General features: G+C 38.7%; 49 protein-coding genes, 1 tRNA gene and 1 other RNA gene (2 of these 51 only partly in view). 20 read left to right on the top strand and 31 right to left on the bottom strand.

Features of this window, described 5'->3' with window-relative positions; translation table 11 throughout:
• Positions 1-1,170, top strand: partial view of an aminopeptidase P family protein gene (locus QVL57_RS04495; RefSeq protein ID WP_290076054.1) — the 3' portion only. 654 nt of this gene lie to the left of the window's left edge; the window shows 1,170 of its 1,824 coding nt (coding positions 655-1,824); its start codon lies beyond the left edge, outside the window; the stop codon is at positions 1,168-1,170.
• Here the strand turns inward: QVL57_RS04495 and ligA are convergent.
• The 23 genes from ligA to QVL57_RS04380 form a co-directional block, all read right to left on the bottom strand.
• Positions 1,167-3,272, bottom strand: a complete 2,106-nt coding sequence (gene ligA, locus QVL57_RS04490) for an NAD-dependent DNA ligase LigA (protein ID WP_290076053.1) — start codon at positions 3,270-3,272, stop codon at positions 1,167-1,169. The two genes, QVL57_RS04495 and ligA, sit on opposite strands and share 4 nt — an antisense overlap.
• A 12-nt stretch (positions 3,273-3,284) precedes the next feature.
• Complete coding sequence (gene recN / locus QVL57_RS04485) at positions 3,285-4,952, bottom strand: DNA repair protein RecN (RefSeq protein WP_290076051.1); 1,668 nt, start codon at positions 4,950-4,952, stop codon at positions 3,285-3,287.
• An 18-nt stretch (positions 4,953-4,970) separates the two neighbouring features.
• Positions 4,971-5,813: an outer membrane protein assembly factor BamD gene (locus QVL57_RS04480; protein WP_290076049.1), complete on the bottom strand. Its 843-nt coding sequence runs from the start codon at positions 5,811-5,813 to the stop codon at positions 4,971-4,973.
• Positions 5,814-5,883: 70 nt separating this feature from the next.
• Entirely contained in the window at positions 5,884-6,723 is an 840-nt protein-coding gene (gene lpxC / locus QVL57_RS04475) for a UDP-3-O-acyl-N-acetylglucosamine deacetylase (RefSeq protein WP_290076047.1), read from the bottom strand.
• Positions 6,724-6,741: 18 nt separating this feature from the next.
• Positions 6,742-8,412, bottom strand: coding sequence for a cell division protein FtsZ (gene ftsZ, locus QVL57_RS04470; protein WP_290076046.1), 1,671 nt, complete (start codon positions 8,410-8,412; stop codon positions 6,742-6,744).
• Between the two features lie 52 nt (positions 8,413-8,464).
• On the bottom strand, positions 8,465-9,709 hold the full coding sequence (gene ftsA, locus QVL57_RS04465) for a cell division protein FtsA (protein WP_290076045.1): 1,245 nt from the start codon (positions 9,707-9,709) through the stop codon (positions 8,465-8,467).
• Complete coding sequence (locus tag QVL57_RS04460; RefSeq protein WP_290076043.1) at positions 9,699-10,559, bottom strand: FtsQ-type POTRA domain-containing protein; 861 nt, start codon at positions 10,557-10,559, stop codon at positions 9,699-9,701. The genes ftsA and QVL57_RS04460 overlap by 11 nt, the downstream gene beginning before the upstream one ends.
• Positions 10,547-11,482 (bottom strand): D-alanine--D-alanine ligase, encoded by a 936-nt coding sequence (locus QVL57_RS04455; protein ID WP_290076041.1) that lies wholly within the window; start codon positions 11,480-11,482, stop codon positions 10,547-10,549. Before QVL57_RS04455 ends, QVL57_RS04460 begins: the two co-directional genes overlap by 13 nt.
• 186 nt (positions 11,483-11,668) lie before the next feature.
• Positions 11,669-12,604 (bottom strand): UDP-N-acetylmuramate dehydrogenase, encoded by a 936-nt coding sequence (gene murB / locus QVL57_RS04450; RefSeq protein ID WP_290076040.1) that lies wholly within the window; start codon positions 12,602-12,604, stop codon positions 11,669-11,671.
• A complete protein-coding gene (gene murC, locus QVL57_RS04445) occupies positions 12,594-14,015 on the bottom strand; it encodes a UDP-N-acetylmuramate--L-alanine ligase (protein ID WP_290076038.1) in 1,422 nt (473 codons plus the stop codon). Before murC ends, murB begins: the two co-directional genes overlap by 11 nt.
• 20 nt (positions 14,016-14,035) lie before the next feature.
• A complete protein-coding gene (gene murG / locus QVL57_RS04440; protein WP_290076036.1) occupies positions 14,036-15,145 on the bottom strand; it encodes an undecaprenyldiphospho-muramoylpentapeptide beta-N-acetylglucosaminyltransferase in 1,110 nt (369 codons plus the stop codon).
• 37 nt (positions 15,146-15,182) lie between these two features.
• Positions 15,183-16,328, bottom strand: a complete 1,146-nt coding sequence (locus QVL57_RS04435) for a putative peptidoglycan glycosyltransferase FtsW (protein ID WP_290076034.1) — start codon at positions 16,326-16,328, stop codon at positions 15,183-15,185.
• Positions 16,329-16,397: 69 nt separating this feature from the next.
• A complete protein-coding gene (gene murD, locus QVL57_RS04430) occupies positions 16,398-17,747 on the bottom strand; it encodes a UDP-N-acetylmuramoyl-L-alanine--D-glutamate ligase (RefSeq protein WP_290076033.1) in 1,350 nt (449 codons plus the stop codon).
• A 3-nt stretch (positions 17,748-17,750) separates the two neighbouring features.
• Positions 17,751-18,821 (bottom strand): phospho-N-acetylmuramoyl-pentapeptide-transferase, encoded by a 1,071-nt coding sequence (gene mraY, locus QVL57_RS04425; protein ID WP_290076031.1) that lies wholly within the window; start codon positions 18,819-18,821, stop codon positions 17,751-17,753.
• An 18-nt stretch (positions 18,822-18,839) separates the two neighbouring features.
• Positions 18,840-20,240: a UDP-N-acetylmuramoyl-tripeptide--D-alanyl-D-alanine ligase gene (murF, locus tag QVL57_RS04420; RefSeq protein WP_290076030.1), complete on the bottom strand. Its 1,401-nt coding sequence runs from the start codon at positions 20,238-20,240 to the stop codon at positions 18,840-18,842.
• 10 nt (positions 20,241-20,250) lie between these two features.
• Positions 20,251-21,744 carry a UDP-N-acetylmuramoyl-L-alanyl-D-glutamate--2,6-diaminopimelate ligase gene (locus QVL57_RS04415; protein WP_290076028.1) on the bottom strand — a complete coding sequence of 498 codons (1,494 nt, stop codon included), beginning with the start codon at positions 21,742-21,744 and terminating at the stop codon, positions 20,251-20,253.
• A gap of 30 nt (positions 21,745-21,774) precedes the next feature.
• The gene (locus tag QVL57_RS04410; RefSeq protein ID WP_290076025.1) at positions 21,775-23,301 is read right to left on the bottom strand and encodes a penicillin-binding protein 2; all 1,527 of its coding nucleotides are present in this window, start codon (positions 23,299-23,301) and stop codon (positions 21,775-21,777) included.
• A 71-nt stretch (positions 23,302-23,372) separates the two neighbouring features.
• Positions 23,373-23,672 (bottom strand): hypothetical protein, encoded by a 300-nt coding sequence (locus tag QVL57_RS04405; RefSeq protein WP_290076024.1) that lies wholly within the window; start codon positions 23,670-23,672, stop codon positions 23,373-23,375.
• Between the two features lie 8 nt (positions 23,673-23,680).
• Positions 23,681-24,679, bottom strand: coding sequence for a 16S rRNA (cytosine(1402)-N(4))-methyltransferase RsmH (gene rsmH, locus QVL57_RS04400; protein ID WP_290076022.1), 999 nt, complete (start codon positions 24,677-24,679; stop codon positions 23,681-23,683).
• Between the two features lie 99 nt (positions 24,680-24,778).
• Complete coding sequence (locus QVL57_RS04395) at positions 24,779-26,056, bottom strand: Nramp family divalent metal transporter (RefSeq protein ID WP_290076021.1); 1,278 nt, start codon at positions 26,054-26,056, stop codon at positions 24,779-24,781.
• A 106-nt stretch (positions 26,057-26,162) separates the two neighbouring features.
• An RNA gene (rnpB, locus tag QVL57_RS04390) (RNase P RNA component class A) lies at positions 26,163-26,562 on the bottom strand.
• Between the two features lie 42 nt (positions 26,563-26,604).
• The gene (locus QVL57_RS04385) at positions 26,605-27,102 is read right to left on the bottom strand and encodes a transglycosylase SLT domain-containing protein (RefSeq protein WP_290076020.1); all 498 of its coding nucleotides are present in this window, start codon (positions 27,100-27,102) and stop codon (positions 26,605-26,607) included.
• A 138-nt stretch (positions 27,103-27,240) separates the two neighbouring features.
• Positions 27,241-27,558 (bottom strand): hypothetical protein, encoded by a 318-nt coding sequence (locus tag QVL57_RS04380; protein WP_290076019.1) that lies wholly within the window; start codon positions 27,556-27,558, stop codon positions 27,241-27,243.
• Between the two features lie 42 nt (positions 27,559-27,600).
• On the opposite strand from QVL57_RS04380, the gene QVL57_RS04375 reads away from it, so the two are divergent.
• Positions 27,601-27,894, top strand: a complete 294-nt coding sequence (locus tag QVL57_RS04375) for a DUF2293 domain-containing protein (protein ID WP_290076018.1) — start codon at positions 27,601-27,603, stop codon at positions 27,892-27,894.
• Here the strand turns inward: QVL57_RS04375 and ettA are convergent.
• Complete coding sequence (gene ettA / locus QVL57_RS04370; RefSeq protein WP_290076016.1) at positions 27,883-29,532, bottom strand: energy-dependent translational throttle protein EttA; 1,650 nt, start codon at positions 29,530-29,532, stop codon at positions 27,883-27,885. The two genes, QVL57_RS04375 and ettA, sit on opposite strands and share 12 nt — an antisense overlap.
• A gap of 92 nt (positions 29,533-29,624) precedes the next feature.
• Here ettA and QVL57_RS04365 point away from each other — a divergent pair, with 92 nt between their 5' ends.
• Together QVL57_RS04365 and QVL57_RS04360 are read left to right on the top strand one after the other, a co-directional pair.
• Positions 29,625-30,053 carry a hypothetical protein gene (locus QVL57_RS04365; RefSeq protein ID WP_290076015.1) on the top strand — a complete coding sequence of 143 codons (429 nt, stop codon included), beginning with the start codon at positions 29,625-29,627 and terminating at the stop codon, positions 30,051-30,053.
• Between the two features lie 10 nt (positions 30,054-30,063).
• Positions 30,064-30,636: a nicotinamidase gene (locus tag QVL57_RS04360; RefSeq protein WP_290076014.1), complete on the top strand. Its 573-nt coding sequence runs from the start codon at positions 30,064-30,066 to the stop codon at positions 30,634-30,636.
• Here the strand turns inward: QVL57_RS04360 and QVL57_RS04355 are convergent.
• Positions 30,625-31,659, bottom strand: coding sequence for a DUF475 domain-containing protein (locus QVL57_RS04355; RefSeq protein WP_290076012.1), 1,035 nt, complete (start codon positions 31,657-31,659; stop codon positions 30,625-30,627). The genes QVL57_RS04360 and QVL57_RS04355 overlap by 12 nt on opposite strands.
• Before the next feature lie 137 nt (positions 31,660-31,796).
• Here QVL57_RS04355 and QVL57_RS04350 point away from each other — a divergent pair, with 137 nt between their 5' ends.
• Positions 31,797-33,182 (top strand): amino acid permease, encoded by a 1,386-nt coding sequence (locus tag QVL57_RS04350; protein WP_290076011.1) that lies wholly within the window; start codon positions 31,797-31,799, stop codon positions 33,180-33,182.
• 353 nt (positions 33,183-33,535) lie between these two features.
• The gene (locus tag QVL57_RS04345) at positions 33,536-34,921 is read left to right on the top strand and encodes an amino acid permease (protein ID WP_290076009.1); all 1,386 of its coding nucleotides are present in this window, start codon (positions 33,536-33,538) and stop codon (positions 34,919-34,921) included.
• An 85-nt stretch (positions 34,922-35,006) separates the two neighbouring features.
• Here QVL57_RS04345 and QVL57_RS04340 read toward each other — a convergent pair.
• Positions 35,007-35,083 (bottom strand) — tRNA-Ile (locus tag QVL57_RS04340).
• 128 nt (positions 35,084-35,211) lie between these two features.
• Between QVL57_RS04340 and QVL57_RS04335 the strand changes: the two genes are divergently transcribed.
• A complete protein-coding gene (locus tag QVL57_RS04335; protein WP_290076008.1) occupies positions 35,212-35,940 on the top strand; it encodes an SIMPL domain-containing protein in 729 nt (242 codons plus the stop codon).
• 13 nt (positions 35,941-35,953) lie between these two features.
• On the opposite strand, the gene QVL57_RS04330 is transcribed toward QVL57_RS04335, so the two are convergent.
• The 3 genes from QVL57_RS04330 to dnaG form a co-directional block, all read right to left on the bottom strand.
• Positions 35,954-36,406: a YcgN family cysteine cluster protein gene (locus tag QVL57_RS04330; protein ID WP_290076006.1), complete on the bottom strand. Its 453-nt coding sequence runs from the start codon at positions 36,404-36,406 to the stop codon at positions 35,954-35,956.
• A gap of 4 nt (positions 36,407-36,410) precedes the next feature.
• On the bottom strand, positions 36,411-38,327 hold the full coding sequence (gene rpoD / locus QVL57_RS04325; protein WP_290077403.1) for an RNA polymerase sigma factor RpoD: 1,917 nt from the start codon (positions 38,325-38,327) through the stop codon (positions 36,411-36,413).
• Between the two features lie 132 nt (positions 38,328-38,459).
• Positions 38,460-40,295, bottom strand: coding sequence for a DNA primase (dnaG, locus tag QVL57_RS04320; RefSeq protein WP_290076004.1), 1,836 nt, complete (start codon positions 40,293-40,295; stop codon positions 38,460-38,462).
• 128 nt (positions 40,296-40,423) lie between these two features.
• Between dnaG and QVL57_RS04315 the strand changes: the two genes are divergently transcribed.
• The 3 genes from QVL57_RS04315 to carB all read left to right on the top strand — a co-directional run bounded on the left by QVL57_RS04315 (position 40,424) and on the right by carB (position 46,003).
• The gene (locus QVL57_RS04315) at positions 40,424-40,675 is read left to right on the top strand and encodes a GlsB/YeaQ/YmgE family stress response membrane protein (RefSeq protein WP_290076002.1); all 252 of its coding nucleotides are present in this window, start codon (positions 40,424-40,426) and stop codon (positions 40,673-40,675) included.
• A 602-nt stretch (positions 40,676-41,277) separates the two neighbouring features.
• Positions 41,278-42,519 carry a glutamine-hydrolyzing carbamoyl-phosphate synthase small subunit gene (carA, locus tag QVL57_RS04310; protein ID WP_290077401.1) on the top strand — a complete coding sequence of 414 codons (1,242 nt, stop codon included), beginning with the start codon at positions 41,278-41,280 and terminating at the stop codon, positions 42,517-42,519.
• Positions 42,506-46,003, top strand: coding sequence for a carbamoyl-phosphate synthase large subunit (carB, locus tag QVL57_RS04305; protein WP_290076001.1), 3,498 nt, complete (start codon positions 42,506-42,508; stop codon positions 46,001-46,003). Before carA ends, carB begins: the two co-directional genes overlap by 14 nt.
• On the opposite strand, the gene QVL57_RS04300 is transcribed toward carB, so the two are convergent.
• Positions 46,000-47,799 carry a hypothetical protein gene (locus tag QVL57_RS04300; protein WP_290075999.1) on the bottom strand — a complete coding sequence of 600 codons (1,800 nt, stop codon included), beginning with the start codon at positions 47,797-47,799 and terminating at the stop codon, positions 46,000-46,002. The two genes, carB and QVL57_RS04300, sit on opposite strands and share 4 nt — an antisense overlap.
• 153 nt (positions 47,800-47,952) lie before the next feature.
• Between QVL57_RS04300 and QVL57_RS04295 the strand changes: the two genes are divergently transcribed.
• The 7 genes from QVL57_RS04295 (at position 47,953) to QVL57_RS04265 (ending at position 53,990) form a co-directional block, all read left to right on the top strand.
• Positions 47,953-48,504 (top strand): iron transporter, encoded by a 552-nt coding sequence (locus tag QVL57_RS04295; protein ID WP_290075998.1) that lies wholly within the window; start codon positions 47,953-47,955, stop codon positions 48,502-48,504.
• 24 nt (positions 48,505-48,528) lie between these two features.
• Positions 48,529-48,870 (top strand): cupredoxin domain-containing protein, encoded by a 342-nt coding sequence (locus QVL57_RS04290; RefSeq protein ID WP_290075997.1) that lies wholly within the window; start codon positions 48,529-48,531, stop codon positions 48,868-48,870.
• Between the two features lie 17 nt (positions 48,871-48,887).
• Positions 48,888-49,721 carry an FTR1 family protein gene (locus tag QVL57_RS04285; RefSeq protein WP_290075995.1) on the top strand — a complete coding sequence of 278 codons (834 nt, stop codon included), beginning with the start codon at positions 48,888-48,890 and terminating at the stop codon, positions 49,719-49,721.
• A 19-nt stretch (positions 49,722-49,740) separates the two neighbouring features.
• Positions 49,741-51,117 (top strand): 4Fe-4S binding protein, encoded by a 1,377-nt coding sequence (locus tag QVL57_RS04280; RefSeq protein ID WP_290075994.1) that lies wholly within the window; start codon positions 49,741-49,743, stop codon positions 51,115-51,117.
• 83 nt (positions 51,118-51,200) lie between these two features.
• Entirely contained in the window at positions 51,201-52,403 is a 1,203-nt protein-coding gene (locus QVL57_RS04275; protein ID WP_290075992.1) for a pyridoxal phosphate-dependent aminotransferase, read from the top strand.
• 29 nt (positions 52,404-52,432) lie between these two features.
• The gene (greA, locus tag QVL57_RS04270; protein ID WP_290075991.1) at positions 52,433-52,906 is read left to right on the top strand and encodes a transcription elongation factor GreA; all 474 of its coding nucleotides are present in this window, start codon (positions 52,433-52,435) and stop codon (positions 52,904-52,906) included.
• The gene (locus QVL57_RS04265; protein WP_290075990.1) at positions 52,899-53,990 is read left to right on the top strand and encodes a glycosyltransferase family 4 protein; all 1,092 of its coding nucleotides are present in this window, start codon (positions 52,899-52,901) and stop codon (positions 53,988-53,990) included. The genes greA and QVL57_RS04265 overlap by 8 nt, the downstream gene beginning before the upstream one ends.
• On the opposite strand, the gene QVL57_RS04260 is transcribed toward QVL57_RS04265, so the two are convergent.
• A complete protein-coding gene (locus QVL57_RS04260; protein WP_290077399.1) occupies positions 53,961-55,346 on the bottom strand; it encodes a TrkH family potassium uptake protein in 1,386 nt (461 codons plus the stop codon). The genes QVL57_RS04265 and QVL57_RS04260 overlap by 30 nt on opposite strands.
• A 146-nt stretch (positions 55,347-55,492) precedes the next feature.
• Here QVL57_RS04260 and trxB point away from each other — a divergent pair, with 146 nt between their 5' ends.
• From trxB to QVL57_RS04245, 3 genes are all read left to right on the top strand, one after another.
• Entirely contained in the window at positions 55,493-56,422 is a 930-nt protein-coding gene (gene trxB, locus QVL57_RS04255) for a thioredoxin-disulfide reductase (protein WP_290075989.1), read from the top strand.
• Between the two features lie 13 nt (positions 56,423-56,435).
• The gene (locus QVL57_RS04250; protein ID WP_290075988.1) at positions 56,436-57,326 is read left to right on the top strand and encodes a LysR family transcriptional regulator; all 891 of its coding nucleotides are present in this window, start codon (positions 56,436-56,438) and stop codon (positions 57,324-57,326) included.
• 329 nt (positions 57,327-57,655) lie between these two features.
• Positions 57,656-57,671 carry the 5' portion of a hypothetical protein gene (locus tag QVL57_RS04245; RefSeq protein ID WP_290075986.1) on the top strand. 494 nt of this gene lie beyond the right edge of the window, so the window shows 16 of its 510 coding nt (coding positions 1-16); the start codon lies at positions 57,656-57,658; its stop codon lies off the right edge, out of view.

Genomic DNA, 57,671 nt, shown 5'->3' with positions numbered 1-57,671 from the left:
ACACCTATAACTTTAGCCTTTGCTTGTGTAGAAACGCAAAATAAACCAAGCCTTTTTATCTCCTCCAAGAAACTCCAACCACATGTTACAGCTTATTTAAGTGATATTTGCACGCTATATGATGCAGATAATTTTATAGACTATATTAAAAATAAAGCAGCCTCTGGTGCCTTATTTAGCCTGGATCCACAAAGCTGCTGCGAAAAAATACATGAAACTATTATCGAAAATGGTGGCAAAATAAGCTTTGTATCAGATCCAATAAAATATGCAAAGGCCCTTAAGAATCCTACAGAGATTGCAGGTGCAAAAAAAGCCCATATACGCGATGGCGTTGCGCTAACCCGCTTTCTTTGCTGGTTATCAAAACAGGAAATAGAACAAATTACGGAAATAGATGCTGCCAAAAAGCTTGAAGAACTACGTATAGAAACGGCCAAAAAATTTGGTAGCGAATTACAGGATATCTCTTTCGACACCATCTCCGGTGTAGGACCACATGGGGCTATTATTCATTACAGAGTAACCGATGAAACCAATGCCAAATTTACACCAAATACGCTATATTTAATTGACTCTGGCGGCCAGTATCTAGACGGCACCACAGATGTAACGCGCACCATAGCTCTTGGAGAAGTAGGAGATGAAGAAAAACGCTGCTTTACATTGGTACTAAAAGGCATGATAGCTTTAACAAAAGCCTGCTTTACGACCAATACCACAGGAGCCCAGCTAGACATATTAGCCAGATATCATCTATTACAACACGGCTTAGACTATGCTCACGGTACAGGCCATGGTATTGGTTCATATTTAAGCGTACATGAAGGGCCACAAAATATCTCACGCCTAAGCCATCAACCTCTATTAGCTAGTATGATTATATCAAACGAGCCAGGTTATTATAAGGCTGGCGCATTCGGTATTCGTATAGAAAATTTATTACTTATAAAAAATAAAGAAAAAAACGTAAATGCAGAAATTGAAACGTTAACTTTTGAAACGTTAACGCTGTGTCCAATTGACAAAACACTAATTGATAACAAAATGCTAGAACTGAGTGAAATAAAATGGCTCAATGATTATCATGAAGCTGTATATGCTGAAATCGCACCACATCTAGATATAGAAGAGCAAGAATGGCTGTTAGCAGCCACCAAATCGCTCTAGTCACTGATTAGCGCGCTCCATTCTTCTTCATCTATTACTTTGATGTTGAGCTCTTGAGCTTTAGCAAGTTTTTTTCCTGCATCTTTACCGATAACCACTAAATCGGTATTTTTACTTATAGCATTAGCCGTACGGGCTCCATGCTTTTGCGCTTGCGCCTTTGCTTCTTCACGCGACATATGTTCTAAACTACCAGTAAAAACTATCACCAACCCAGAGATATTACTACTAGTAGTTACGATATTCTCTTCATCAACTACCTGAACTTCATTTAACAATTTATCTATAATTTCTAAATTAGGCGGCTGACTATAAAAATAAGCAATTGATCTTGCAACCATTTCGCCTAGGCCGTCTATTGCCTCAATTTGCGGCCAAGCCGTTTGAGCTCTAGCATCTTTATCAAACGCCTCAAAGCTCTTATACGTTTGAGCTAAACGCTTTGCACTAATTTCACCACAATGCCGTATACCTAAGGCATATAAAAATCTGCTAAAAGTAATTTTTCTGCTATTATTGATGGCTGCAAAAAGCTTTTTTATAGAAACCTCGCCAAAGCCATCGATATTCTCTAATTTAGTAAGTGATGCTTTTTGTCGCTCCTGCAGAGTAAAAATATCACTAACATCACGGATAGCCAATTGCGGATCTACAGCATGATAAAAAAACTCTATTTGCTTTTGGCCTAAGCCTATTATATCAAAAGCACGTTTAGAAACAAAATGTTTTATACGACCAACCGCTTGTGACGGACAATAAAGCCCACCTGTGCAACGCCGTATGGCTTCACCATCTTCTCGTATGGCCAAGCTACCACATGCAGGACAATAATCCGGAAAAACAAAAGCATGGCTAACTTTTGGCCGCTTCTGTAATAATACATCAAGTACCTGCGGAATAACGTCGCCAGCTCGCTGTACTAATACACTATCTCCAACCCTGATGTCTCGACCATCTCTTATTATAGCACCATCATTACCAATGGCTTTAATGTAATCTTCGTTATGAAGGCTAGCATTAGTAATAACAACGCCCCCTACTGTCACTGGTTCTAGTCTAGCCACTGGCGTCAGAGCACCCGTACGCCCTACCTGTATATCAATGGCCTTAATAATAGTAACAGCTTTTTGCGGCGCAAATTTATGCGCAATAGCCCAACGCGGCACGCGGGATATATCCCCAAGTCGTTTTTGTAAGGCAAAGTCATTAATTTTATAGACAATTCCATCTATATCATATTCTAAATTTGGGCGTTCTACTTCAATAAAATTATAATATTCTATCAACTCCTCTTCACGCGTAAATAATCTAGCAAGAGTATCAGTAGAAAAACCAAACTTTTGGTAACACTGCAAAAGCTCCATTTGTGAGCTAGCTATATTTTCACTAATTTCACCCAATCCATACGCAAAAAATGCCAATTTACGAGTTTGAGTAATAGCGCTATCCAATTGTCGTAAAGAACCAGCTGCTGCATTACGAGGATTAGCAAATATTGCCTTGCCTTCTTCTTTTTGTTTTATATTTAAAGCTTGAAAATCCGCGCGTCTCATATAAACTTCTCCGCGCACCTCTAAAATTCTCGGAGCCGAGGGTATTTGCTCTGGAATACCGCGAATAGTTATAGCATTTGCGGTAACATCCTCCCCTATAATGCTATTTCCTCTGGTAGCAGCACTTGCTAAAAGACCATTTTCATAACGCAAAGATAAAGAGAGTCCGTCTATTTTGGGCTCAGCGATAAAAGCTAGCTCTATATTTTCATCCAATTTTAAAAATTTACGCGTTCTAGAGATAAAATTAAACACATCTTGCGTACTAAAAGCATTATCTAGCGAAAGCATACGCACCTTATGCGTGACTTTCGCAAACCCTTTCAAGGGCTCCGCACCAACTTTAGCGGACGGAGAATCACTACGAATAAACTCCGGAAAATACTTTTCAAGCTGTGCATTTCTCTTACGCAGCTCATCATATTCTGCATCGCTTATTTCTGGACTATCTTGCGTATTATATAAATAATCATGATGGGCGATTAGCTTGGCTAAACGTGCCAGCTCTGCTTGAGCTTGCTGCGGCGTTAAGTCTTTTATGTTTACCATAGCAGAAGCTCCTTAGCCTGCAGCTCGCAGAATTTTCGCCGTAGCACGCGCCTGAGGCGTAACCTCCCTAGCCGACAACATACGCGCCAATTCCTCTATGGCCTCCTCTTCTTGCAATGCCTGCACTTTAGTAACTAAACTATCTCCACCTACTACCTTTTCTTTTGTAATTAAAAAATGCTCACTAGCTTTAGCAGCAACCTGCGGGGAATGCGTTATAGATAATATTTGCATACGACGCGACAATTGCAACAACCGCTCCCCAATAGCCGCGGCAACAGCACCACCAACTCCAGCATCAACTTCATCAAACACCAAAGTTGGTATAGAGGTTTTATTGGTTAATACCATTTTTAAAGCTAATAAAAAACGCGCTAACTCTCCGCCAGAAGCTATCTTCATCAAAGGACCAGGCGCCGTGGTAGGATTAGTTTTTACCCAAAATTCAACTTCATCTATACCCTTAGCCGTAGCCTTATTAGTATCCGTTTCTAGCTTAACTATAAATTGTGCATGCTCTAGTTTTAGTCCTCGCAATTCTTGACTCAAACGTTGTTCTAAATCTTTAGCCGCCAAATAGCGTTTTTGAGAAATTGCATGAGCAAATTTATGATATTCATTTTTAGCTAACTCTATTGCGCCCAACAGCTCTATTTTATCAGCCTCCTGCTTTTCAATTAAAGCAAGTTGAGCTTCTATCTGCTCATATAAATTAGGTAGCTCATCTACTGAGATTTTATATTTACGCGAGGCCGCTCGCAATGCAAATAAGCGCTCTTCTAAAAGCTCTAGTTCTTTAGGATTAAAATCTATAGAGCGCATAGTTTGCTCTATAGTATCTTGCGCAAATGAAAGTGCATTTAAAGCTGCATCAAGATGTTGAATTATTGGATCCAACTGCTCCGGCATTTGATCACGTTTTCTCTCCAACAGCCGTAACAGATCTGCAATTCGCTGTACTGGGGAATTATTGTCTATCAAGAGCTCATTCGCGTGTGTTATGTCAGTCGCCATTTTTTCATAGCGCATCAAAGTAGCACGACGAGAACTTAATTCTTGTTCTTCGCCCATTGTAATGTTTAAAGTCGCTAATTCTGTAGCAGCAGCTTGCAGATAATCTTGTTCCCGCTTAGCTCGCTCTAGTGCCTCTTCCTGTTCTGTCAATCGCACTTCTAATGCTTGCCATTGTCGATAAAAATCTTCTAAAATACAATATTCACTGCTCACATCAGCAAAATCATCTAAACTGCGCAAATGTGCAGAAAGTTCTAAAAATGCTCGCTCAGCATGCTGTCCATGCAGCTCTACCAAATGCCGACCAATATTACGCAAAAGAGCTAAACTCACTGGTTGATCATTAATAAAAGCTCGGCTACGACCATCTTTTGTTTGCAGACGCTTGACAATAAGTATGTCTTCAGCATCTAAGCCATTTTCATTAAGCATAGTAGTAATGATAGATAAATTAGAAACATCAAAATTTGCGACAACCTGACCAGTTTCAGCGCCCATACGAACAAAGTTAGCGTTTGTACGGGCGCCAAGAGCAAACATCAAAGAATCTAAAATTATGGATTTACCAGCGCCTGTTTCACCGGTAAATACCAAAAAGCCCTTACCAAAATCCAAGCTTAACTTATCTATCAGAACTATATCTTGTATAGAAAGCCGCAAAAGCATAAAGGGCCATACCTTACCTTAGTGGCTAAATACTTTGTATAGCCATGACTGTTTATTATAGTCCATTGAAACATGGCCTTTTTCTAATAGCAAATAAGCATTTTTATACCATAAACTATTTGGATAATTCTTACCCAATAATATTGCTGCTGTACGAGCTTCTAATGTAAGTCCAAGGGCATAATTTATTTCTACCAAACGATACAATGCTTCTTCAATAACAGCAGTATCACTATAGCTTTCAACAACTGTGCGGTATCTTTTTAAAGCCGCAATATAGTTTTTTCTCTCTTGATAGTAGCGACCCACTCGCATTTCTTTTTCAGCCAACTGCTGCTTTGCAAAGCGCATTTTAACCTTGGCATCGGCAGCATAGGATGAATTGGGATAATTTTTTATTAAATTATCCATAGCGACGATGGTAAGTTGTGCGTTTTTTTGGTCAAAGCTAATATCTGGTATTTGTTTAAAATAAGACAAACCTATCAAATAATTGGCATAAGCAGCATCTTTATCCTTTGGATATTGAGCCAAATAACGCTGCGCAGCTTCAATAGCTTCTGGATATTTATTATTAGAATAATTAACAAAACTTTCCATAACTAAAGCTTTTTTACCCCAGCTAGAAAAAGGATGCTGTGTTTCTACCACCGCAAATTTCTTTGCAGCTTCATCAAAGCGATGGGCTCTGAAATTCGCCAACGCCTCATTATATACTATATCAGCTCGCTCTATCTTTTGTTGTTGAGCTATCAAATCTACATTTTTCTTACTTGCACAAGAAGTTAGAACCATCAAGCTTGCAGAGAACAAACATGCATACTTTAAGCCAAGATGCTTCCTTTTTATAACAGCAACCATATTAATCATATCCTATATTAAATTACACGCAACGGAAAAAATAGACAAGCTAATCTAAAATTTTAAACGATCAGGCTATTTTACTCATTTCCATCAGTTTTTCAACTGCTTTGAAATTTAAACTATGCCCACTACAAAAAGAATGAAAAATACCTTTGAATCTGTGTCCTATTAGAGCAGTATCGCCAACAGCATCGAGCAGCTTATGCCTAACAAACTCATTTTCATAGCGCAAGCCAGAAGCATTTGCGATGCTCCCCTGAGTGTCGATTACTACAGAATTCTCCAAGCAAGACCCCAAGGCCAAGCCGCTAGCCCATAACATTTCTATATCCTTGGCAAAGCCAAAGGTACGGGCTGATGCAATTTCTATAGAAAAATCGTCTTTGGCCATATCATAAATCATTTGTTGGCGGCCTATTATCGTACCCGGAAAATCAATAGTTACATCAAAGACTGTGCCATCATAAGGCAAAAACTCTGCAAAACCATACTCTGATTCTACTCGGGATTTCTGTTTTACAACAAAATAACTTCTCGGTTCTTGTTTTACTAGTCCTACCTTGGCAAAAGAATCTACATAAAGCAAAGCCGAGCCATCTAATATAGGCACCTCTGGCGCAGAAACCTCTATAAATAAATTATCGATAGACAAACCAACTATAGCAGCCATAACATGTTCTACAGTTCTAATACTTATCTGATCAAGACCGCTACTACACAAAGTAGTGCACAAATTAGATACCGATACATTCTTGTAATTGGCCTGAACTTCAACGCCTTTATAAATAAAAACCACCCCCGTATTAGCCGGAGCTGGAGACACCTTTAAAACAGAAGGCAGCGCACTATGCACGCCATGTCCACTAAAAGTAACAGTACTAGCAATAGTTTGCTGCAAATCAGCCATAGCGTATGTTATTCCTAATTAGTTAGCTCGTCGGCGTAAAAAAGCTGGTATCTCAAGTTCATCAACCTCATCGACCATAGCTTGTTGCGTTTTTATATAGGCAGCATGATTATTAATCGCGCTTTGCTTTATACTACTAGCTACTGATGGATATTCCTGCGACATAGCAACAGGCACAGCCGGCTCTAATTTTGCTGTTGGATAATTTTCTGCTTTTGCCTTAAAACGCTGGGTGATTCTTTGCCACAAACTACGTGGCTGCGATGGTGGCTGCACACCTAACTTAGCGTTTTCAAAACTATGACGGACCATAGGTGAAAAATCATCCAGCTGCGGCATATTAATTTCTGGTTTAGCTATATTCTGTAATTTTAACTCTACCTCTGCCAAAGTGTGCGCAGATTCTTCAAACGTTGCTGGCTCAAATAAATCTTCTGCTTCTAAATTAGCAATTGCTGTTTTGATATTAGAAGCAACCGGAGCTTCATCTTCAATAGCCGACATTACATCAATAACGCCATTGGGGGTAGCTTGCTGTGGAACAGTCGGCTGCGCTGGCTTAACAAAAATACTCCTAACCGCAGCCTGAGTTTGCACAGAATTAGCCATGTTAAAAGAAGGCTTCGGCGCTTCATCAGGCGCAATTGGCACAGCATTATTGCCCGAATTAGATCTAATTGTTTTATCTGGTGTTCCGCCATATGGCGAATGGCGCCGATCCATATTATTAGTAATACCAGTAGCGACGACAGAAACACGCAACGTGCCCTCTAAGCTCTGGTCGTCAATTGCCCCAAATATTACATCTGCCTCTGCATCTACCTCTTGGCGAATACGATTAGCTGCCTCATCAACCTCAAACAACGTCATATCATGGCCACCAGTAATGGAAATCAACAATCCACGCGCGCCATGCATAGAACTCTCATCTAATAATGGATTCGCTATAGCAGCCTCCGCTGCTTTTAAGGCGCGCCCTTCACCACTAGCTTCCCCGGTACCCATCATTGCACGTCCCATATTCGTCATTACAGAGCGAACATCGGCAAAATCTAAATTTATCAAGCCTTCCTTTACCATCAGGTCTGTAATAGATGCAACCCCAGAATAAAGCACCTGATCTGCCATACTAAAAGCTTCAGCAAAAGTAGTTTTTTCATTGGCTATACGAAATAGATTTTGATTCGGTATAACTATCAAAGTATCTACACATTCTTGCAGTTCTTTAATACCATCTTCGGCTGTTTTCATACGACGCAAACCTTCAAAGTCAAAAGGTTTGGTAACCACACCAACAGTTAAGATTCCTTTTTCCTTAGCAGCTTTTGCAATCACCGGAGCAGCGCCAGTACCAGTACCGCCACCCATGCCAGCCGTTATAAACACCATATGATAATTTGACAAATGCGCTATAATTTCCTCTTCGCACTCTTCTGCTGCAGCACGACCCATTTCTGGCATAGCGCCAGCACCAAGACCTTGGGTAACGGCTGCTCCTAACTGAATAAGCTTAGGGGCACGCGACATAGATAAAGCCTGAGCATCTGTATTCGCAACAACAAAATCTACCCCTTGTAGGCCAGCATTTATCATATTATTTACCGCATTGCCGCCGCCACCGCCGACACCAAAAACTGTAATGCGTGGCTTAAGCTCAGTTATATCTGGACGTTGCAACTCGGCTATCATATTCTATATCCTTCCAAACTCATTATAAATTAATTTTTCCATAAATTTTAACCTAACTAAGCATTTTCATAAAATTACGGCCCCACCTACCTAGCTGCTTTAACTTGCTATTTGCACGGCCATTATTATCAGAAAATTTTAAACTATAAATATCATTAAACCCAACATATTGTGGGTATACCAAAAGCCCGACAGCAGCAGCATACGCGCTAGTTTTTGCAAAACTTGGTAACCGCGATACACCCAAAGGACGACCCAGTCTAGTCTGCATGGCAAATATTCTTTGCGCTAAACTTGCCAAGCCTGGTAATTGCGCCCCACCACCTGTTAACACCAAAGATTTATCTGCCATTTTAGTATAATTAGCAATCAATAATTGCTCTTTTACCATATATAAAATTTCTTCTGCCCGGGCGGTGATTATCCCAGCTAAGCCTTCATAAATAGCAGAGGAATTCACGAGGCCCTGCTGCTTTTTCAACGCATCTGCCGAGTCATAGTCAATCTTCAAGCCACGAGCTATGTCATAGGTAATATGATCGCCACCAACTGGTACTGAGCCAGCATAAACCAGCCGCTTTTTATTATATACCGAAAAACTAGTGGTTCCAGCACCTATATCAAGACACACAGCTCCCAATTCAGCCTCATTATCCAACAAGACAGCCAAAGAACTAGCCAAAGGAGTACAAACTACCGCTTCAACATCCAACATCGCTCTAGATAAACAGAGCTCTAAATTTTGCAGGGCTGCAGCATCTACACTTAAAACATGTGAATTAACCGCCAAAGATTTGCCAATCATAGCAAGAGGACTATCAACAATATGATCATCTAACTTATAATATATGGGCAAAGAGTGTATAGGTAAACGTGATTCCTCATACGACTGCACTACCACTTGCTGTAATAGCTCGTGTAAGCACTTTTTGCCAATAATTTCACCAGATAAAGGTATTTGTGCCTCTACCGCCTTACCAGATAACCTGCCAGCATTAATAGTTACTATTATAGAATCTACATTAACCTTTGCCATAGATTCTGCTTCTGCAACGGCAAGCCTTATAGCTTTTTCCGCCTGCATTATATCCATTATCAAACCAGATTTAATACCACTAGAGCGACGTATACCATAGCCTAATATCTCAGCCTTATATGATCTAGCATAAAGTTGCGAAGCGTTGCCACAATAGTTTAGCCTTGCGATAAGGCAGACAATTTTACTAGACCCAATATCCAAAACAGTTAAAATACGGTTAGGTTTGCCATCATGCGAACTTGGCCACTTAAATAGCATTCTGTACCGCCTGTTCTTGAACCTTGGAGGCCGAAGCTACAATTACAGAGCTGCCGCCTCGTAAATCTATAATGATGCCAGGTTTTTTTAGCAAATATGATAAGTATGAATTATTTAAAATTCTTTCCAAAGCTGGGACTACATCACTGGCAGGAAGCTTTACAACTGTACCATTATCTAAAAGCAAATCCCAGCGCCTATTTGCTACAAATCTATAGGCTTTAATTTTGCTAGCAATGGATAGCTGGCTGATTTGGCTGACTGCACAGATAGCCTCGCCATCTACATCTTGCGCTATAAGCAAAGGCATATTGCGAAAATCTGAGAAAGCAGGTAAAGCTTTAATGAATATACCGGATTTATCTACAAGAGCCAGGCCTGCCGCATGTTGCAAAATAGCATAGGGCTGCCGCTCAACAATATGTACATTCAAATTATTAGGATAAGATTTTTCTACTACTGCATCTTTAACCCAAGGAAAAGCTAATAAACGATTTCTAGCTTCTTTTGCATCATAACTTGGTAAAAAAGCCTTATGATTTATGCCCAAAATTTCTATTAATTGCTGTTGGGTAAAATGCGCGTTCCCTTGAACATTGAGATGGTCAACATAAAAACCAAATTTTTCGGTTAGGGTAGTTGTAAGGCCATCCCCATCAAATTTAACGGTAAAAGAGTAAATAGAGCCAATACAAAGCGTAACACAGGCCGTAGCAATACCTAAATATTTATAAAGCCAACGCCAATTAAAATTAGCTCTACGAAAACTAGCCGCAAAGTCATAATGCGGTAACTCTAGAGCTGGCATAGCAACAAGATTTTTTATAATTTGACTATTTAGCGCCTGCAAGATGCATCCTCCACTAACCAAAGCACTAAATCCTTAAAAGAAAGATCAGAAACTTTAGCAATATCCGGCACTAAAGATGTAGGCGTCATACCAGGCTGCGTATTGATCTCTAGCCAATATACTTTACCGGTTTCCTCATTAAATCGAAAATCCGATCGCGTTATACCACGACATCCTATAGCTTTATGTGCTACTAAAGACATTCTTTGCACATCTTGGTAAATATTTGGTAAAATTTCTGCTGGGCAAATATGTTTTGAGCCACCAACATCATATTTGGCATTAAAATCATAAAATTTATAGCCATGCTCCGGCAAAATTTCGCAAACATCCAAGACCTTATCGCCCATTACAACACATGTCAGTTCACGACCAGGGACATAGCGCTCTACCAACAATTCATCCCCATAACGCCATTGATTTGAATGCAGCAAAGCTAAGGGCACCGCATCCCCTTTCGCTACCATAACTATGCCGAAACTAGAGCCTTCATACACAGGCTTTATAACATAAGGCGGTTCCATCGGATGCTCTAAAGTTATAGATTTTCGATGCAAAACAACAGATTCTGCTACCGCAACATTACAAGCCGCCACCACGGATTTTGCACGAGCTTTATCCATAGCCAAAGCTGAGGCTAAAACACCAGAATGGGTATACGGTAAATTTAAATATTCTAAAATAGATTGCATTTTACCATCTTCGCCAAAAGGACCGTGCATAGCGTTAAACACAACATCAGGACTTTCGTAAGCCAATTGCTGCACAAAACTATCTGCTAAAGAAGAGTATATCCCAACATCGATTGTAGAAACCGCAAAGCCCATGCTTCTTAAAGCTTCTGCGCATAATTGACCGGAATTTAAACTGATCTCACGTTCATTAGACCACCCCCCCATCAAAACAGCTACTTTTTTTACCATAGCAAGGCACTTTCATTTGCAGATCAAAAATTGAAATATTAGTACAAAAAACACTGTAACGAATCACTAGATTTAACGCCTAATGAATCAAAGAATTGAACATGATGCAAGCGCTATTTGTGGAAAAGAAACGGTATTTTTAGTTAAGTTGAGACAAGATATTGAAAAGACTCAAATATTTATATTTCAATCAAAGGATTCTACGATTTTATTCAATTCAAAGCTACCAAAGCGCTCTATTTCCCACGTTAATTTTTTACCACTATGCTCATAAACTTTTTGTCGTACAATCTCACCCAACATTTCTAAATCATAAGCACTAGCTTGGTTCTCGTTTATCATGAAATTACAGTGCATTTCACTCATCGCAGCCCCACCAAAACGCAAGCCGCGGCAATTAGCCTCGTCTATTAACTGCCAGGCACTCTTCATGGCTAAGTTTTTAAATGTAGAACCGCCAGTTTTCTCGCGTACTGGCTGAGCTGACTCACGATGCTTTATAACCGATTCTATTTTTTGCTTTATTTCTTCTGCGCTAGATGGATATCCTTCTAACTCAGCATTTAAAAAAATGAATCGGTGCTTAACACCGCAGTGACGGTAGCTAAATTCCAATTCCTTATTGGTAAGCAACTGAATATTGCCAAATCTATCTACAGCTCGAACATTTACAACACGCTGTGCAGTTTCAATATCATTTGCTCCTGCATTCATAGCTATGGCACCGCCCAAATTACCAGGTATTCCACTATAAAAATGAAAACCACCAATACCAGACTGACAAGCTATTAAACTTAATTGTTTATCACTAACCCCACACTGTGCCGATAAAAGCGTAGGCGAAAGCTGTTTAACTTGTCCAAAAGCTTTCGCACCCAACTTAATTATAGCACCAGCAAAGCCACCATCGCGCACCAAAAGATTTGAACCTATACCTATAGTCCGTAGCGGCTCATTCTTTGGCCATATGTGCAAAAAACTTATCAAATCGGCCTCATCCTCCGGCTGAAATAAAAGTTTTGCCTTACCACCACTGCGAAACCAGACAATCTTTGCCATATCTGCTTCAAAGATTAATTTTCCGCGTAAAGCGGCTAGCTTTTTTTTTAATTCAGCTTGCATTGCTCCGCTCCGCTAGCTTAGCTGGCATGGTTGCAGCCCAATTGGTTATGTCTCCAGCACCTAAAAAAACTACATAATCATGCGGTTTTGCTATTTCCGCAACCAGAGATACCAATTGAGCCTGTGTATCTACTAAATAACATGGTTTTTTTATATGCTTAGATAGCTCTTTAGAATTTATATTTTCTATAGGCGGCTCGCCAGCAGAATAAACTGGCATCAATACCACAATGTCAGCTTGATCTAAACATTGGGCAAATTCATTAAATAAATCCTGTAGCCGAGTGTACCGATGCGGCTGAACCACTGCAATAATACGACCCTGACTGCTTTGTCTAGCCGCACTCAACACAGCTTGTATTTCTTTAGGATGATGGCCATAATCATCAAAAACCTCTATATCTTGCCAAGAGCCTATATAGGTAAAACGTCTCTTAACACCACTAAAATTTGCCAACCCTTTTTTTATTGCCTCTACACTTATACCGAGTTCCAAAGCAACAGCTATAGCAGCAGTAGCATTAGAAATATTGTGTATACCAAGCATTGGTAATACCAAATTTTCTATTTTTGATAAAAGCTTAGTTTTTTTATTGCGTATAACTATGTCAAATGACATTTGCAGCTTATGCGTAGAGCTAAAGCCGACTTGATTACCCTTCGGCAAAAAACAAACATCAGCTTCAGAATTGTGTCCATAAGTAATAATACGCTTGTTATGTATGGTCTGACTAAGCGCAGCTACTTGTGGATGATCTAGACATAATACAGCAAACCCATAAAAAGGAATATTTTCTATAAAAGAACGAAAGGCTTTCTTAAGATCCTCAAAACTTCCATAATGATCTAAATGTTCAGGATCGATATTAGTGACTATAGCGATATCCGCTGGCAATTTTAAAAAACTACCATCGCTTTCATCTGCTTCTACAACCATCCAATCTCCAGAACCTAATATAGCATTTGACCCATATTCATTTATAATCCCACCATTTATAATAGTAGGATCCGCACCGCCAGCAGATAATAAAGCAGAAACTAATGAGGTGGTAGTAGTTTTACCATGAGTACCACCTACGGCTATAGTTCGCCTAAAGCGCATGAGCTCTGCTAACATTTCTGCCCGCTTTACTATGGGCAACCCTTTTTCTTTTGCATATATATATTCTACATTATCCAATGGGACGGCACTAGAAACAACTACGACATCTGCTTGTTTAATATTATCTATCTTGTGGCCAATAAAAACAGGAATATTTTTCTGAAGGAGTCTGTGAACATTCGCATTATCTTTTTGGTCAGAACCCTGCACCTTATAGTTTAAATTATGCAATATTTCGGCTATGCCACTCATACCTATACCGCCTATACCGATAAAATGTATGATACCAATATTAATCGGCATTTTCATGCTTAACTTCCTTAACTTTGTTATATTAACTGCTCCACCAAACCCGCTAATAATTTTGTGGCCTTGATATTTCCTACTTTTTTTGCTCGACGTGCTTGCTTCGCTAATTGTTCGGGGTTAGCTAAAAGCTCCCTAAGAATATTAACTAAGATATGCTCATTAAGATCCGCTTGTTTGTAAATTCTAGCTCCGCCAATCTGCGCTAATTTCTCTGCATTCTTGGCCTGATCATGGTCTATGGCATAGGGATACGGAACTAACAAAGCTGGGCGACCAATACTAGCTATCTCAGCAATTGTAGAGGCACCAGAACGAGAGATAATATAGTGAGCATCTCGCATTTTTTGTGCCAAATTGTCAAAAAAAGGCGCAATTTCTGCTTCAACACCTAATTGCTTATAAATAGCCGATAAGTTATACCCATCTTGCCGAGCTTGCTGTACTATAGCTATCTGAGTACGTTCTGGCGCTGATAAAAGCTGCATAGTCTTTGGCATAATTTGAGAAAAAAAACTAGCTCCTTGGCTACCGCCAAAAATCAAAATCTTTAATTTTTCACCCACTTCTGGGCTTTTATAAAGAAAAGCTGAGGCCTCTATTATATCCCGCCGTACCGGGTTACCCGTTTCAACAATCTTATCGGCAAATTTACCAGCTTTAGCCAAAAAACCTCCCGCTATTAGATCCACTCTTCGAGCTAAAAATCTATTTGCTCGTCCCATTACAGCATTTTGCTCATGTATAAAAGTTTTTATGCCAAACCTCTTACCTATCAGCCCGCTAGCTATTACCAAAGGTGAAAGCGTTGGATAACCGCCAAAACCGCCAACAACAGAAGGCCTTATTGTCTTAAATATGCGATACGATTGCCAAGCACCAACTAACAGGGCTACACTGGCTTTAACAAATGCTATCGGGTTAAGCCCCTTAAAAGTACCACAACGGACTACATGTATGTTACTATCAGCAAAATCTTGTACAAGCTTTAGTGCCCTCTTGTCGGTAATAATATGCACTTTAAAGCCACGCCGAATCAATTCCTGAGCCGTAGCCTTAGCCGGAAATAAATGGCCACCTGTTCCCCCAGCAACTAATATTATAGGTTTTTTAAACATTTCAGAATTTTGCATATTTTTACTCTAAAAATTATAATCTACAATGCATACTTCAATAGCTACTATATGAACCAAGGCGCTCTGTTAATTGTATTTGCGGCTGCTTTTTGGTTAAGCACAAAATAGCCCCTAGGGATAAAGCCACCGATAACATAGAAGAGCCACCATATGAGATAAAAGGTAAAGTCATACCTTTGGCTGGCAAAAGATGCAAATTGACACCAATATTTATAAAACTCTGTCCCCCTATTTGTGTAGCCAAAGCCATTATACATAAACGCGAAAAATTATCTTGTTGATTTTGCGCTTTATACATAGATTTTAAAACGATAAACACAAAAAGAAGGGTTAACAACATACAAGCTATAATACCGTATTCTTCTGCAGCTACTGAAAATACAAAATCTGTGTGGCTATCGGGAATTAAACGTTTTATAGTGCCTTCGCCAGGCCCTACCCCCATCCACGAACCGTGTAAAATTGCTTCTCGGCCCATATCTACTTGAAAAGTATCCCCAACACCCGTTAAAAATTTTTGCACTCTTTGGTGAACATGGTAACTGTAAAGATATATTATATAAAAAACACCACCAAAAATCGAAAAAAAACTACCTAATAGTAATAGATTGACTCCCGCCAAAAAAATCATAAAGCACCAAACACCCGTCAATAATACCGCCTGTCCTATATCTGGTTCTTTAACTAATAAAAAAAAGCACGCAACATAGAACAAGAAACTAAACAGCCAGCCATAACGTGCTTTTTGCCCTTCTTTCTTTAAACTAAGAAGCCAAGAGCAAGTAACAATAAAAGCAGGCTTTAAGAACTCTGACGGCTGTATAGTTAAGCCAAATATTTTTAGCCAACGCGTAGAGCCCTTAGTTTCAAAGCCAAAAAAAAGCACCGCTATAAGCAAAACAAAACTAATACCCGCTAACAGCATATAGCTATTGCGCAACATACGAGGAGAAAAAAAAGAAATAAGAAGCATAAGAAGCACTGCTACAGCAGCAAACATAATATGAGACTTAACAAAAGCGTAACTATCTATACGCCCCAAATGCAGCGCCACCGAAGGGCTAGCAGCAAAAGAAAGCATAATACCTAAAATTAATAAAAACATTGCAGCAACGAATAAGCCCTGATCAATTTTCCACCACCAAACAGGTAGTTTTCTGCCCTGCGCCCTCAAGCTCATTTCAGCTCCATTCATATTCAACCTTACTTAATTTCTACCGCAAAACGGATACGAAATTATTAACAATAATCAGAGGCTATTTACAATTTTTATAAAAGCCTCGCCCCTAGCGCTATAATTGGCAAATTGATCATAGCTCGCACAAGCTGGAGATAATAATATCACTGCTTCAGTATCTTTTGCATCATGCATAGCAGATAAAACAGCTTGCTCTAGATTACCGCAATACTGAAATTCAAAAGCTGAATTTATAGTTTTTGCAAAGTCCTGCGCCGCCTCGCCTATTAAATAAGCCTTACGTATTTTAGAAAAAAATGGCTGTAAACTCTCTATACCGCCTTGTTTAGCTATGCCTCCAATTATCCAATGAATATTTTCAAAACTTGCCAAGGCTGGTGCGCTAGCCTGAGCATTTGTCGCTTTACTATCGTTAATAAATAAAACATTACCTATACGACGTATTTGCTGCATTCTATGCGGCAGCCCAGGATAACTCAAACATGCAGACCGCCAATCAAAGGCAACAATAGTATCGCCTAATAGCTCCATCAAGGCGCCTATCGCAGCCAAAGCGTTTTGCATATTGTGCTGCCCGCGCAAAGAAATACTACCAGTTAAATCTACTATAAAACGCTGAGCATGATATAGTTTTGCTCCTATAGCATAATAACCATTAGCTATCTCATGGTCTTCAGAAATAAAATGAACGTTATCGCCAGAAAAATCTTGATCAAAGGGCAAAAAACGAATTAACGCTTTACGCAATAAAGCTTTTTTCACGTCTGCATAATTCTCAAAGCTTCCATGTCGGTCAATATGGTCAGGTGTGATGTTTAATAAAATACCAATAGTAGGATTTATAGAAGGAGCTAAATCTATTTGAAAAGACGAGCATTCTATAACATAGAATCTACCTTTGGCTAAAGGCAGCAAATCTAAAATCGGTCGCCCAATATTACCACCCATTTGAGCGTCAAAGCCCATTTTTGTTAATAAATGCGTAATTAAGTTAGTAGTTGTTGACTTGCCGTTTGTACCAGTTATAGCAATAAAAGGTACATCTTTACTAGCAAGGTTATTTTCAGATAAAAAAAGATTACGTTCCCGCACAAAAAGCTCAATATCACCTAAAATTTCAACCCCATGCTGCTTAGCTAAACGCACACTCCAATGCGGTATTGGATAATTCAACGGCACACCTGGCGCTACTACCAAAGCAGCGATTTGTGACCAATCTATCTCACCTAAATGTGTTAACTGTATATTGTACTGCGCTGCCTTAAGGCGGGATTGCTCATTGTCGTCCCAACAAACAACCCTTGTTCCACCTTCCTGTAGAGCTTTTGCTGTGGCTATACCAGAGTCCCCTAACCCGAAAAGTGCCAATTTTTGTTCTCTAAAGCAGGTAATTTTTATCATAATCTATCTTAATTTAAAGCTCAGTAAACCTATTAAAGCTAAAAATATAGCAATGATCCAAAAACGTATAACCACCTGGCTTTCACTCCAGCCCTTTTTTTCAAAATGATGATGTATAGGGGCCATTAAAAAAACTCGCTTACCTGTAGTTTTAAAAGACAACACCTGTATTATGACAGACAAGGCTTCCATAACAAATATTCCGCCAATTATTACCAGTATAAGTTCCTGTTTAGTAGCTACGGCAATACATCCCAATAATCCGCCAAGCGACAAAGAACCAGTGTCGCCCATAAACATAGCAGCAGGCGGCGCATTAAACCACAAAAAACCAAGACCAGAGCCTATAAGAGCAGCTAAGATTATAGACATTTCTCCAGCTCCTGGCACAAAAGGAATTTGCAGATATTTAGCAAACACCAAATTACCACAAAAATAAGCAATACAAGCGAATGAGCAAGCGGCTATCATAACTGGCACAATGGCCAGACCATCTAACCCATCGGTAAAATTTACAGAATTAGCAGTACCTACTATTACTATAGCTGCCAAAGGCAAAAAAAACCAGCCAAGATTCAATAAATAGCTTTTTATAAATGGTACAGAAATATTAGCCGAACTAACCCGCAATAACAAAAATACAGCTATCACTGCTATCAAAAATTCTAAGCCCAGGCGTGCTTTGCTACTAAACCCTTTTTCGTTTTGGCGCATTACTTTTAAATAGTCATCATAAAAACCTATAGCAGCAAAACTAATAGCAACAAAAAGGACTATCCAAAAATATAAATTTGTCAAATTGCCCCATAGCAAAGAAGAAAGTAATATACCGCCTAAAATCATTAGACCACCCATTGTAGGCGTACCAGATTTTTCAAAATGGGTTTGCGGCCCATCTGCTCGTATAGGTTGCCCTTTTCCTTGCCATTTGCGTACGTAAATTACAAATTTGTCGCCCAATAAAAACACTATAAAAGCAGCGGTTAACATAGCTGCTATAGCTCGAAAACTAATATACTGGAAAACACCAAAGCCAGGCATATAATTATGCAATGCCGTGAGATAAATAAACATACGAATACGCCCTTTGAATTAATAATGTAAAGATTTTAGTTTATAGATGTTTAATAACTCATTAACCACTTTAATGGTACCGATGCTCTTAGAGGATTTTACCATTATCACATCCCCATCCCTTATGTCACTCAAGATTAGGGACAAAATTTCTTCAACTGTCTCGTGCCAGACACAATTCGCACCAAGCTCCAAAGCTAAAGGCTGCATATTTGGCCCTATTAGATACAATTTATTTACCCCAGCTGCTAGTATCGGCTTGGCTAGCGCTCTATGCATTTCTTCACTGAAGGAACCCAATTCCAGCATATCACCAAGTACAGCTATTTTTCTTGCACCCGGCAGTAATTGTTTATGGCCCAAATTCTCCAAGGCGTTAACCATAGAGCGCGGATTAGCATTATAACTTTCATCAATTAATAAAGCTTTAGATTGTGAAGATAAGATAAGCTGGTGTTCTTTGCCCCGCCCCCCCAATTCTTCAAAATTTGCCAAAGCTTGCTGTGCTTGGGCCACATCAAGACATAAAAAATCTAAAATCGCCATAAGCGCCATGCTATTATAAGCAGCATAATCCCTTGCAATGGCCAATTTTATCTCTCCGCACTCGCTATTTTTACTATAGCGTAATAGCTTATCCTTAAACGCTAATATTCTGTATTGAGCTTTTTTTGCTCTACCAAAAAATTCTATATTTTCTATACCATTTATTTTTGCTTGCTCAGTCAAGAACTCACAAAAGTTGTCATCTATATTAACTAGCGCCAAACCATGTTTATTTTGTGCAGCATAAATTTCCGCTTTAGCAGCTGCAATAGCCTGCAAATCTTCGAAATTCCCTAAATGGGCAGGCGCTATAGCAGTAATTACTGAAATATCCTGCTTAACCATAGGAGCTAGATACGCCAATTCTCCGGCATGATTCATACCCAATTCAAAAATACCGTATTCAGTATCTATCGGCATCGAAGCTAAAGTTAATGGGACTCCCCAATGATTATTAAAAGAAGCTGGACTAGCATGCGTCTTGCCAAAAACGCTAAGCACATGTTTTAACAATTCTTTTAATGTAGTTTTACCCAACGAGCCAGTTACAGCAATTATCTTGGCTTTTGAGCGAGCTCTCGCTTTTGTTGCCAATTGTTCTAAAGCGCGCAACACCCCATCAACAGCAATAAACGGCACAGCCAAATTCTTGGCTTTATCCAACTTATCTTTTTGTATAATTAATAAAGTTGCACCTTTACTTACGGCATTAGATAAAAAATCATGGCCATCGAAATTAGCTCCCTCTATAGCAAAAAATATCGACCCAGCTGCTAAAGTACGCGTATCTATAGATACACCTGTAAATTCTGTAGCTAAGTTGCCAAAAACTTGCCCTTGAATGCTTTCCAAAATTTCTTGCCTAGCCCACATAACCTTACCCCTAATAATTCAACCACCGCAAAATTTCATCCTTATCGCTAAAAGGCAAAGATTTATCGCCAATAATCTGCCCCACTTCATGTCCCTTACCAGCCACCAATACAATATCATTCGCTTTTGCTATATTTATCGCATATGCTATAGCTTCCGATCTATTTGCTATTTCTATAGCGCTAGGTACAGCTTGTATAATTTCTTTTCGTATAGATTCAGCTGGCTCACCGCGCGGATTATCATCTGTAATGATAACAATATCACTATACTCACCAGCAATTTGCCCCATAATAGGACGCTTACCTTTATCCCTATCTCCACCACAGCCAAAAACCAAAATAATTTTACCCTGGACCATAGTTTTTACCTCTCGCAAAACTTGCATCAAAGCTTCTGGCTTATGCGCGTAATCAACATAGACCAAAGCACCATTTTGCTTATTACCAATTAATTGCATACGACCAGATACCGAATGTAGTTTCGATAACATTTCTAAACAAGGCTCAATTGCCGCACCTTCCGCAATAACTAGCCCCATAGCTACCAACGCATTATATAACTGAAAATCGCCATGTAAGGGAAAGAATATATTATCATAGTCCTTACCATCTATCCTTAATGCCAAAATTTGGCCTTCTTTTAGCTTATGTACTGCTTTTAGTTTTATAAAATCTCCTCTTTGGCCTATTTTTAATATATTATCATGATAAGGCTGCAAATGTTGCAACACTCTGTCGCTATATTCATCGTCAGCGAATAATATTACTGGACACCCATCAGCTAACAGCTCTTTAAATAAACGCATTTTTGCAGCAAAATAACTCTCGATGTCCAAATGATAATCCAAATGATCTCGCCCCAAATTAGTAAAAGCGGCAGAGCTTAAGCGCACATTATCTAACCGGCATTGCAAAATACCGTGCGACGAAGCTTCCAATATCACATGGCTAATCTTCAATTGCGCTAAATTATCTAAAATCTTATGCATATTTATAGTATCTGGCGTTGTTAAATAACTGCTATTTGCAACATTTGGTACAGAAACCCCTAATGTGCCTATAGAAGCAGAATTATAATGCATCGCTTGCCATAATTGATTGGTAAAAGAAGCCACAGAAGTTTTACCACTAGTACCAGTAACAGCAGCTACATGCTTTGGCTGCAAAGGCCAAAAAAGATTTGCCGCTGCCGATAAAGCTTTGCGCACATCGGTTACGTACAGAAACCAACAATTATCACGAAAATTAAAGTCGCAATAGTGCGAAAAACTAGCCGCAATAGTTTTATCGCTGTGTACTACTAACTTAGCCCCTTTGCGCAAGGCTTCAGAAACATACCGCGCCCCATCATTTTTTATACCATTTATAGCAAAAAAAGCAAAACCATTACAAACATCTGAACTGTTAGAGGCTAAGCCAACGATCTCTATCTTCTCCAACTCATGCAGAGATTCTTTCGGCAAATCATAGATCAATGTTTGCAAAAGTATATTCAATTTCATAAAATAGGCTTTCAAATTTACCGAGCATATTCAAATATTCGGCCTTACTCCTAAAAAATTAGCACAACGATTTATAATTTCAACTGCCATTGGCGCTGCATTATAACCAGCAGTAGAACCAATACGGCCAGGTATAGCCTGAGGATTATCAATAATAGTTAATACAATATATTTTGGATGCTCTATAGGAAAGGCAGCAATAAAACTATTAAAACGTTGGTTTTTTACATATTTACCATTTTCTACCTTTTCTGCCGTGCCAGTTTTGCCACCAATATTATAACCTTGTATATTTGCAAAGCGACCTGAGCCTTGCTTCATATTGAGCGCAAATAAATTCCGCATAATTTGGCTTGTCTTAGGAGAAAGAACCCTTGCAGAGCGTAATGGCGCTCTAGAATTTCTTAAAAAAGTAGGTTGCCGCAATATACCACCGTTTAGCAAAGCAGCTGCACTAACCGCTGTTTGCAAAGGAGTGTTCATCATGCCATGACCAAAAGCTATAGTCATAGAATTCACAGCTTTCCACTTTTTAGGAAAAACTGGCCGGGCTACCTCAGGGATTTCAGTGTCTAACTTAGTTAACAAGCCTAATTTATCTAGAAATTTTTTATGCTGATCTACCCCAACTGCAAGCGCCTCTTTTGCAGAGCCTATATTAGATGAATAAATAAAAACCTCCGACAGGCTCAATGGTCTATTTTTACCATGAAAATCATGTATATACTGCCCTCTCCCAGCGGCCAAAGGATGACTAGCATCTATCATAGAATCCAAGGTAAATTTACCGCTATCTAATGCCATAGCTGTAGTAAAAATTTTTATAACAGAGCCCATTTCATACAAGCCAGCAGACATACGATTAAGCCTATCGGCATTTAAAGCTTGGCCTGGTACATCTGGCATAAAACTTGGCACCGAATCCATAGCCAAAATCTCACCATTTTCGGCATTTAATATTACAGCTCCCGCCGCTTGCGCATTATAAGTTTTTAACGAACGCTCCAATACAGAGCGGATTATTGCTTGGCCTCTTATATCTATAGACAAATACACAGCCTTTAATTTTTCTTTCTCTAAATCCCTTATATGTGGAGCTGTTAATTTTTGTTCATCCAAGTATTTTTCTATACCCGCCAGGCCTTTATTGTCTACATCTACATAGCCAACAACATAAGCAGCATCGGCTCCATTGGGATAAAACCTGCTGATATGAGTACGAAAACCAAGGCCGGGTAAGCCTAGCGCCATTATTTCACTTTTTTGCTGCAGGCTTAAATTACGCTCTAACCAAACAAAAGGCTGCTTGCTGCGCAATCTGCTGGTTACAAGGTCAAGGTCTATATTGGGTAAAACAGTTTTAATTAGCTTGGCTGTTTCTTCAGGATTTAAAACATGACGAGGCTGAGCAAAAAGCGAAAAGCTATGTATATCCCGCGCCAATAACAAACCATTGCGGTCAAAAATATCTGGGCGCTCTTGAGTAAGCTCGGTCATAGCATAAGCCGCATCTTCTGCATCTTTACGCTGTAACCCAAACCAAACTAAACGCGCCATGAGCAAGATGTATAAACAACTAAACAGCAAAAATACTGCTATATATCTTTTACTATAGCTATATTTAATCCTCATTTAAGTTGGATCTTTTCTACTGCACTTACACTTAATATATATTGTGGTTCTATGGGACCAAGCTCTAGCTCTGCTTGATATTTTTGTTCTAAGCATTCTATATTACGCGGAGATTCCAAATACGCCCATTCGGTATTAAGCTGACTTATTGAATTTTGCTCTTCTTCTATTTGATTAGACAATAGTTTTTCTTGACGAAGAAGTTTTTGCGAGCTGTATTTAATTTTATAGGTAAAGCCAATGGTACTAACCAATAAAATCACTAATGCTATATCTATAATACGAGAAAATGGCATAAAATATCCTATGAATTTTTGGTTAGCAGAGAAGAAGCGTTAGTTAATTGTTCTTTATGCTTAAGCGGTGCAGCGTGCGTTCGCTTTGCCACACGAAGTTTTGCCGAGCGAGACCGTGGATTATAAGCCAGCTCTGGGACCGAGGCGGTTATCAGGCTTTTGGTCACTAGCTCAAAACTAGCAGAAAAAACATCACCAGCTGGCAAATAACGCGAAACTGCTAAAGGCACAGCGCAACGATGCAAAAATTTCTTCACTATACGGTCTTCCAAAGAATGGAAGCTAACAACGCTTAGCTTTCCCCCTGCTTTCAATAATTTTTCTGCGGCGATTAATGCTTGCACTAATTCACCCAATTCATTATTTACATACATACGTAAGGCCTGAAACACCCGCGTAGCTGGATGAATTTTTTCAAAATATCGTCGTGGCAGCAAAGCTTCTATGGCATTACTTAACTCTAAGGTAGTAGTAAAAGGTTTCTCAGCACGTTTTTTCACTATCATACGCGCTATAGATACTGCACGCTTTTCCTCGCCAAAGCTTCTAAATATTTTAACTAAATCTGCTAGCGCAAAAGAATTTACAATTTCTGCAGCGCTTAACCCTTCTGCTGACATCCTCATATCCAAAGGTCCCTCTTTTTGAAAAGAAAAGCCACGCTCTGCCTGATCAATCTGCATAGAAGAAACACCAAGATCCAATACAATCAAATCAGGTGATTCTATAGATAATTCTCCTAATTGCGAAAAGCTAGTATTTATAAAACTAAATCTATCGCCAAATTTCTTGGCAAAAAATTCCGCTTGAGGTTTAACGTTGGGATCCCGATCTATAGCAACAACCCTAGCGCCCTTCGCCAAAAATGCTTGTGAATAGCCACCAGCACCAAAGGTACAATCTACCACCAGCTTATTTTCATAGCCTTCTTCAGGCTCCGAATAGGTTATAAGCTCATCTAAAAGCACAGGTATATGTGGTGTGAAGTTTGTGTGATTCATCTTCATAAACATAATTTCATAAGTTTGCTGGGTAGCTTATACCATATGAAATTTAAAGAAGTATGAAATATGAGGACAAGAAAAACAATCTTGTCCCCTAACTTATTAGCTTGATGTGAGACTTTGCCAAATCAACACAAAATTTAATACTAAAATTAGCGCTGTTGCGATAAGTGCAATCAACTTTAAAAATGGCCGATTAACAAAAGCCCCCATTATTTTTCTAGAGCCAGCAAAATAACATAAGGCAAGCATGGGTATGGGCAAGGCTATGCTCAAAACAACTTGGCTCGCTACTAAAGACCGTGTAGCGTCCAAGCCCAAGGCTACCACAATAAAAGAGGGTACCATGGTAACAAAACGACGTACCCATACAGGTATATGAAAACCAACAAATCCCTGCATAATAAGCTGCCCTGCCATGGTACCAACTACGGAACTAGAAACCCCTGATACCAATAAAGAGATCAAGAATATAGAAGCAGCAGCCCCTCCTAAAAGAGGTCCCAAAGTATGATAAGCCTCTTCAATTCCAGTAACAACAGTATGTTTGGTATGAAATGCCCCTGCGGCCATAATAACCATAGCCATATTCACCATGCCTGCTAAGCTTAGCGCTACTACAACTTCGCGATTGGAGTATTTTACCAAGCGCGCTTTTTGCTCGTCGGAAGAAGCGGTTACACGATCTTGCATAAGCCCAGAGTGCAAATAAATGGCATGCGGCATGACAGTCGCACCAATAATGCCTACACTAATAAAAAGGGCATCTAAATTTGGCATTTCTGGTTTAAAGCAATGCAAGCCAACGCTAGCCCAGTCCACCGGAGTTATAAATAATTCTAGTAAATAACAAAGGCAAATAATACTAACAAATAACCCTACAATAATTTCCATAGCGCGAAATCCATAACGTTCTAGCCATAAAATTGCACAGGTTATCAAAGCCGTTATTATCATACCGACCATAAGCGGAAAATTAAATAACAAAGAAAATCCAACAGCACCACCAATAAATTCAGCCAAATCTGTTGCTATTGCAGCAATTTCACTTATTATCCACATCGCTATAACAACAGAAGGCCGAAAATGCTCTCGACAAAGTTGCGCCAAATTTTTATTTGTAATAATACCTAATTTAGCCGCCATAGCTTGAAAAAGCATAGCTATAACATTTGCCAACAAAACTATCCACAATAACGAATAGCCATATTTCGAGCCCGCTTCGATATTGGTGGCAAAATTACCAGGGTCTACATATGCCACAGCCGCAATTAATGCTGGCCCAACTAAAAATAAAAAAGATAAATACCCCCTTTTTCTACCAGCTAAAATTTCGCTGATACCATGCGTTGCTCTATCGCTTAAATTTAATATACTCATAATCAGGCTTCAAAGCCCCTTTCTAATCACTAGAGTTAGTTAATTGATAGGTTCAAAAGGTATTTTACGCCCACAGAGCGCTGTTTGGCAAGAGCTTAATAAATAATTTATCAGTTGGTCTATAAGCCGGGTTTTGTATGACAAAATAAATTTTGTGTGGCAGCCATTCATCTAGGGCATATGTTACCATAAGCCTCTTGCAACCAACCCGAATAACTAGCCCAGAAAAAAGGCCGCGTCAAAAACGCACGCTATTCCTATTCGGTCTTGCTCTCGGTGGGGTTTACCTAGCCATAGACATTACTGCCGATGCGGTGAGCTCTTACCTCACCTTTTCACCCTTACCTAAAACGATATCGGCGCAATTGCACCAATAACAATATAGGCGGTATATTTCTGTGGCACTTTCCCTAAGGTCACCCTTGCCGGGCGTTACCCGGCACCGCTTTTCTAAGAGCCCGGACTTTCCTCACTTAAGCTTTAAGCGCGGCTGCCCGACCAACTGACACAAAATTCTAGCATTTTTTGAGCCAAAATCCAAGCCTCTATTATTTCAAAGAGGCTAAATAAGTACGAACTTTTTCACAATAACGTTGCGAAATCGGGTTCATCTTCTTTGCACCATAACCAGCATTATACTTTAATATAGTCGTACATGTTTCACCATGGCCTAATTTTTCTGCCTTTGCTAGATAACGCACACCATATTTCAAGTTGGTTTCCGGATTATACAAATCCGTCAGCGGACCATGAAAGCCTAAGCTACGAGCTGTGGTAGGCATTAATTGCATCAGGCCAACTTCACCAGCACTACCGTGTGCATCTACGTTATAGTTACTTTCTGTATGTATAACGGCATGCACTAGATTTACTTGCACGTGATCTTCTTTTGCTAGTTTATTAATTAAACTATCAAAGGGTCTAGGCGTAGTTACAACTTTATTTGTATCTTTTGCAACCGAAAACGCGTTAGCTGCGTTCATTTGAAAACTCGTTAAAGAAACTGCTGCTACAACAGCGGTTGATATAAGTGATTTAATGTTCATATTGTGTTCTCCAATTATTTTTACTTTTGATTGGAACAATATGCCAAACTATTATTGCTGAAAGATGTAGCCTTCTAGGCAAAGCAGGGTCAAGGCGCCTAAACTGCCCAAACATGGCACAATTTTGTAGAAATTCAACTAATCAGGATAAGGACGAAGATATTTAGCGGTTACCATTTGCGCATTTTGCTTGGCTATACCGACATCGTTTTCAGTCATGCCTATAGCTTTAGCAGCTTGCTCTGCATCACGCACAGCACCTTGTATCAAAGCTTTTTTATCTACTGGGCTTAAGGGAACTAGATAGTTGTGAATAGGATATTTCACCGATGATTCTTCATGTGCTACTTCTGTAATCGGAGCTTCACTAGGTAGACGATAATAAATTAAAGCCGCTACAGCAACAATAATAAAACCAATAATTATCAAAAAGCGCGCACTACTGTAGTTTTGCATATCCTGCTTTCCTTTTTAAGTAATTAACTGTAAAATACTCAAATGAATAAAAAACGCAAATCAGCTCTGAATAACGAATTACGTAAGCTTTTCCCCTCTATACCATACTACGATGCTATACGCATAGCCGCCAAAGCCGCGGAGCCACACTTACAGGCCCTGCCCCCTTCTATTACTATATGGCTCAGTGCAATAGCCTATATAAGACATGAATATACAGACTATAATATCCTGTTAAAAGAAGGAATGGATTTAGAAACAGCCCGCTTCTTTACCAAAGAACAAATAAACAAACAATTACAATTATGGGATTCAAGCAGGTTGCTACCTAGTTAATTTCTTATAAGTCACTTTTTTAGGGTTTGTCGCGTCTACACCTAAGCGACGCGTTTTATCCGCTTCATATTCTGCAAAATTCCCTTCAAACCACTCTACATGGCTATCTCCTTCAAAAGCTAAAATATGCGTAGCCAATCTGTCTAAAAACATTCTGTCGTGACTTATTACAACAGCACAGCCAGCGAAATTTTCTAATGCTTCTTCCAGCGCTGCCAAGGTTTCTGTATCTAAATCATTGGTTGGCTCATCCAACAGTAAAACATTGCCGCCTTCTTTTAACAATTTAGCTAGATGTACACGATTGCGTTGTCCACCAGATAAATCACCGACTTTTTGCTGCTGATCACTACCCTTAAAATTAAAATTTGAACAATACGCACGACTATTTATCTCATATTTACCTAATTTTATAGTATCGTTACCACCAGATATTTCTTGCCAAACTGTATTTGTAGCTACTAAATTATCTCTACTTTGATCCACATAGCTAAGTTGCACCGTTTCTCCGATAGAAATTACACCATTATCTGGCTGCTCACTACCAACTAGCATTTTAAATAGAGTAGATTTACCAGCACCATTTGGCCCAATAACCCCGACAATACCCCCCGCTGGCAAACTAAAATTTAAATTCTCTATAAGCAAATGGTCACCAAAAGATTTGGAGAGATTCTTTGCTTCTATAACCAATTGCCCCAGTCTCTCCGCTAGCGGTATAATTATCTGAGCGTCGCCTGGTTTACGCGCGGCGGCTGTTTCTACTAACTCCTCATAAGCCTTTATCCGAGCTTTCGATTTAGTTTGCCGCGCTTTAGGGCTAGATGCTATCCACTCCTGTTCACGCGCTAGAGCTTTTTGTCGCGCAACATCTTCGCGCCCTTCTTGCTTTAATCTCTTTGCCTTCGCTGCCAAATAAGCCGAATAGTTACCTTCATATGGAATACCGCGCCCACGATCAAGCTCCAAAATCCAACCCGTTACATTATCCAAGAAATATCTATCATGGGTTATTAAAATCACTGAACCTTCATATTGACGTAAATGTTTTTCTAACCAAGCCGTGGTTTCTGCGTCCAAATGGTTAGTAGGCTCATCTAGTAGTAATAAATCTGGCTTAGATAATAAAAGCTTACACAAAGCTACACGTCGTTTCTCACCGCCAGACAAACTCGCTACAGAACTATTAGCTGGCGGACAACCTAAAGCCTCTAAAGCCATCTGGACTTGGCTTTCTAAATCCCAAAGATTTTGCGCGTCGATAACATCTTGCAGCTCCGCAGCTTTAGCAGCATTTTCATCGCTATAGTCCATCATAAGTTCATTATATCGATCTAGAATAGCCTTTTTACTGGCCACTCCCAACATAACATTGCCCAAAACATCTAAACTATTATCCAATTCCGGTTCTTGCGATAAATAACCACAGGTAGCGCCATCTGCTAACCAAGCTTCGCCTGTATATTCTTTATCAATACCAGCCATAATACGCAAAATTGTAGATTTACCAGCGCCATTTGGCCCCAAAATACCAATCTTAGCATCTGGATAAAATGATAAATGTATATTATCCAAAATCTTTTTATTGCCATAAGATTTACTTAAGTCCGACATATGATAAATAAATTGACGCGCCATAACAGATCCTATTTTATAGTAGCAATAAACACTAATTTAAAATAAAACAAACAAAAGCGCAACCAATATTAACTTTAACGAGCCAAAGAATTATGCAGACTATAACGATAAAGCCTCAAGAATACCAACTAGACCAATATGGCCTTATTACAAATCAAGATGGCTCGGCCCTAAGTTTAAGCGCAGATACAGAAACTAATTATTCAATATATAGCTATGGCTTAATGTATTATTTGGTTTTTTATGCTATTAAACCAAATAATACGAATAATAATTATAAATTATTGGCAGATAAATCATTTTATCTGAATAAGATTTACATAAATCTACTTCTATTTGCTTTATTAATAGAGTGCTATTTTCGCGGTTCAGACACGCAAAGCAAGATTATTTTTACGTTACAGCAGAAAGTAAAGCAAAATTATAATACAACTATCTATATAAGTAGCTGGATTAACGCTTTACATTATATAAAAACGCACCATACAGAAGCATTAAATGTTACATATCTAAATCGCTGAGGAAATAAAAATGTCACAAAAATATCAAGCACTGATCGTTATAGACATGCAAAATGACTTTATGGAAGATGGCCCATTAGAGGTTCCTGGAGCCAATGAAATCTTAGCACCTATTAATAAATTAATTGATCGCTATGATAATATCATATTCACACAAGATTGGCACCCAGCAAATCACCATAGTTTTACTAATGTCTCAAAAACGGGTATTTGGCCGCCTCATTGTATCCAGGGCAGCAAAGGCGCAAAGATTAATTCAACATTAAATACTAACAAAGCGCAATTAATTTTGCGCAAAGGCTATAGACCTAATATAGACAGCTATTCGGCATTTTTTGAAAATGATAAAGCAACGCCCACAGGTCTAGCCGCCTATTTGCAAGAACGAGGCCTAAAAAACCTTATCTTTTGCGGCCTTGCAACAGATTTTTGCGTGGGTTATAGTGTGCTTGACGCAATAAAATGTGGCTTTGAAAGCACCTTGATATTAAGTGCTTGCCGAGCAATTGATAATAATGGGTCGCTAGATATAATGCTAACACAATTAAAAAATAGCAACGCTGAGCTATTATTAGGCGCTTAAGCGATTTTCATAGTAAGAATATAGGGTGGATACTCCAATAAAGCTAATACTTAGCAATCCCGCTATATAATCTGGTATATGAATTAGAGCACTGCTATACATTATCATAGCAAGCGATAATATGGCATAAAATGCACCATGCTCGATATAAGCATAACTCCCTAAGCTTTCCTTTTCTACAAGCATAATCGTCATCGACCGCACATAAAACGCTCCAATACTCAACCCTAGCGCAATTATTAAAAAATTACTAGAAAGAGCAAAAGCCCCTATTACACCATCAAAAGAAAAACTTGCGTCTAAAATTTCTAAATAAATAAAATTAGCAAAACCAGATTTATGCCGCAAATTTTGTGGCGACGCAGAGCCACGAAGGGCTAATAAGTAAAAAATAACTATACCCAATCCCGCAGCTATAAGAAATTCATATCTATGCGCTGGCACTAGGAAGTAGGTTATAATAGCAATAAGGCATAAATTAAGTAGCAGTGGCGCAAACCGAAATGCAGCTAAAGCGCTCAAAGGCTTCTCTACACAATTAATCCAATGACATTCTTTTTGTCTGTCAATAAAAAAACTAAGGCTTACTAAGGTTAAAAAACTACCGCCCAAAGCATTAAGCCCTATACGCGCCCTTTCCAATGCTATCATATATTTGTTGGGTTCATTTATAGCTAAATGCAAAGCGGCAATGGGGTTAATATGTAGCAATATAGCAACAATTGCCAATGGCAAAAATATTCTTATACCAAACACTGCTATTATAATGCCCCACCACAAAAAACGTTGTCGCCATTTATAGCTCATATATTTTAAGATACGCGCATTGACTACCGCATTATCAAAAGAAAGAGAAATTTCTACAGCCGCCAAAACAAAGCATGACCAAAAACTGCTAACGGCACCGAATAGGCTATGGGTGGCGCCATAACCTACATAAGCGGCAGCCAATAAGCCAAAAGCGTTAAATAGAAACGCATATTTATAATAAGACCAACTAGTTTTGCCTTGAGAATTAGCCATCTTTCTCCTTGAGATTTAACTTAAACCTTGTCATAAGCACATAATTTGCTTATTATGGCAGAATATGGGCCAATAAAACCCATAGGGAACACTTAAAAATAAATAACACACCTTAAGAAGAAAGAAATACAAAAAATATGGAAGCTACAAATAAATTAAAAAAAGAGTTGAATAAAAGACACATATTATTCATTGCTCTAGGTTCTGCTATAGGCACAGGACTATTCTTAGGCTCTGCCACAACGATACGGCTAGCAGGCCCTAGTGTGTTGTTTGCTTATATAATAGCAGGATTGGCAGCATTTTTAACAATGCGAGCCTTAGGAGAAATGGTAATAAATGTACCGCACTTAAAAACCTTTGGCAGCTATGCAGGTAAGTTTATAAGCCCTTTGGCTGGCTTTATAACTGGCTGGTCATATGTTTTTCAAATGGCCCTAGTCTGCTTAGCGGACATCACTGCCTTTGCCACATATATGCAATTTTGGTATCCAGATGTATCTGCCTGGATTTGGACGCTTGCGCTCGCTTGCTTTATCTGCGCCGTAAATTTAGCTACAGTTAAAATTTACGGCGAGCTAGAATTTTGGTTCTCTGTAATAAAGGTTTTAGCAATTTTAGTCATGATAGCTGGTGGTATTTTTTTAATCAGCACAGGATTTCACAGCGCCCACCACAGCGTAACCCATGTTAATCACGTAAACAGCTTGTCATATTGGTTTCCAAATGGTATTTCAGGATTTGTGCAATGTTTGCCCATAGTTATTTACTCTTTTGGCGGAATTGAAATAATTGGTATAACAGCTGCTGAAGCCAAACATCCAGAAACGAGCATTCCAAAAGCCATAAATACCATACCCTTTAGAATTATCTTTTTTTATGTGCTAACCATAGGTGTTTTAATTAGTATATATCCTTGGGACCAAATAGGTATAGATGGCAGCCCATTCGTAACTATTTGTGAGGCATTAGGCATTCATTCTGCTGCTAATATACTAAATATTATTGTCATTACCGCGGCCGTTTCTGCAATAAATAGCGATATTTATGGCTCCAGCCGTATGATATATAGCCTAGCAGAAGAAGGCCATGCATTAAAACATTTAAATAAACTAAACAAAAAAGGCGTGCCTGTATATGCAATTTTCGTTATGCTAAGCGTTTTAATTTCTGGTGTAGTATTTAATTATTTTGATCATGAAGGCCTCTTCGTTTTAATGGCAAATTTAGCGGCCCTAACCTCTATAGTAGGTTGGTTTATGATTGTACTAGCCCAATTATTCATGCGATTCAAGATGACAGCACAAGAAAAAGCAAATGTAAAATATCCAGTGCCACTGTGGCCAATTGCTAGCGTACTAACGTTATTATTCTTTAGCTTTATAATGGGCCTCATAGCAATTTACGAAGTAAACGCATTTTGCTACGGACTTTTTTGGCTTGTTGGTTTAATTGCCATATATTTAAGTATCAAGCACTTAGATAAAACTGGCCGCTTCGTACAAAAGGTAGCAAAAACTTAAATAAAAAACGCTGCCGCCATTTATAACTCATATATTTTAGATGTGCGCATTAACTGTAGCATTATCAAAAAATAGTAAATTTCTACGGCAGCTAAAACAAAAAGCTACGAACCGCACTGCGTAGGTTATGAGTAGCGCCATAACCTACATAAGCGGCGGCCAATAAGCAAAAAACATAAATAGCAACACATATTTATACATAAGACAAATCATGACTTTCAGGATATAACCCAGCTATTACCTTGATATGTATCCTAACTCTTGTTATGGGCGTATAATTTGCTTATTATACCGATAAACTATGGAGCAAAAATCCCATAGGAAATACTTAAAAAGAAAGGGATGCAAAAAGTATGGAAGCTACAAATAAATTAAAAAAAGAGTTGAATAAAAGACACATATTATTCATTGCTCTGGGATCTGCTATAGGCACAGGGCTATTCTTAGGCTCTGCTACAACGATAAAACTAGCAGGCCCTAGTGTATTATTTGCTTATATAATAGCAGGACTGGCAGCATTTTTAACAATGCGAGCCCTAGGAGAAATGGCAATAAATGCACCGCAGTTAAAAACCTTTAGCAGCTATACAGGTAAGTTTATAAGCCCTTTGGCTGGCTTTATAACTGGCTGGTCTTATGTTTTTCAAATAGCTTTCGTTTGCCTTGCAGATGTCACTGCCTTCGCTACCTATATGAAATTTTGGTATCCAGATGTATCTGCCTGGATTTGGACGCTTGCCCTGGGTTGCTTTATCTGCGCCGTAAATTTAGTTACAGTTAAAACTTACGGAGAGCTAGAATTTTGGTTCTCTATAATAAAAGTTTTAGCGATTTTAGCCATGATAGCTGGCGGGGTTTTTTTAATCAGCACAGGATTCCACAGCGCCCACCACAGCATAACCCATGTTAATCACGTAAGCAGCCCAGCCTATTGGTTTCCAAATGGTATTTCAGGATTTGTGCAATGTTTGCCCATAGTTATTTACTCTTTTGGCGGAATTGAAATAATTGGTATAACAGCTGCTGAAGCCAAACATCCAGAAACGAGCATTCCAAAAGCCATAAATACCATACCCTTTAGAATTATCTTTTTTTATGTGTTAACCATAGGTGTTTTAATTAGTATATATCCTTGGGACCAGATAGGCATAGATGGTAGCCCATTTGTAACCATTTGCGAAGCCTTAGGGATTCACTCTGCTGCTAATATACTAAATGTTATTGTAATCACCGCTGCCGTCTCGTCACTGAATAGCGTTATTTATGGCGCCAGCCGCATGATATACAGTCTAGCAGAAGAAGGCCATGCATTAAAACATTTAAATAAATTGAGCGAAAAAGGTGTACCGATATATGCAATTTTCGTTATGCTGAGCGTTTTAGTTTCTGGCGTATTATTTAATTATTTCAATCACGAAGGTCTTTTCGTTATAATAGCAAATATAGTTGGGTTAACCTCTATAGCCAGCTGGTTTATGATTGTACTAGCACAGTTATTGATGCGAGCTAAGATGACAGCACAAGAAAAAGCAAATTTAAAATACCCAGTACCATTATGGCCAATTACCAGCATACTAACGCTATTATTCCTTAGCTTTATCATGGTACTCATAGCCATTCATCAGGTAAACGCACTTTTCTATGGACTTTGCTGGATTTTTAGTTTGGTTGCCATATATTTCAGTATCAAGCATTTAGATAAAACTGGCCGCTTCGTACACAAAGTAGCTAGGACTTAAACATAAAAAAGAAAGCATGTTAGAAATAACATGCTTTCTTAAGCTTATGGGTGTAGTAAGCACCCTACACTTTATGAGTTTAGTCTGGTGAGCCCGGAGGGACTTGAACCCCCAACCAAGCGGTTATGAGCCGCTGGCTCTAACCAATTGAGCTACAGGCCCAAACCAGTTTTATCTTTTACCCTAATTTAATTACCTTTACAAGTAAAAAATTACAAATTCTTGTAATTTATTTAATTTTTATTATATTCCATATCATTAAAGAAATATAACTGTTTAAAGGCTTGCTTATGAAACCTCATGTTTTTCTTACTATCTGTGCTGCTGCATACACACTAAGCGCAAATAAATCTTGGGCTGCTAACGACATTCCAGCCATTGTTGTACATGCCAATGGCGAAGCAAGCGCTATGCCAAACCAGGCCATTTTAGAGCTGGGAGTTAGCAGCCATGCAAAGACCGCACAGGCCGCACTATCTAACAATAATACGGCTATGAATAGCATAGTGGAGGCTCTACAAAAACAACATATCGCCAAAGCAGATATGCAAACATCGCAATTATCGCTATATGAAACAAATCAATCAACAAAAAATGACGAAAATCCTACATATAGCTATAATATAGAAAGCCATTTGACTGTTCTCGTTCGCGATTTAGCTAATTTAGCAAAAATCTATGACACAGCTATAGAACATGGCGCGAATCAAAGCGGAGAACTTTCTTTTAGTAACAACAAAAAAGATATCTTCTTACAAGCAGCAAGAACTAAAGCAGTGCAAATAGCCAGAAATAAGGCAGAAACACTAGCCAAAGCAGCTGGGGTAAAGTTAGGCCAGATTTTAAATATAACAGAAAACTTGGGCGATAATTATCCCCTATCTACCAGCAGAGCCATGGCTTTGTCCAGCACCTCTTCTAATTTACCCCCAGTGGAAAGTGGGCAAATAAATTATAAAGTCTCTGTAACCATGTCTTTCGCTATAAAACAAGGTTCAGTATTAGTCGAGCAGCGTTAATTAACTACTAAATTTATAATAACTCTCCGCTTATATGATTCAAATATTCTTCTTCACTATCTATGCTGTCTTCTGTAGCAGTGATTCTATCTTTCGCCGATATTTTAGCTTCATGCACAGTTCGGCAATCTCCTGAGAGCAAAGGATGCCACCATTCTAAATCTTCACCCCGGAATATTTTAAGATAAGCACAAGTTTTAGGCAACCAACTAATTTGCTCCAATAAAGTATAATTTAATTTTATACAATCATTAACAAACTTATGTCTTTGCAAATAGTTTTTACATTTGCAGCTTTCGGCGTCCAACAATTTACAAGATATGGTAGTTAAAAATATCTTTCCAGTATCTTCATCTTCTAGCTTATGCATGCAACACTGGCCACAGCCATCGCAAAGCTGCTCCCATTCGCTTTCACTCATATCTTCAAGTTTTTTATTTTTCCAAAAAAACTTATCTTGTGACATAAAGTTACGAATCTAAAAAGCTGCGTAATTTCCTTGAGCGACTCGGATGCTTTAATTTACGTAATGCTTTGGCTTCAATCTGCCTAATGCGTTCTCTGGTTACAGAAAATTGCTGCCCCACTTCTTCCAAGGTATGGTCGGTATTCATACCAATACCAAACCGCATACGCAACACACGCTCTTCCCGCGGGGTTAACGAAGCTAGCACCCTCGTAGTTGTGTCGCGCAAATTCGACTGTATTGCTAAATCAATCGGCAGTAGCGCATTTTTATCTTCAATGAAATCTCCAAGATTAGAATCTTCGTCATCTCCCAGTGGCGTCTCTAAGGAAATTGGCTCTTTGGCAATTTTTAACACTTTGCGTACTTTTTCAAGTGGCATATTAAGCTTACTTGCCAATTCTTCTGGTGTGGGCTCTCTACCAATTTCGTTAAGTATCTGGCGTCCAGTACGCCCTATTTTATTTATTGTTTCTATCATATGCACGGGGATACGTATAGTTCTGGCTTGGTCTGCAATACAACGCGTTACAGCTTGGCGTATCCACCAACAGGCATAGGTAGAAAATTTATAGCCGCGCCTATATTCAAATTTATCTACAGCCTTCATCAACCCAATATTACCTTCTTGAATCAAATCCAAAAATTGCAATCCACGGTTAGTATATTTTTTAGCAATAGAGATAACTAAGCGCAAATTGGCTTCCACCATTTCTTTTTTTGCCAAACTTGCTTCTTGCTCGCCTTTTTGTACCTGCATAACTATACGCCGAAATTCGGATAAAGAGATGTCAGTTTCATCAACAAGCTCTTTTATATCAGCACGTATTTCAGCTATATGGTGCTCTTGCGCAGTAACAAACTCCCGCCATTTTGGATTTGGCAGATTTTTTACATAATCTATCCAATTTGGGTCAACTTCATGGCCTTGATAATGTTGCAAAAACTCCTCATGGCCGATAGAATACTCTGCAGCAAGCCGTTTTAAACGCCCTTCTTTTTGAACAAGATCCTTATTTATAGCATATAACTGTTCTACCAACGCATCTATGCGCGCCTGATTAAGAGAAAGGGATTTAACAGCGCGAACAAGCTGTAATTTAAGTTCATTAAATTCTTTTTGCTGCACTGGATTTAGCGTGCATTTTTCCGGTGACTTAAAAGAAGAAGGTGATACAATTTGCTGCAAAACATGTAGTTTTTCATAAGCTTCTGCAATAAAGTCCAAAGTTTTCATAACTTTTGGCAAGAGCTGCTCTTCCATAGCAGCAAAAGACATGTTTACGTCGTCTTCGTCATCCTCTAAACTTTCCTCCGACTCGTCTCGGTCAAAATTTGGCTTAAAAGAAACATTTTTATTATCCGCTACTGGGTCGTCCTCGCAGCCACATTTAGCTTCCGGACCTGCATACATGGTTTCTAAGTCAATAATTTCTCGCAAAAAGATATTTTGCCTCTTCAATTGATCACGCCAGATAATGATAGCTTGAAAGGTTAATGGACTTTGGCATAGCCCAGATATCATAGTTTCGCGTCCAGCTTCAATACGCTTGGCTATTGCGATCTCACCCTCACGAGATAATAATTCAACATTCCCCATATCCCGTAGATACATACGAACCGGGTCATCAGTACGATCTAAATTTTCTGTTTTCTTATCTAAAGTTAAATCACGACTGCCAGCTGATATTAACTCATTTGAAGAAGATTCAGACTCTAATTCTGCCTCATCATCTACTACATTAATGCCCATATCAGAAAATATAGACATAGTATCTTCTATTTGATCAGGATTTATCGCACCTGAAGGGAAAAGGCTATTCAACTCGTCTATGACAACGTATCCACGTTTCTTCGCCAATTTTATAAGCTTGTTAACCCTATTTTGCGTTAGCTCAGAGCTCATCGCTTTTTCATCCATTTTGGTCTGTTGTTCATCATTTTTCAAATTGCTATCCAACTTAGCTTTACTTACCATACACGAGTTACTCCAAAAACATCCACTGCCACTAAAATATACATATATTGCACTAATACATATTGTAAACCAAAATTATACCTCTTCAATAAAGGTTTTTTCAGCTTCAAACAATAATTTTTTTATATTTGCCAAAGTTTTATATAAATCAAGATCTTCAATCATCATACGCTTAGCTATATCCTCTAATTGTAAATTTATATTATGTGCTCTCATATAAAGATGTAAGGCCTGGTCTAAAATATCGCTACTATCAATTTGCATTAAATCTATACCTACTTTTTTCGCCAATTGCGCTACCTCTGCTACAAACTTTGCCTCACAATGTTTTTCCAGCAATTTCTTAAATATTTCTGGCTCGAAGAGCTGACCATCTTCGCTAATAAGCTCTAACATATGCCTATGTAATTTACTAAGCCTAGCGTCGGTAAATTGTAAATTCGCTAATTGCTCAAATTTTTCACGCCATAAAATAGGGGCATTTAACAACAATGATAAAATCATCTTTTCTCGTAAAAATAAATTTTTGCTCAATTGCTGCGTAGCATTCTGTAACGCTGAAAACGCAACATTTGGCGCCCTATTTTGCTTCGACCCCTTGCGCAGATTATAAAATAGGTCACGCAATCTTGCTTTAATCGTTTGGAAATAGTGGCTGCGCAGCGTAGTATCCTGAATTAGATTTACAGTTTGCGTCAAGCGATGCTCTAACCCCGCACATTTTTCTGGCGTATCAAGCGCCACTCCGTTAACCTCCCGTTCCCATAATAATTCTATCAGAGGCTTGGCTTGTGCCAAACATTGCTGCATCGCCTCTATACCACTAGTTTTAATCAATTCATCAGGATCCATTGCATTGGGTAACAGCACAAAACGCAACGATACATCTTTATTCAACAAAGGCATTACTTTATCGATAACTCTATAAGCAGCCCGCAAACCAGCCGCATCTCCGTCAAAACACACTATTGGATGCTTAGAGCTTTGCCAAATTAACGATATATGCTCTGTTGTTAGCGAAGTGCCTAAAGGAGCCACCGCATTTTCAAAACCAACCTTATGCAAGGCTATAACATCCATATAACCCTCTACTATCAGCAAAGAGGATAATAATTCATTCTGCATCTTTTGGCGACGACAAAAATCCCGCGCAGCTCGCAAATTGTACACTATTTTACTTTTATGAAATAGCTCAGTTTCCGGAGAATTTATATATTTCGCCCGCACATCATTACTTAAAGACCGACCACCAAATCCTACAATTCTTGCCCGTAAATCCTTAATGGGAAAAGTAATTCTACCCCGAAATCTTTCATAATTCTGCTCATCCTCTTCCGAGGCAATCACTAACCCCGCTGCCTGCATTTGCTCAACGCTTACTCCATTGGCTTTAAGATAGCTTTGCAAACTACCCTTAGCTTCTGGCGCGTAGCCCAAACCAAATTGCTTACATATATTTGTATCTAATCCTCGATTTTGCAAATATTCGCGAATATTCTCTTGTTTCGCCTCATAAAGCTGTGACTCAAAAAAAATACAAGCTTTAGCTAAAACATCATAAAGATCTATTCGCTTTTTTTCTTCCTCTCTATCTTCTAATGAAATGCTAGGTAATTGCAACCCAGCCATCTCTGCCAATTTGGCAACAGCCTGGGCAAACGATAATCCTTCCGTCTTCATAATAAAACTAAAGATATCACCGCTTTCGCCACAACCAAAACAGTGATACGAAGCTCTTTCATCTTGATAACGAAAACTTGGCGTTTTTTCATGATGAAAAGGACAGCATGCCCAGTAATCTCCACGATTACTCTTGCTTTTTCGCTTATCAAATGTTACTTTTTCGCCTATAACGCGCGATATAGTTAAGCGGGCTTTGATGTCGTTTAAGAAATTATGGGAAAAGCGCATACAAGATCTTCATTAATACTTACCTAATATATATATTATATCTTGTTAAAAAATACTAGTGCTTTATATAATTGCCTATGAATCTAGGCTTCAAAAAATACAACATTTAATCTGCAGGAGATACAAAAATGGATGACAAAAGTATAGGTTGGCTAGCCGCTATTATAATAGGTGGCTTAGCAGGCTGGATGGCACAGCGCATGATGCACACAAATACTGGCATATTTTTAAACATTATCTTGGGTATTGTTGGCGCTTCTATTGCTACCTTTGTCCTAGGTATGATTGGTGTGCATTTTGCAGGATGGTTTGGCTATTTAATAGCTGGCTTCATCGGGGCATGCGCACTTATATTCATCGGCCGTCAACTAGGTCTTTAAAATAGTTAGCCCCTAGCGCTGCCATGTAGCTAGGGGGCTTTTCCCTGCCAAGCGAGTATTTTCCCAAGCACGCAGCCAAGCGCAATAAAACTTCCAAAACAACCTTGATTTTTTACTAAAAATCGCTATTCCTTATGTCTTATGAAAAATCTGCAATAGGCATAAAATGACCGCTTATGAGATGCTATGTATTATAGTACTTGGTTTAATAGGTTGGGTGGCGCATAGAATTATGCATACCCATACTGGCATATTTTTAAATATTGTCTTGGTTTTTGTTGGTAGCTTGGTTGGTGCCTTTGGTTTATATATACTTGGTTTTGAAGGCAGAACCCTAGGGCTCCTTGAAAGACACCTTAGAGAATTCGTCGTTTCTATCATCGGCACATGTGCACTTATATTCATACTCCGCAAATTAGGGCTCACTCTCTAGCCACAAATTAAACTTTTGCGCTAGACTTGACCTTTTGTTAAAAAAGCGTTAAACTCCTTAACTTAGCCATACAATATATTTTTAAACAATTAGCTGGGTTAGAACACTAACTTCTCTTGGCTGCGGAAGCACCTGCGCTCTAACCTTTGTGGAGATTATTTTGACCGATATGAACCTAGCAGAAAATGTCTTGCCCTGGTCTACAACCCCCACTACAGCACGGCTTATTTTAGCAAATGGCGAGATAATTCAAGGTAAGGGGCTAGGAGCAACTGGTGTAAAGCTTGGCGAAATATGTTTTAATACCGCTATAACTGGCTATCAAGAGATATTAACGGACCCATCCTACCTAGAACAAATTGTTCTTTTTACCTTTCCTCATATAGGCAATGTAGGGGCGAATAATCATGATATTGAAGATTTAATACCACAAAAAAAACATGGCGCTATAGGGGCGATAATGAAAGCTGACATCAGCGATCCTTCAAACTATCGTGCCGTACAAGATTTAAATCAATGGCTAAAAGAACGTGGCATTATCGCTATATGCAACGTAGATACACGGGCTTTAACCCATTATCTAAAGCAAAATGGCACTGTTAATGCTATAATTGCCCATGATAACAGTGGCGAATTTAGTGAAAATGGCCCCTTCTGCACTAAAATTTTATCTGAAAAGCTAAAGCAGTGGCCTGGCCTTGAGGGCTTGGATTTAGCTATAGAAGCTGGAGCCACCGAGCATGATAAATGGCAAGAGAGCCAATGGTCTTGGGAGTCGCATGAATACCCCGCCCATGATACAAGCACTAATGCAAATATGCATATCGTTGTAATCGATTATGGCATAAAGCGTAATATTTTACGGTTACTAAAAAATTTAGGCGCTAATATAACATTAGTATCACCACAAACCAGCGCGCAGAAAATTTTAAACTTAAATCCAGATGGCATATTTTTATCCAACGGCCCGGGCGATCCAGCAGCTACAGCTAGCTATGCAGTGCCAACTATACAGAAACTTATAGAAAGTAACTTACCTATCTTTGGTATTTGTTTAGGGCATCAATTACTAGCGCTTGCAGTAAAAGCAAAAACCATAAAAATGCATCAAGGCCATCACGGTGCGAATCATCCAGTACAAGATTGTCAAACTGGCAAAGTGGAAATAGTTTCAATGAATCATGGTTTTGCTGTGGACCCCAGCAGCCTGCCAGAAAATGTTATACAAACCCATATATCTTTATTTGATGGTACAAATTGTGGCCTTGCCTTTGTAAACAAACCTATTTTTTCGGTACAACACCACCCAGAAGCATCGCCAGGGCCACAAGATAGCCATTATCTCTTTGAAAAATTTAAAACCTATATAAATAATTACTCCAGCTCTAGGAAAAACAATGCCAAAGCGTAATGATATAAAATCTATATTAATAATAGGCGCTGGTCCCATTGTAATTGGACAGGCCTGTGAATTTGACTATTCTGGAGCCCAGGCTTGCAAAGCACTACGCGAAGAAGGCTATAGAGTTATCTTAGTAAATTCAAATCCAGCTACCATAATGACAGATCCGGAATTGGCCGATGCTACCTATATTGAACCGGTAACACCAGAAATAGTAGCAAAAATTATAGAAAAAGAGCGCCCCAACGCCCTGTTGCCTACCATGGGTGGGCAAACCGCATTAAACACAGCACTATCGCTTAAACGCATGGGGGTTTTAGAACGATATAATGTAGAAATGATTGGCGCGAATGCACAGGCGATAGATAAAGCCGAAGATCGAGCTTTATTTCGTGAAGCAATGCAAAAAATTGGACTAGACACGCCGCGCTCAATGCTAGCTAACGCAACTGAAATAAAAGAACAAGACAGAGCTTTTTATGAGGCAAAAAAAACAGAATTAAAAACTTTGCTAAAAGGCGCAGAGCAACATACTGCCTTAGAGGAGCTAGAACAAGAATGGCGTAATAACGAAACAAAGAGAAAAAAATCCTATATGGCTTATGCAATAGCTAAAGCCAGCGAGGCTTTGGAGGTAATAGGACTTCCCGCTATAATTCGCCCCTCTTTTACCTTAGGCGGCACTGGCGGCGGTATTGCCTATAATCGCAGTGAGTTTTTTGAAATAGTTGAAAGTGGTCTAGAGGCCTCCCCCACCACTGAGGTACTTATAGAAGAAAGCGTCTTGGGTTGGAAAGAATATGAAATGGAGGTAGTCCGAGATAGCAATGATAATTGCATAATAGTATGCTCCATCGAAAATATTGACCCCATGGGTATACATACTGGTGATTCGATAACAGTAGCGCCAGCAATGACGTTAACCGATAAAGAATATCAAAGAATGCGCAACGCTTCTATTGCAGTATTGCGTGAAATCGGCGTAGAAACTGGTGGATCTAATGTGCAATTTGCTGTGAATCCCGAAAATGGTAAGCTAATAGTTATCGAAATGAACCCTAGAGTTTCAAGATCTTCAGCCTTAGCTTCAAAAGCTACTGGATTTCCCATTGCAAAAATAGCAGCAAAATTAGCTGTAGGCTATACATTAGACGAATTAAAAAATGATATAACAGGGGGAGCGACTCCTGCTTCTTTTGAGCCATCTATAGATTATATAGTTACAAAAATCCCACGCTTTACCTTTGAAAAATTTCCTGGGTCCTCTAGTACCTTAGGCACGTCTATGAAATCTGTTGGCGAGGTAATGGCAATAGGCCGTAGCTTTGCAGAATCACTGCAAAAAGCTCTATGTGGGCTCGAAACTAAACTTTCCGGGTTTGATGAGATAGCCTTGCCGCCTCATGAAGCTGGAGAAGAAAAAAATATTATCTTAGCGGAAATAGCAAAGATCACCCCAGATAGATTAAGATATATAGCGCAAGCTATACGTATGCAAATTTCCTTGGAGGAAATATATCAAATCACCAAAATCGATCCTTGGTTCTTAAAACAAATAGAGCAAATCATCCATACCGAACAACGTATAATAAAGTATGGCTTGCCACAAAACGCTGAACTTTTGTTAGAGTTAAAAGCCATGGGATTTAGCGATCAAAGGTTAGCAACACTCAGTAATAATAGTATAGCTTATGTAAAAGACCTGCGTAATAAAACAGGCATTCAGCCAGTATTCAAGCGCATAGATAGCTGTGCAGGTGAATTTAATAGCTCTACAGCTTATATGTACTCTACCTATGAAGCTAAATTTTTAGGACAATTCAACTCAGAAGCCAACATTAGCAGCCGTAAAAAAGTAATCATCTTAGGCGGTGGCCCAAATCGCATAGGCCAAGGCATAGAGTTTGATTATTGTTGTTGTCACGCAGCTTTTGCGCTACGCGAAATGGACATTGAAGCCATTATGATAAACTGCAACCCAGAAACAGTATCAACCGACTATGACACTTCAGACCGTTTATATTTTGAGCCTTTAACTATCGAACATGTATTAAATATTTTAGAATTAGAAAAACAAAAGGGCGAATTACTAGGTGTGATAGTACAATTTGGTGGACAAACTCCCTTAAATTTAGCTAAAGCCATAGAAGCCGCAGGGATTCCTATTATAGGAACCCAACCACTAGCCATTGACTTAGCCGAAGATCGCGACCAATTTCAAAAATTATTATCTCGCCTAAAACTAACTCAACCTAAAAACGGCATAAGCTGGTCCGTAAAAGAAGCTTATGCCCTACCAAAAACACTTGGTTTTCCTGTCATCGTACGGCCTTCGTATGTTTTAGGCGGTAGAGCTATGCAAGTTTTACACAGCGAAAAAGAATTGCAACACTATATAGATAACACACTAATAGCACTCATACCAGAAGAGATAAAAAGTAAGTTCAAAAATAACTTACATAGACAAATAGATGGATTATTAAGCACAAATCCTCTATTGTTCGATAGCTATTTGACAGATGCTACTGAACTAGATGTAGATTGCTTAGCTGATGGCAAGGACTGCTGCATCGTAGGCATAATGCAACATATAGAAGAAGCTGGTATCCACTCTGGTGATTCTGCTTGCGCGTTGCCTCCTTATAATTTAGCCAAAGATGTTGTTGAGCGCGTAACAGAACATGCTAAAGCTTTAGCTAAGGCTTTGGATATTATAGGGTTTATGAATATACAATTCGCTATAAAAAACGATGTGATATATATTTTAGAGGTTAATCCACGCGCATCTAGAACTGTGCCTTTTGTTGCTAAAGCTATTGGAGTTCCATTAGCAAAAATTGCTACAAGAATCATGGTTGGAGAAAATATAGAGCAAGCTATGAAAGCTTATGGCAAAAAAAATGAAAATTTTGAGCAAAGCCATATAGCGGTAAAAGAGGCAGTGTTTCCTTTTGCACGCTTCACCAATACCGACACCTTATTAGGCCCAGAAATGCGTTCTACAGGTGAAGTTATGGGAATTGACTATAGCTTTCCCCTAGCCTTTGCCAAAGCCCAAATAGGTGCTGGCGCCAAATTGCCCAAAACAGGAACTATATTTGTATCTGTAACTAATAAAGATAAAAAAGCAATTTTGCCAGCAGTAAGAATACTTGCTAATTGCGGATTTAATATAATCGCAACAACAGGTACACAGAAATATTTAGAAGAAAATGGTATTCTAGCAAAAAAAATTAATAAGGTATTCGAAGGCCATCCCCACATAGAGGATGCCATACGCAATTACCAAATAGATTTAATGTTTAATACGACCAACAGTGCTAGCAGTATCTCTGATTCAAAATCCCTACGCCGAGCCGCTTTATTACAAAAGATTCCTTATTATACAACTATAGCAGGCGCAAATGCAGCAAGCCAAGCGATTATAGCACTTAAAGAAAATGAATTAACCGTTCGGCCGTTGCAAGATTATTTTAAATACGCCCAAGTTTAGTTTAGTGTTATTATTTCTTTCTTACCACGCTGATATTGTTCCCACATGGTTTTATATAAACTCTCTAGGTTTTTAGTAAATAGCTCTGAGTTATATAAAGGAGCAGTTTTTAAATTCTTTTTCATTTCAGCTTTTACAGCGCGCAAAAGGTCTTTGTTGGTACCCAAAGCATAAGCCAAAGAATAAGCTTCCTCAATATTATGAGCTACCAATTGCGAGCAATTATTGGCGGTAACTACACTGGCAGAAACGCGAGAAGGAAAAGTGTGGCCTATTTGTGCAATCAATGGCACGCAAGCGGCCATAAGATCACTGGCAGTAGTATGAGATGTGCAAGGAAAAGAATCAAAAGCAATATCAGCAAGACTTAATCGCAACCGATGAGTAAGCATTTCTACCTTAGGAGCAAAAATTATACGCTTTGCATGAATTCCACGCTTTTCCGCTTCAAGTAAAATATTTTTACATGTTAATAAATGGTCAGGCTTTAGCAACCATAATACTGAATCCGGTACATCTCTCAACACCCTACACCAATAATCAAATTGCCGCGGATGTAACTTCGCTATTTGATTAAAGCTGCAATAAACAATTTTATCTTCTGGAAGCCCTACCATATCACGCGTAATATCAGCTTCAAATAAAATACTATTATCATTTGGCTGATAGCAATGCGGCATATATGCCAGTGTTTCACTAAAAAATGGAGCATGTTCTATTGGTGTTACAATAGGATCTGTAATTATATAATCGGCTAATCTTTCAACGCCAAAAGTATTCGGAAACCCTAACCAATTTACTACTATAGGAGCTGGCCGTAAAGCCGATACAGCCGTGCCGCTATTTTTAGTATAGCCTTTTAAATCTACCAGAATATGTATGTTTTCATCTTTAATCAATTTTGCCTTTTCATGTATAGACAAATGCGAAATACGATGGCGCTTTACATTCATTTCTTCTATACGTTTTCCATAGATACTATCTCGATCTTCATAAGAATTAAGTATAAATAAATGAATCTCAAACTCTGTACTATCGTGCAATTCCAATACTCTACTCAATAAAAGCATAGTCGCATGAGTAAAAAAGTCTGAAGACAGATAACCTATCTTTAACGGTCCCTTTTTTTGCATAGGCACTTTACGATCAAAACCTTCGACTAAAGCTGGCTGATCCAAGCCAAATCCATACCCTATCTCTGCAGATTTTTTTACAAGATGTCCCAATTCTTCCTGTGTAAAAGCCGGTATTTGTATAGAGGTAAAAGCCAAAACCGGGCTATAATCAAACTTTCCAGCTCGAAAATCAGATACAAATAACTCATCTGTCTCCTCTATAGAGTCCCAAAAAGCCATCTCTCTGGCTAAACTAGTAATCAAACCCCATTTTTTTAACTCAATAAAATAATAAAGAGCTTTATCATCGCTGTCACAATTTATAAACGCACGGGCAAAATCGTTTAGCAAATCATAATCTGAAGGATGGTGTTTAATAGCATCTTGCAACAGAGTTTCAAGTTTTTTAATATCTCTTGCATCTTCATGAATTTCCAATAAAGATTCATAGAATCTCCTGTCTCTGCGCACATTTAAGCCTTTTCTGAAATATTCTTCAGCCCTCAAATCATCCTTAAGTTTCTTATAGCTCAAACCGAGTAAATAATATAACGCAAGACGTGCACGGCGATTTTTAAGTTTTAACAAGGTTTCTTCTGCCAGAATAATAGCTTCTGAATATTTTTTTTCATTAAATAATTTATCTATCTGCGTTACAGCTCTAATATTTCCAACTGCCATTATGCGCTCCAAACCTTTTAAACAAATAAGAACATACTACTAACATTACCTTTTGCTACGCTTACCATTGTCAAAAATTTTACTTGCAGAGAAAAATAAAATATGATAATCATAGTCATATTTAAAAAAATAAATATTTATAAGGAGTTATTAATGTTAAAAAAACACAATTTAGTACTTTATGCAAGTATAAGCCTAGCAAGTTTTATTTGCTTGCCCTATGGAGCAAATGCTGGTGAAACGCCCATCGGCAAGCCCCAAATGTGCGGTGGAATGGAAATCGGTGCTGTTTATCTGCAACCTATAGAAATGATGCCTAAAGGCATGATGACGCCAGTAGAAAAATCTGATGTACATCTAGAAGCTGACATACATGCTGTTGAGCACAATAAAAATGGCTTTCCAGAAGGATGGTGGATTCCATATTTAGGCATAGATTATGAATTGAAAAAGGATGGACTTGCCGAAGCTAAAAAAGGCCCGCTAATGGCTATGGTTGCTAATGATGGCCCACATTATGGGGACAATATTAAGTTAATGGGACCCGGCAAATATCACTTAACCCTTACTATTTTACCTCCAGATCACAAAGGTGAATTTGGTCGTCATATCGATAAAGAAACAGGTGTGGCGCCATTTTTTAATAAATGCGTAACGCATTATGATTTCGTTTACGCTGGCACTGGTAAAAAAGGTGGATATTAATAAGCAAAGTTTGAGTATAATAAAATGGCAAACAAGTGGATATATATTTTATTAACAACTAGCTTATATCTGCTTGCGCCAAATTATGCTATGGCCAACAAGCCAGCTGTTTATAATTTAGAGATAAAGGATGGTGTTTTTACACCTCCCTTTATCTCTGTTCCAGCTCACCAACGTATTAAGATTATTATAAAAAACACTGGAACCTCGCCAGCAGAATTTGAAAATTTATCGCTAATTGTAGAAAAAACTTTAGGTTCTGGGGTTCAATCCTTCGCTATCATACCGCCGTTGCGCCCAGGAACCTATAAATTTATCGACGAATTTCATAGTAATATGAATGGTTTTAAAATTAATGCAAAATAAAATACAGGCTTAATATCATGCAAATTATGGAAGCTCCATTATTTATCGTTTGGCGCGAAAGTGTCGAAGCTCTATTGGTTATCGCTATATTATATAATTGGTTACGAAAAGAAAACCTAACCCATTATACTAACCGTTTATGGTATGGCACAGGCCTTGGGTTATTAATAGCTGCAATTTTAGCTGGTATATTTTGGCTGGCCAGTAATTGGTATGGCGGCGCTGGCGGAGAATGGATGTTTACTATAATGATGGCTGTTGCTGCTCTACTAATTTTACAAATGGTAGTATGGATGCATAGAAATGGTAAACATATGAAAAGCCGCTTAGAAGAGCAAGCTCAAAAAAGCTTAGCAAAATCACAAGGCTGGGGACTGATGCTGATCACAACTCTCGCCGTTGCTAGAGAAGGCAGTGAAACAGTAGTATTCTTGTCCGGTATTGGCGCTCAACAAGTTGGCGGCAGCTTGGCGTATTTCATATTAGGAGCTATTATTGGCTTGTGCTTAGCCTTATTATCCTTTTGGTTATTGCAGAAATTTGCCAATGCTATTTCATGGCGATATTTCTTTCTTATAAGTGAAATTGCACTGCTGCTAATAGGTGGCGGGTTATTTGTTAGTGCCTTCGATAAAGCTTCCGGGCAATTAGCTGACTATAATATTCCGGATTGGTTTTACAACTTTATGGCCAATCCCATATGGAACAGTTCTCAGATATTACAAGACAACAGTACCTTAACTGGCCTTACCGGATATCATGCCTCGCCTTCATTAATGCAGATCTCTGCCCTAGTACTCTTTTGGGTAAGCGCTATCCTTTTCTGCAGTTATAGCAATAGGAAAACGTAAAGGACTATAGTTAATTCTTATGTTAACACTTAAGAGCACCTTACTGAATCGGTTTGGTGCCTTTTTGCAAAAGCATCAGCGCTTTATCAGATGGCTGCAATGGGTTATAATAATAGCCTATTTTATATTACTTATTGTGCCTAGCTGCATGGATTTGCCTCCATATAGCGCTAATATTTTTAATAATCTTGCTATTTTTGCCAAATTTATTTTTTGGGGTTTATGGTGGCCCGGGGTTATTTTATCTATGTTGGTCCTCGGCCGCTTTTGGTGTGGGATTTTCTGTCCCGAAGGCGCTTTATCAGAAATTGCTAGCGAAAAATTAAGCCGCGGCCATACAATACCAAGATGGATAAAATGGAAAGGTTGGCCATTTTTGGCTTTTGCACTAACTACTATATATGGGCAATTAATAAGCGTTTATGATTATGCAAAACCAGCTTTATTGATCTTAGGCGGATCTACGTTGGCTGCTATAATCATAGGCATTTATTATGGACAAAGAGGCACTAGAGTTTGGTGCCGCTACCTGTGCCCAGTAAATGGTGTATTTAATTTATTATCACGTTTAGCCCCCATCAGCTTTAAAACAGACATAGAAAAATGGGCTAATTATACAGACACTCACACAGCAAATTTTCGCTGTGCTCCCATGATAAATATACATCAACTTCAAGGCGTTTCTGCTTGCCATATGTGTGGTCGCTGCGATGGCTTTCGCAACAGTGTAAATTTAACATCCAGATCGGTAAATGAAGAAATAGTTAGCTTAGGCGCACTAAAAACTACCAGCTGGGATCGTATCTTGCTTACCTACGGTATGATTGCTTTAGCCATAGGCGCTTTTACCTGGACAAAAAATCCTCATTTCATACCTTATAAACAAGCTTTAGCCGAATGGCTTATAAACCACAATATTTTATGGCCTTTAAATGCCAATGCGCCCTGGTGGGCGTTAACAAATTATCCCAGCCTTGGGGATAAATTTACATGGTTAGACGGGTTTTGTATCATCAGCTATATACTTATATATTGCATAATTCTGGGTGGCTTCTTAAACCTTATACTGCGACTTGTTTATTATACAGCTAAGAAAAAAATATTAATAGATCATTTTTCTATGGCGCTGCTACCGTTAGCTTTTGCCGGACTTTTCCTAGGATTAAGCAGCACTAGCATAAATTTATTGAATTTTTCTGGCATAGCTCTCCCTTGCGTTAATTTTTTACGTTCGATAATATTGGCCTTATGTGGGCTATGGAGCATATATTTAGCTATACAAATCTTACAGCGCTATAAATTATCAACATTTATCTTAACCAAATGCCTGATAGCATTCCTACCAGCCCCGACCGCTATAATAGCAATATGGGGCTATATGTTTTGGATTTGGTAAATATTCCCTTGAACTTTTCTAAAAATTTAGTAAACTTATTGGGGTACACTTGAAATGATAAGCTACATATACGGGAATAAAACATGGCGTTTATAGCTGAAAAACTTGCATCCATTAAACCTTCTGCTACGATCGCCGTTGCGCAAAAAGCTAGAGAGCTACAACAAGCTGGGGTAGACGTTATCGGCTTAGGCACTGGTGAACCAGATTTTGACACGCCGGATAATATAAAGCTTGCCGCGATAAAAGCTATACAAGCTGGCAAAACTAAATATACACCAATAGCTGGCGTGCTAGAACTACGCCAAGCTATTGCAAAAAAATTCGAAAGAGAAAATAGCCTAAATTACACGCCAGAGCAAATTATTGTAGGAACGGGTGGCAAACAAATATTATTTAATGCGCTTATGGCCACATTAAATGATGGAGACGAAGTAATAATACCGACCCCCTATTGGGTTAGTTACCCAGAAATGGTAGGCTTAAATGGCGGAGTTTCAGTGTTTTTACACACAAAGGCTGAAAATAACTATAAAATCGATTTAAACGCTTTAGAAAGTTTAATTAATAATAAGACAAAATGGTTCATTTTTAATACACCATCTAACCCAACCGGGGTTGCCTATAGCTATAATGAACTAAAAAACTTAACAAATCTCTTATTAAAGTACCCACACCTACATATTCTTTGCGATGATATGTATGAACATCTTATTTATGATAATTTTGAGTTTTTCACCTTAGCACAAGTAGAGCCAAAATTATATGACCGTATATTAACTATGAATGGTGTTTCAAAAGCCTATTCTATGACCGGGTGGCGCATAGGTTATGCTGGTGGCCCACAGGAATTAATAAAGGCTATGAATATTATACAGGGGCAACAAACCTCGGGCACCTGTTCGATTTCACAATATGCTGCTATTGAAGCTTTGAATGGCGACCAATCCTTTATAGAAAAAAGTCGCGGTATTTTTAAAAAACGCCGCGATTTGGTAGTTTCTATGCTAACGCAAATCAAAGGACTTAATTGCCCCACCCCCCAAGGAGCTTTTTATGTCTATCCACATTGTAAAGGCCTAATAGGCAAAAAAACCCCTAGTGGAGCTGTAATAAATAACGACCAAGATTTCGCAGAGCAATTGCTGAACGATCAAGCTGTGGCGGTAGTGCCCGGAACAGCCTTTGGCCTTGGCCCGGCTTTCAGAGTGTCATATGCTGCATCCACAGAGACCCTAGAAAAAGCCTGCGCGCGTATACAAACATTTTGTGCTAGCTTAACATAATTAACGGCACAAGTTAGAAAGGATTTTTTATGGAAACGGTACCTATGACCAAAAACGGATTTGACACATTAAGAGAGGAGCTAGCTTGGCGCCAACAAACTGAGCGACCGCGTATTATCGAAGCTATAGCTGAAGCTAGGGCGCACGGCGATCTTTCTGAAAATGCTGAGTATCACGCTGCAAAAGAAGCACAAAGCCTAAATGAAGGACGCATAAATGAACTAGAGGATTACATAGTACGAGCAGAAGTTATTGACATAAGCAAATTATCTGGCAATCAAATAAAATTTGGAGCAACTATCGATCTAGTAGATGAAGAGACAGAAGAAGTTAAAATATATCAAATTGTTGGCGCACATGAGGCAGATGTAAAATCTGGAAAAATTTCTATCTCTTCTCCTATCGCTAGGGCTATGATAGGCAAACAAGTTGGTGATTCTATCGAAGTAAAAGCGCCTTCTGGAGCTAAATTTTACGAAATAGTCAAAATAAAATATGCCTAAATCGCCTTTGCGCAAGACAGAAATTTTTGCGACTAATTTTAAGCAAAGATTATCTGGGGTCAGCTCTACAATAATTCAACTAGTCCCCTTGCAAAAAAGCTTAGGAGCTAAAATAGCAGCAATTGGCTTTGGCCTGCCAAAAAATTTACCCCATGTGTCAATTATCCAATTAATAGGCTTATGGCATAAGCCAGAAAACCGTCCTTTTTATATTTGGCATGCCCGGCGGCACATAGAAATGATAATAGGTATAATTCTACGAGATATATTAAGAGCTCCTATAAAATTAATCTTTACGTCTGCCACGCAACGAGACCGAAAAGCCTTTACCCATTGGCTAATACATAAAATGGATCGAGTTATAGCCGTTAACGAAAAAGTTGCTAGTAAATTAAACAGGGAAAGTCGTATTATATATCATGGTATAGATACAGAAAGATTTCTGCCTCGAAATCTTTCTACCTCTCAAAAAATACTGCAAAATATGACAAAATATAAGCTAGGCTGTTTTGGTCGCATACGCTTTTCAAAAGGTACCGACATACTTGTCGATAGTCTTATAGAGTTACTACCAAATTATCCAGACTGGACAGCTATTATAGCCGGGCGTATTAAAGTAGAGCATATAAATTTTGCTAGTAAGCTTAAACAAAAAATCAAGGCAGCGAATCTAGAAAATCGTATAATTTTCCTAGGCGAAGTACCGAATAACGGCGGGGGCCAACATGATATTAGCCTCTTATATAACGAACTAGACCTATACGCTACTCCTTCACGCGATGAAGGTTTTGGCCTAACAGCTCTAGAGGCTATGTCTTCTGGGGTTGCAACAATAGCTAGCGACGCTGGAGCCTATCCAGAAATTATACCACCGGACTGCGGCATAGTAATCAGCGATATAAATGCCACATCAATGAGTAAGGCATTAAGAATATTTTTTGAAGAGCCAGACCTAACAATAAAAATGGGAAAAAGAGCGGCAGCTTTTGTCAGAGAAAATTTTGCTTTAAAAAACGAAGCCACCGCCATTAATCAACTTTATGAAGAGTTATTTTCATCTGCGCCAAAAATCTGGCGAAAATAATATAAATAACGCTATAATCTCAACACGGCCAGCCAGCATCAAAAAGCTTAATATCCAAAGCGCCGTATCGCTCAATTGAGAATAAGTACCCAAAGGTCCTATTTTATCCCCCCAGGCTAGGCCTATATTAGACAACGAGCTGAGGGCACCAGTAAACGAACTTAATAAATCTAGACCATCCAGCATTAATGCAACGCTACCAAAAAACAAAGAAAACATATACAAACACAAAAATAAAAGCACTGACTCTGACATCTCTTCAGAAATTATCGAGCCATTATAGCGCTCTTTTCGTACTATATGAGGCGATACCAAACGCAAAATATGTAACCGGGTAATGCGCCAAAAAACTATTAACCGATTTATCTTTATCCCGCCAGCTGTAGAACCAGAGCAACCACCTAATAAGCTAAGAAAACAAGAAATAGCCAAAGCAAAATTGCCCCAATTTCCATAATTTTGGCTGGCATAACCAGTAGAACTTATGGTTGAAATCACATGGAAAGCAGAGTTTAATAAAGCATCGCCAGCAGACATATGAAATTTATGCGATAAATAATAGGCCAGCACTAAACTAGCAATGGCTATTATGATTAAAAAAAGTATAGCCTGCAAATCTCTTATGTTTTTTCTAAAGCCCAGCATTAATATTTTTACATACAGCAAAAACGGCATGGCAGAGAGTAACATGAACACACAAGAAACTATCAAAATACTCTTTTTTTGATAATAACCGAAGGAAGCATCATGAGTTGAAAGGCCAGCTGTAGCTATAGTGGTCATAGAATTATTGATAGCATCAAACAAACTCATACCCGCCATATAATATGAAATTATACATAACATGGTTAGCCCCAAATAAACGAATACTATGGCTTGTATAATTTGCCTAACCCGAGGCAATACTTTTTCTGCCTTGTAAGCAGCTTCCATATTAAAAAACTTAACGCCATCTACGCGCAAATTAGGCAAGAGCAAAAGAGCAAGGGCGATACAGCCCAGCCCCCCAACCCAACAAAGCAAAGAGCGCCATAACAAAACCCCAGGCGGCATATGATCTAAGCCCTGTAAAACGGTACCACCTGTTGTAGTAATAGCTGAAGCAGACTCAAATATAGCTGCGGCAAATGTTATTTTTAAATGCGAAAAATATAAAGGTAAGGCGCCTAAAAAAACTGCCAAAAACCATAAATAAATAACTAAGGAAAAACCAAATTGCGTTGAAAAGTTCCACTTAACGCCGCGGCTAGCAAATAAGGCTAAGGTAGACACCATAAGGGTAATAGCACAAGAGCGCGAAAAAATTATCCAGTCACTATTCCCTACATATAAATCACATAAAGCTGGCAAAAGCATAGCCAACCCCATAACAGCCGCATATTTTGCGCATATATTTACAACCAAACGAGAAATTTGCGCTCTCCTTACCTATATTATTTAGCGATTTAATATACTATATATTAATATAGTTGAATATAAAAAAATAACAAAAGAACTAACATATGATAACCCATACGAACATTATTATTTTAGGCTCTGGCCCTGCTGGAACTAGCGCAGCTATATATTGCGGGCGTGCAATGCATAAAACGTTATTATTTTCTGGTCCACAGCCAGGCGGACAGTTAACCTTAACATCAGACATAGAAAATTATCCAGGGGTTATACCGCCTATGGATGGCTATAGTTTAGTACAGGTCATGCTTGAGCAAGCCATAAAAGCAGGAGCTCAAATTATTAACGACCAAATAATAGAAGTAGATTTATTACACAGGCCTTTTAAATTAATATCCGATTCTCAAAAACAATATAGTTGCGATGCTTTAATAATAGCTACAGGCTCCAAAGCAAAGTGGTTAGGCCTTGAGAGTGAAGAAAAGTATCGCGCTGGAGGAGTATCTAGCTGCGCTATATGCGATGGTTCTTTTTACAAAAACAAACAAGTAGTTGTGATAGGAGGGGGGAATAGCGCATTAGAAGAAGCCTTATATTTAGCAAAAATAGCCTCAAAGGTTGTTATAATACATAGAAGAGAGTATTTTACTGCAGAGCGCTTACTGCAAGAACGCGTGTTTGCCACATCAAATATAACAATATTATGGCAACACCGAGTAGAAGAAATCCTGGGCCAAAATTCCTTAGTAAATGCCGTTCGCTTATATAATATAAAGCTAGCAGAAACACAAATAATTTCTACAGACGCAGTATTTATAGCTATAGGTCACGAGCCACAAAGCAGTTTATTCAAAAACCAATTAAATTTATATGAAGACAGCTATATAAAAACAGAACCTGGCTCTACCCAAACCAACATTCCTGGCGTATTTGCGGCAGGAGATGTAGCTGACGTTAAATTTCGTCAGGCTATTACAGCTGCGGGTAGCGGTTGCATGGCTGCTATAGAGGCTGACAAATTTCTTTCGGTTAAATAATACAGGAACCGCCATGGCTTATCCATTAGACTGGGACAAATTAAGAGTCTTTCATGCTTGTGCCGCTGCTGGCTCATTTACTAATGCCGCTAAAATTTTAAATATAACACAATCTGCAATCTCCAGACAAATTAGCACATTAGAACAAGACATCAATATCCAACTCTTCGCTCGCCACGCACGTGGCCTGATTCTAACAGAGCAAGGCGAAGTGCTGTATAAAATGACTAAAAATGTAATCAATCAACTAGAAGATGTACAAAGTATATTATTAGACATAAAAGGTAAACCAAAAGGGCTTTTGCGCGTTACTACCCCTTTTGGTCTAGGCGCAAACTGGCTAATAAATAAAATACCAGAATTTCAAAAATTGTATCAAGACATACAGGTTGAAATAAAATTAGATGATGCGGAATTGGACCTAACTCGACGCCAAGCCGATTGTGCCATACGCCTATATCAACCCTTACAAGCCGATTTGATACAACGCCACCTTTTTACCGTCCGCTTACATGTCTATGCCTCCGTTGGTTATATAAAACAAAACGGCATACCACAAAATCTAAGCGATATCGGAAAGCATCAGATAGTTACTTATGGTGAAGGCGCCCCCCCCTATTTACAAGGACTAAATTGGCTTGAGCGGGTTACCGCGACGCAAAAACCAAGATTACAAGTCAACAATCTTTTAGCTATCAAAACGGCCGTAAAAAATGACCTAGGATTGGCCGTTTTACCAGATTATATGATAAATGATAATGATGAACTTATCATGATTTTTCCTGATACCTCTAATATACCTCCTTTGCCCACCTATTTTTGTTATCATAAAGCTTTAAAAAACTCCGCAAGATTGCATGCTTTTAGCGAATTTCTATTTGCTAACACCAAAAATTGGCCCTAATAGTCTATGCATTTTTGCATAGCTGCTTTAACAAATAAGAAGTGGTAAAAATTAAATATTAGTGTATTATAACAGTTACTTAAGTGATTATGTTTTTCTTACATGTTCTTGAGTGTTCCCCTCTTAAGGTATATCTCCTTTTTTACCGCACTTAATTTATTTAGTGCGGTTTTTTTTTGCGCTAAGCTAAACGTTGGAACCTAAAGCGGCTAACTATCATTGATTCCTCTAGCATCAACAAACCCGCTTGGCAGACCTAGAGATTTAAGTTATGTTAGTAAATAATGAATCTTTACTAGCGCCAAGCTAGAAAAAGACGAGGATTTAAGATGAAAAAAATCAAAG

Source organism: Bartonella sp. TP (genome assembly GCF_030406085.1).
Lineage (GTDB): Bacteria > Pseudomonadota > Alphaproteobacteria > Rhizobiales > Rhizobiaceae > CALTWN01.
This window is presented reverse-complemented; position numbering and strand designations above follow the sequence as displayed.

Bases quoted from the DNA above. Each gene is read 5' to 3' on its own strand.
- QVL57_RS04315 (WP_290076002.1), top strand. From the start codon at position 40,424: ATGGATGACAAAAGTATAGGTTGGCTAGCCGCTATTATAATAGGTGGC.
- murD (WP_290076033.1), bottom strand. From the start codon at position 17,747: ATGATAAAAATTACCTGCTTTAGAGAACAAAAATTGGCACTTTTCGGG.
- QVL57_RS04335 (WP_290076008.1), top strand. From the start codon at position 35,212: ATGAAACCTCATGTTTTTCTTACTATCTGTGCTGCTGCATACACACTA.
- QVL57_RS04265 (WP_290075990.1), top strand. From the start codon at position 52,899: ATGCCTAAATCGCCTTTGCGCAAGACAGAAATTTTTGCGACTAATTTT.
- QVL57_RS04480 (WP_290076049.1), bottom strand. From the start codon at position 5,813: ATGGTTGCTGTTATAAAAAGGAAGCATCTTGGCTTAAAGTATGCATGT.
- greA (WP_290075991.1), top strand. From the start codon at position 52,433: ATGGAAACGGTACCTATGACCAAAAACGGATTTGACACATTAAGAGAG.
- QVL57_RS04365 (WP_290076015.1), top strand. From the start codon at position 29,625: ATGCAGACTATAACGATAAAGCCTCAAGAATACCAACTAGACCAATAT.
- carA (WP_290077401.1), top strand. From the start codon at position 41,278: ATGAACCTAGCAGAAAATGTCTTGCCCTGGTCTACAACCCCCACTACA.
- QVL57_RS04380 (WP_290076019.1), bottom strand. From the start codon at position 27,558: ATGCAAAACTACAGTAGTGCGCGCTTTTTGATAATTATTGGTTTTATT.
- mraY (WP_290076031.1), bottom strand. From the start codon at position 18,821: ATGTTTATTTATCTCACGGCATTGCATAATTATATGCCTGGCTTTGGT.
- murG (WP_290076036.1), bottom strand. From the start codon at position 15,145: ATGCAAAATTCTGAAATGTTTAAAAAACCTATAATATTAGTTGCTGGG.
- QVL57_RS04295 (WP_290075998.1), top strand. From the start codon at position 47,953: ATGTTAAAAAAACACAATTTAGTACTTTATGCAAGTATAAGCCTAGCA.
- QVL57_RS04250 (WP_290075988.1), top strand. From the start codon at position 56,436: ATGGCTTATCCATTAGACTGGGACAAATTAAGAGTCTTTCATGCTTGT.
- QVL57_RS04455 (WP_290076041.1), bottom strand. From the start codon at position 11,482: ATGGTAAAAAAAGTAGCTGTTTTGATGGGGGGGTGGTCTAATGAACGT.
- QVL57_RS04350 (WP_290076011.1), top strand. From the start codon at position 31,797: ATGGAAGCTACAAATAAATTAAAAAAAGAGTTGAATAAAAGACACATA.
- QVL57_RS04300 (WP_290075999.1), bottom strand. From the start codon at position 47,799: ATGGCAGTTGGAAATATTAGAGCTGTAACGCAGATAGATAAATTATTT.
- QVL57_RS04360 (WP_290076014.1), top strand. From the start codon at position 30,064: ATGTCACAAAAATATCAAGCACTGATCGTTATAGACATGCAAAATGAC.
- QVL57_RS04410 (WP_290076025.1), bottom strand. From the start codon at position 23,301: ATGGCGCGTTTAGTTTGGTTTGGGTTACAGCGTAAAGATGCAGAAGAT.
- trxB (WP_290075989.1), top strand. From the start codon at position 55,493: ATGATAACCCATACGAACATTATTATTTTAGGCTCTGGCCCTGCTGGA.
- murC (WP_290076038.1), bottom strand. From the start codon at position 14,015: ATGAAAATGCCGATTAATATTGGTATCATACATTTTATCGGTATAGGC.
- rpoD (WP_290077403.1), bottom strand. From the start codon at position 38,327: ATGGATGAAAAAGCGATGAGCTCTGAGCTAACGCAAAATAGGGTTAAC.
- dnaG (WP_290076004.1), bottom strand. From the start codon at position 40,295: ATGCGCTTTTCCCATAATTTCTTAAACGACATCAAAGCCCGCTTAACT.
- carB (WP_290076001.1), top strand. From the start codon at position 42,506: ATGCCAAAGCGTAATGATATAAAATCTATATTAATAATAGGCGCTGGT.
- QVL57_RS04415 (WP_290076028.1), bottom strand. From the start codon at position 21,744: ATGAAATTGAATATACTTTTGCAAACATTGATCTATGATTTGCCGAAA.
- ettA (WP_290076016.1), bottom strand. From the start codon at position 29,532: ATGGCGCGTCAATTTATTTATCATATGTCGGACTTAAGTAAATCTTAT.
- QVL57_RS04280 (WP_290075994.1), top strand. From the start codon at position 49,741: ATGTTAACACTTAAGAGCACCTTACTGAATCGGTTTGGTGCCTTTTTG.
- murB (WP_290076040.1), bottom strand. From the start codon at position 12,604: ATGCAAGCTGAATTAAAAAAAAAGCTAGCCGCTTTACGCGGAAAATTA.
- QVL57_RS04290 (WP_290075997.1), top strand. From the start codon at position 48,529: ATGGCAAACAAGTGGATATATATTTTATTAACAACTAGCTTATATCTG.
- QVL57_RS04345 (WP_290076009.1), top strand. From the start codon at position 33,536: ATGGAAGCTACAAATAAATTAAAAAAAGAGTTGAATAAAAGACACATA.
- QVL57_RS04385 (WP_290076020.1), bottom strand. From the start codon at position 27,102: ATGAACATTAAATCACTTATATCAACCGCTGTTGTAGCAGCAGTTTCT.
- recN (WP_290076051.1), bottom strand. From the start codon at position 4,952: ATGCTTTTGCGGCTTTCTATACAAGATATAGTTCTGATAGATAAGTTA.
- lpxC (WP_290076047.1), bottom strand. From the start codon at position 6,723: ATGGCTGATTTGCAGCAAACTATTGCTAGTACTGTTACTTTTAGTGGA.
- rsmH (WP_290076022.1), bottom strand. From the start codon at position 24,679: ATGAAGATGAATCACACAAACTTCACACCACATATACCTGTGCTTTTA.
- QVL57_RS04355 (WP_290076012.1), bottom strand. From the start codon at position 31,659: ATGGCTAATTCTCAAGGCAAAACTAGTTGGTCTTATTATAAATATGCG.
- QVL57_RS04330 (WP_290076006.1), bottom strand. From the start codon at position 36,406: ATGTCACAAGATAAGTTTTTTTGGAAAAATAAAAAACTTGAAGATATG.
- QVL57_RS04435 (WP_290076034.1), bottom strand. From the start codon at position 16,328: ATGAGCTTGAGGGCGCAGGGCAGAAAACTACCTGTTTGGTGGTGGAAA.
- QVL57_RS04285 (WP_290075995.1), top strand. From the start codon at position 48,888: ATGCAAATTATGGAAGCTCCATTATTTATCGTTTGGCGCGAAAGTGTC.
- ftsZ (WP_290076046.1), bottom strand. From the start codon at position 8,412: ATGATAGCCGAGTTGCAACGTCCAGATATAACTGAGCTTAAGCCACGC.
- QVL57_RS04260 (WP_290077399.1), bottom strand. From the start codon at position 55,346: ATGCTTTTGCCAGCTTTATGTGATTTATATGTAGGGAATAGTGACTGG.
- QVL57_RS04405 (WP_290076024.1), bottom strand. From the start codon at position 23,672: ATGCCATTTTCTCGTATTATAGATATAGCATTAGTGATTTTATTGGTT.
- ligA (WP_290076053.1), bottom strand. From the start codon at position 3,272: ATGGTAAACATAAAAGACTTAACGCCGCAGCAAGCTCAAGCAGAGCTG.
- QVL57_RS04395 (WP_290076021.1), bottom strand. From the start codon at position 26,056: ATGAGTATATTAAATTTAAGCGATAGAGCAACGCATGGTATCAGCGAA.
- QVL57_RS04375 (WP_290076018.1), top strand. From the start codon at position 27,601: ATGAATAAAAAACGCAAATCAGCTCTGAATAACGAATTACGTAAGCTT.
- ftsA (WP_290076045.1), bottom strand. From the start codon at position 9,709: ATGCTATTTAAGTGGCCAAGTTCGCATGATGGCAAACCTAACCGTATT.
- QVL57_RS04275 (WP_290075992.1), top strand. From the start codon at position 51,201: ATGGCGTTTATAGCTGAAAAACTTGCATCCATTAAACCTTCTGCTACG.
- murF (WP_290076030.1), bottom strand. From the start codon at position 20,240: ATGTGGGCTAGGCAAGAAATTTTGGAAAGCATTCAAGGGCAAGTTTTT.